We start from the raw sequence: 57671 nt of genomic DNA on the forward strand, positions 1-57671 counted from the left end.
CAGATGTTTCATATCGATGCGATCGCTGTGTACCGTTGCGATTAATAAGTACCTAGATGGAATTAATTACACAAATTGTATTTCTGTTCTCTTGTCAATTGACTTTATATTGTCCAATTGAGACGAGGACAAATTAGCTCACAGTCTCAAGCGACTTTAAGGTATTAAACAATACATCAAATATGTCTTATTTAAATTAGACATATGTAAGACAATAAAACTTGACTGTCTTAATTAGTGTGCTGTAGTATATGTACATCAGATAAAAGACTTTGGTTGTGAGAGTGATTGTGGAGTTATGTGTAAGTGATATGACAGGTTTACATGCTTGTCAGCTATCACATCATGTCTCTGCTACGAGTAGCAGCAATATCTAAGCCTGTTGGAGACCCATATGATATGTCCCTCAAACTCTCATGAATTTTTCAATAGTTCAAATACCTTCAAGACAAATTTGTGTATTGAAAATATAGCTATTGAAGATTCGCCTTTTTTCGCAAAACCACAGCCAGTCAAGAAAGACAGTTTTCTCACACAACATTGGTATGACTTACCTCCAGTTTTCTCCCATATCAACTTGCGTGTAATCGAGATGCTTTGTGAAACCCAACATGGGGAGTTCACAATTAGCTGCAAAAAAGGCAACTATGAAATCATTGTGGAGACGAGTGGGCATGTGCGGCAACGCTATTACTTAACAAAAACAGAAATAGAAGATCTTCAAAAAATTTACTACCAATACACACAAGTTTGGATTGCGTGGTGGTCTCGTCATAATTTGTAAATAGTTGCATTTAAAATATGAAAATAACTCTGCAATTTGAGAGGAAAGATAGTGAAGCAGGGTTACTCATACCAATTATTTATGAAGATGCACAGAATATAAAAAATGAACCGCCAAGAACGCCAAGAAAGCCAAGAGTGGAGGGTTACTCATTTAGTACGGCTTCACATTAAATTGGTATCAATAGAATATCTATAAATCTAAATATATAAGGCTTTTGGATAAACGAGAAGTTTAGCAAGCTGGAGAGGTGTAAAAATACTTCCCGGCTTTTTTGGTCTAAATATATTCCATCAGGATATTGTCATGAAAAATAACAATCCATTCGCCATGATTGTGTTGGCGATCGCCATCATATTTACTATTAGTAAACACATCGAATCCAACAGCAATTCTTATCAAACCACAGTGTTTGCTAATCAACAGCATTCACTCAGCTACCAACCCAAAATTTACATTGCCTTACAAACGAATTCCCCCGAAATGACAGACTTTGTTCAAAGTTTTGTAGATTTGGCGGCGCGACAAACAAATAATCAATTAACATCAATTGATATTTTCGCTGGAGATAAAGTCGAAAACCTTTATTCTCAAACAGCTAGTCGTCGTCAATTGCAAGAATTAATTGAGTATTTAGATACTCAACCATCATCTGATAAAGCTTTGATTCAAGCTATGCAACGCTTCAAAGATGAAGTGGAGCAAAATCCAACGCGACCAATTTATGGGTATATCGTGACGCAGGGAACAGCTGATCGTGCTTCTTTAGCAGCTATTCGTCAGATTTGCGAAAAGCTAACTAAAACAGACTCTAACAAAGCTCATCTTTTCATCATCGGACTAGCAAAAGAAAACCGTCTACCAATGTCCAAAGCTTTTGCACCCATCAGAAAAAATGTGCAATTTGCAGGTACAAAGCAGCAAGAGTGGCAAGAACTGATGCAGTTTTAGGAGTTAAAAAATGGGATTTTGGAATTGTTTGTTTGATTGGATGTATTTGGACACTCCCCAAATTCCTTGGCGTTGGGGAATATGGGAAGTGGAGAGTTTATTTGAAAATCGTCACACTCTCCCCTTAGCAAAATTTCTAGAAACCAAAGAACCGCAACTGTTGGCGCAGTGGTTTGCTACTGTTGCTCCCGCAGCCGCACAAGCACGTCAAGCAGAGGTTACTCTTGATAATTTACGTTTACAGAGAAACCAACTAGCAGCTAAACTAGCCGAACTCGAAGTTTTGGATACTGAAGAAGCAGATTTTCTCCAACGCGATCGCACACAACCAATAAATTATTGGGAATGGCTACTCACCATTGGTTTGTCTTTGATGCTGTTTGTAGGTATTGCAGAAATATTACTCCAACTTGACTTAGGTAAGTTGTCTCCGAAAAAAATGCCCTTATTTTACTTGGCTTTGCTAGGTGCAATTTGTCTCACCGCAGGCGCAAAGTTAATGGTAATTCGCTGGGTAAAAGCTACCCGTAGCTATGAACCAAAACGCAATTTTTTCGACGATCCAAACTACGCTAATCCCGTTCCCTTTTGGTCGCGTCTCACCTCGGGTGATAGTGCAGTCTGGTTAAGTATAGCGATCGTGGTGTTAGAAGTAGCATTTGCTGCACCAGGATTCATTGAGATGCTACCGCACAAATTGCAAAAACAATTACTCATCCAAATGACAGCGTTTTTAGGTACAGGAATTGCAGCCATGATCAATATTGGTTTGGCTTGGGGAACAGCCTTGAACGAAATTCGCCTTGAACAAGAACTCACCAACGTCAGAACTCAACAGTTAGAGTTAACCTGGCAACAAGCCAAACAAGGAAAAATTGACTATCAAAGGCAAACAGAAGTTGCCAAAGTATTGTTGAAAGTACTTACCCAAGACTTAAAAGAACAACAGCGCATAGCCAAAGACCTCAGAAAACGGGCGCGACTAGAACACAAACGCTGGGAGATGACTGTCAAGAGGCGTTTTCGCAAATGGCTCAATAGCCATCCCAAAAAATGGCAAAGTTTCAAGGAATTCTCCAGCCAGGAAAACACACCTAACGGCAATCAGACATTTTCTAGAAACATTAGGGAGGTAGATAGCGATGAACAATAATGATAAACAACTGCCAAATCCGAATAAACCACAAGTAAATGTGGAATTACCAACAGAATTTGGAGGCAGAAAAATTCAGCAACTAGATATTCAAGGTCATACAACTCATCCACACGCTGATTTTAACTGGCATCTCCTGAATCAAATTGGTCTTCCTGCCAGAGTACCTGATGTTTTAGCCGATTTAATTCTGTGGCTAGCTGCAAGCACCTTCATTGGTTCAGTAGGCAAGCTATTAATTCAGTTGCCAGGCGTCATCGTCATTATAGGTGTTGTCTTAATTATTTTGTTTTTTCTCAGTATCTACGTACTCAACACGGCATCACAAGCTAGTATTCGTTGGTCTTTAGTATACCGTTGGATTTTGATTTTTATTGGAATTGGTTTAGGAGTTCGCTAATGTCTCAAATTTATCTTGCTCAACAACAAAAATGGCTGGATGACTATCACCACTCTACCAGAGCAGCGATAGCTGGATTAATTGTAGGCTGCGGTATCTATATTATTGGTGTATATAACAATCAACCTTTGGTTAGGTCTGCTTGCTCACTTCTGGGTGTAATTTCTGCCTATTCAGTAACACAAGTTCGATGGGTGGCAAGAAACAATCATGCCATCCTTGAAGCAAGTAGAGATATTTCCGCCCAGGCTACTCTTGATCATTTATTCTTGGGTGTGCGTCCAGAGGTGATTTCCCAATCTGCCGAAACTGTGGAAGGCGTTACCATGTTACCGTTTTCTCCTGGTTTAACTAACGAACACAGATGAACACCGATGGATTATGGGTTTGCTGTTAAGTTAATCTGCGATCGCTATTTTCAAGAAAGATATCAGCTAGGGTAGTAACGCATTATCTTTGATATCATTGGCGGTGCGTTAGGACTAATATCCATAACGCACCCTACTGGACTACATCGGTGTGCATCTGTGTTCATCGGTGGTCGATTTCTCAAACATAATATTGTCATAGCATTAATTCACATCAGGCATTATCATTAATTCCTCGCCGATTGCCACACTACCACTACTAATTACCTGCGCTAAAACACCAGTCTGGGTATGCTGAAATTGCTCTTGCAAAAGAGACAATAACCTCATATCTCGTTCTCCAGTTTCAGGATGAACATCTATATTTAAGCAACGATTAATTCTGGCTGTCACAACTATTCGGGCTGTTCCCAGTTGTATTTCTTGCCCCACCCAGTCAAATTCCTCCCAAGCAGGGACACCTTCTACAACAATATTTGGGCGGAAGCGCCGTACGTCTATTGGCTGCCCAGCTAATTGACTTAAATTGTCAATAGTTGCTTGACTGACGAGGGAAATATGTACTGCTTCCCGGTCGGGATAGCGAGTTTTGTCAAATTCCCCAACTAGCTGTAGAGGTGCGCGGTTAGGGTGTCTCGCAGCTTGACTAGGGTAAATTCCTGCTAGGTAGCCAGTGAAAAAAGCTGATATTAGATCCCTTCCTTTACTAGTTGTAGTATCAGCAACTAATAACTCTATACCTTTGCGCTTGACTGTGAAAATGCCAGTTTCTGGATTATAGAAACAATTCAAAGCTGCAAGTCCTGGCCAGTCGTTTTGCATGGCGAAGTTTTGCTTCTTCATCCAAGACACAGTAGTCAAGCTAGTATCTGTGGCGTTTTGCTTATACATCAAAGCAAAAGCGCGATCGCCTGGAATACCGTGTCCGACTTTGAGGTAGACGCGATCGCACTTGTGACTACTTAATCCTTTAACTGGATAAATCAATAATTGCTGAACAGATATTTTAGTCATTGGGGATCGGGGATCGGGGACAAGGGAAGGGGGAAAAGGGGGACAAGGAGGACAAGGAAGTATTTATCTCTTATCTTCCCCAATTCCCAATCCCCAGTCCCCGATCCCTATTCCTTAGCTGAACTAATCGGTTTTTGTCTTGCTGAAATATTCTTGCTATCTTGAGCAGAACCACCCATGATACTACGGAAATATAAACCTCCAACAGTCAATAAAAATACAATGTATCCTACTGCCTGCACAATATAGAGATGTTCTCTGTAGCCAAACAAGGCTTTGAGTACAATACCGGGGAATTTTTCTTCAGGTAGGATATTGGCTGTATTCCAAACCATTGGCCCTAGTATACAAGAATGAATTTTGGTAAACCTTTCGTAGTAAAAACAAAGGCTTTCGGAAGCACGATTACTGAGGGCATAATTAGCGGCAGCTTCGTCAAAATTATGTAATGCAGAAATTACTAATCCACCAACAATTAATACCAACAAAACACCCATGACCTGGAAAAATTGGCGGATATTAATTTTAACTCCCCATTTAAATAAAAGCACACCAATTGCTGCTGCAAGTGCAATCCCGCCAATAGCCCCAAGGGCAGGAATTAACCCCTGTTGAAAATTAGCAGCGATGAATAAAACTGTTTCAAAGCCTTCGCGGACAACGGCAATCAAAATTAAGCTAAAAACACCCCAGCCAGCATTAGTATTATCTTTTAAAGCTTCTGTTACCGCTCCCTCTACTTGAGCTTTTATAAATCTAGCTTGTTTGGTCATCCAGATCAGCATCCAGCTGAGCATGATAATGGCCAGTACACTAAATACAGCTTCCATCAATGGTTCAACAACAGATGTGTACTGGGGATTAATTGCTCCCAGTACTTGTATTACCCAACTAAACAACACGCCAATCAGCGCACTTAAGGCAATACCAACACCGACACCAGCATACACCCAAGGATTGAGTCGGGATTGTTTAGCTTTTTTCAACAAAGCCAAGACAATACCAACTACTAAGGCTGCTTCTACTCCTTCTCGGAGTGTAATTACAAAAGTAGGTAAAGCAGTACTAAAGTCCATCAGTTGTCCTTTGTCATTTGTTATTTGTCATTTGTCATTTGTCATTTTTCACTAGTTAATAACTAATGACTAATGACCAATGACTTGTGACTCTTAACTAAAATCGCGTAACATTTTCTTCAGTTCAAGATTATGCATCTCTTCCTGACCGATCATAGTTCGAGCGAATTCTTCTAGATAAATACTTGCATCACTAACTGTATCAAGCAATTTTTTATACAAATCTAATGCTTTCTTTTCGTGTGCCAAGCTTTCTTCCAAAATATGCTTCACTGAATGCTTGTAACTTTCTTCTATTGGGGCAATTTTCAGGCTAGGATGTCCATCTAACCCTGTGAGAATTTCTCCTACTTGTTGAGCGTGCAGCAAAGATTCGCTTGCCTGGGCCTTAAAGAAAGTTACAATCGGAATGCGATTGGGGCCAGTTACCATCAAAGAGTAGTGAGTGTAACGCACAACTCCTGCCAATTCAAACTCCATAATGGCGTTGAGTAGATCGATTGTCTTTTTTTGGTCAAGTTCTTGCATTAGTTCTTAATTTTCGCTAAAAGCCAGAAGTTTTCAGTGATGAGCTATGAGTTAGAGAGTCTCTAACTTTTGATCCATTTCTCAGTAAATTTTAAATTCTTAGTTTGGAACAAAAAGTCAATAGTAATCTAACCCTATGTATTATTGTGTTTGTAGTCAGGACTTTAGTCCATGTTGAGCAAAGATAGCACTGACTACAAACTTAATTATCGCTGCGCTTGGGTTTTGGCAGTGTCAATCACTTTTTGAGATTCTAATTCTATTGCTTTGACTTGTTTGGTAACTTCCTCAGGAGTATTGACTGGCTTGGCTGGTGGAATCACACTTGGCCAGGTTTTTTTCAGTTGCGCCATACTCGCCCGAATTGCTTTGTCTGCTTCCGGCTTATCTTTAGCCATCTGGCTAGAGATGCTTTTATACAATTCGTCAGCGTAGAGTACAAAGCCACGGGAATCTTGATATTCAATAGCTGCGGTGATTTTACCGTCGGCGACAGCTGCACCATATTCTGAGTTAGCAGAATCCAACAGGCCGTTAATTACCTGGAGGACAAATGATGGCTGGGTACGCTGAGTTTCTGGTAAGGCTGCGATCGCTCCATCCACCGACTGCATAGAAGTAGTAAAATTAGTCTTGACTTTGCCGTCTTTGGGGTTAGATTTGACCAAATCTTGCAAACTCACTAAAGTTGTCTTAAATTCTTTGACTTTGCGCTCATTTAATTGATCTTCCACATCAACATAAATCTCTTCCACTGGATGACCTATATGAGGTTCAGCTTGTTTCGGTTGATTTTGATCCAATAGCTCTTGCGCTACAATCAGATGTCCTTTCATCAACCCTAGCTTGGTCATGTAATCTATATCTTTGGCTTCCCCAGTCAAAACCACTTCCTGAACAGTTACTTGATCCTTTATTTTGTCAAACTGTTCTTGAGTAATTACCTTCTTGCTGACTAATTCCTCTGGACTAGCATAGGGACGATTTGCCTGAATTTTATTTGATAATGCTGGTACACCTAGCTGCGCTTCAAATTTATCTAACTCAGACAAAATAGCTGTATTGATATTAATTTGCTTTTTGCTACCATGACTGCTATGGCTTACTGCTTCTGTTGTTTGTGCAACAGAATTGGGAGTACTAGCTGCGGGTGAATTTTCTGTGGTTGAAGTGCCACCATTGTTACAAGAACTCAGAGTTACAATCGCACAAGCAGCGACTGCCATACACAGATAACGGAATTTTTTCATCTTTGCTCCTGAGGATATTTATACAGTTATCAGTTATCAGCTTTATAAGTGGGTATAAGTTCCCGACCGGTAAAGTTCATTGATTGAAAAGCAAGTAAATAAAGGACTTTTTAAGCTAGCGAATTGCCACGGTTACATTTGACATTTTGTTGTAGATTTTGCTAAGTTATTCTTGCACCTAGTGAAAGTTTTTATCAACTAGTTCACCATTGCAAGAGCTAAAATTTAATAATTAATTTCAATTTGATTGCTAGATAATTAAGATTTATTATCAATAATTCTTAACTGAAAGATAGCAAAATGATCTTAGTACTCGTAGCGAATTCTCATCGGAAAGACTCTGCGTCCCTCAGCGCTTACTTTGCGTCCCTCTGCGTTGAAAAATGCTACGATTTTACGCTTTTTGCTGTATTTTGAGAGTATTTCTCAGCCACAACTTCAAATAAGCCCATACACCCGTTTTCTGTGATCGCATCTTGGTGCGGGTGAAACATATACTTCCCTGGATAACGAAAAGCAAATTCTAAGATGTGCCTTTCTGCTACACCCATTGTGATGACATCGCTTTTTTGGCTGGGAGTAAGAGTCATTCCAGTCGGATAAACATCAAAAAAATTAGCGTGCAAGTGAAATGTCACTGCGGGGTCGAATTCAATAATATTGAGGACATACAATCGAATCAACTGATTTTGATAAATGCGGATAGGGTTATCCATGTAGTAATGGGGTAAACCATTAAAGGCGTAATATTCGTTGTGGTTATCATCATTGACGTCATACCCAGCCATCACCAATACAATCTCATCCGCTGCTGGACGAGGCTTAGGCGGATCGATAATGAACATGCCGTATAAACCTTTGGCAATATGTCGAGTCACAGGTTCAATATGACAGTGATAGAGATGAACACCAAAGGGTTCAGCGTCAAACTCGTAAATTGTGGCGCTACCGTTACTAACTGGACGCACGCCGTCCATTTCTGCTGGGTGGATACCATGAAAATGTAAAGAGTGGGAATGTCCAGCTTTATTCCAGAACAATATCCGCACGCGATCGCCTTGTTTTGCTCTCAGTGTCGGCCCGGGGATGCGACCATTTAAGTCCCAGATGTTGTAAGATACAGCACTATTGAGCTTAATCGCGGAAGTTCCAGCAGTGAGACGAAATTCCCGAATTGTCCGCCCATTTTCTTGCTTCAGTGTCCCATAATCAAAATTCCGCAATACTTGTATCGGGTTGACAGCACTGTTAAAATTTTCCTCTGCCTCCAAGGGTGGTACTCTTACTAACTGCTTTTGTGCTGCTAATTTATCCCATACCACAGCTGTTCCTGCGATGCCTGCACTGGCTAATCCTAATTTCAACAGTCGACGGCGATTTAAAAATTTCTCTTGATTGAGAGCTAAGTAGTTAGGCATGATTCTATCACGAATTATTTGCAGCAAAAAACAAACTGCAAATTTTTTGCAACTACTTTATATTCATATAGGAATTAAAAATAATTGTCAATTATTTTTGAGTGACTTTCAAGCCGCAAATATAGCGATTTTCCATTGCATACAATACACTTTTACCTCACACCCTCTCCTTGCTAAGGAGAGGGGCTGTGGGTGAGATTTGTAGTAAATGTTTAATTTTTTATTTATTTATAAATACATCTACCATAGGTAATACCATTTCACGTTAATCACGATCCATATAAATTTGTAGAGACGCGCCATGGCGCGTCTCTACACGCCTGTATTTGTATCAAGGTTTTAGTGAAATAGTATAAGATTATACAAAACTCAATTTATATTTTCTTTTTTACTTTAAGATAATGATAATCATTATATAATAAACTTGAAGATTAAAAACTGCCAATATAAACTAAGTCCTTATACATATTTATGGAATGGCTGATTTTGAGAATAATTCTTAAAGTAAAACGTATATTACCCGTCTTGCTGGGGATTTTTAGCTTTTATATAGTTGTAAGTGCAGCTGCACCAGCCTATGCAATGCACATTATGGAAGGCTTTCTACCCGTAGAATGGGCAGTTTTTTGGTGGATAGTAGCTTTGCCCTTTTTTGTGTTGGGGTTACGACGAATATCACAGATCACCCAAGCAAACCCGCAATTAAAATTACTCTTAGCATTGGCGGGAGCATTTACATTTGTGCTATCTGCCTTAAAAATGCCATCGGTGACTGGTAGTTGTTCCCATCCCACAGGCACAGGATTAGGAGCAATACTATTTGGGCCTTTGGCTATGTCTGTATTGGGTAGTTTGGTACTGCTGTTTCAAGCATTGCTCTTGGCTCATGGTGGTATAACTACATTGGGGGCGAATGCATTTTCAATGGCGATCGCAGGGCCATTTATTGCCTATTGGATTTATCGCTTGCTTGTACCAACAGGTAAACAAAGGCTAGCAATCTTTCTCGCCGCCGCGATCGCAGATTTGGTGACTTATGTTGTCACTTCTATCCAATTAGCTTTAGCATTTCCTGTGGCTACGGGCGGAGTCCTCGCTTCCTTTATAAAATTTGCAGGCATTTTTGCTATTACACAAGTTCCTTTAGCAATTAGTGAAGGATTATTAACAGTACTAGTGTGGAACTGGCTGGCTAACTATGGTCGTCAAGAACTGGAAATGTTGCAGCTAATCAAGCAGGATGAGTAATACCAATTTTGGATTTTAGATTTTGGATAAAAACCATTAATTGGCTATTCCAGAATTTTGAAACAAGACTCCCGCGTGCCAATTTGGTATAACTCAACTACTTGTAATCCAGCACAACGATGGGTTAGGATGCCAAAAAAATACATGAACATGTATTCATGTATTTTTAGCTGATATAGAAGTTTTTTATCGCCATAGCTAGCTATGTCCATGCATCACCACCACGGCCATCACCATCAGCCTACTTACAACCGTGCCTTTGTCATCGGTATTATTCTGAATATGGGATTTGTGATTGTTGAGGCAGTATTTGGTTTTCTGACGAACTCCTTAGCTTTAACTGCCGATGCTGGTCACAATCTCAGCGATGTACTGGGGTTAATACTTGCTTGGGGTGCAAGTTGGCTGGTCCGTCGTCGCCCAACGAAGCGCTATACTTACGGATTACGTCGTTCTTCGATATTGGCTGCTCTTGTTAATGCTTGTTTGCTATTGGTAGCTATGGGCGCGATCGCCATAGAAGCGATCGAACGCTTAGGCAGTCCAAAGCCAATTGCTGGAGGCACGATCATTACTGTAGCCCTTGTTGGGATTGTGATTAATGGCATTACAGCTGGGATGTTTATCTCTGGTAAAGACAAAGATTTAAACATTAAAGCAGCATTCCTGCATATGGTGGCTGATGCTTTAGTATCTTTTGGTGTAGTTTTAGCTGGTGTCGCCATTATGGTAACTAACTGGCTATGGTTCGATCCAGTAATCAGCTTAATTATTGTTGTGGTAATTTTAGTTGGCACTTGGAGGTTGTTGTCTCAGTCACTGGATTTAGTACTTGATGCTGTTCCTCAAGGAATAGATTTGGCAGCAGTCCGTACTTACTTAGCAGAACTTTCTGGTGTGGTTGCTGTGCATGATTTGCATATTTGGGCAATGAGTACTACTGAGTCAGCACTGACAGCACACTTAGTTATGCTTACTGGTAATCCTGGTGATGCTTTTTTATGTCGAGTCGCGATGGATTTACATGACAAGTTCGGCATTGAACACACCACAATTCAGATAGAAACTGGTAATTTTCTATTACCTTGCGCTCAGAAGAATTGTTGTGACTAGGGATATAGACTTACAAATAACTGTGGACTATTAACTTATGACTAATCAAAAATCAAAAATTCAAAAACATAAATGGAATAATTGGTTATTACTATTAGCAGTAGTTGCATTATCAGTAACACCCCTAATGCTCATTAAAGATGCAGAATTTAGTGGAGCAGATGGTCAAGCTGAAGAAGCAATTAAAGAGATACAACCTCAATATCAACCTTGGTTTAATTCATTAATTGAATTACCAAGTGGAGAAGTTGAGAGTCTATTATTTGCAGTGCAAGCGGCTGCGGGTGCTGGTGTAATTGGTTATGTAATTGGACTGTATAAAGGACGCTCAGAACAGCAAAATCATCGTAATGAAAATTCAGATTGACACCTTAGCTTATACTAATCGTTTGTGTTGGTTGCCACCAGAACAAAAACTTCTATTTGCCAGTGTCCTACTAATCATTGCTGCCTTTGGTCATCCTTTTATACAACTTATGATTGCTCTTTGGATGAGTATTTGGACAGTAATTTATGCAGGCATTCCTAGCAAAACATATTTAAAACTGATTTACGTTGCAACTTTTTTTTGGTTAACAAGTTTGCCAGCTTTAGTCATCAATGGTATTGAGGTATCTCATTTAAATTTAGTAGAACAGGACTCAATTGTAGGATTAACTTTTGGCAATTATTACTTATACCTCAGTCACCACGGGGCTTTACAGAGTTGGGCAATTCTAACGCGAGCTTTAGCTTCTCTTTGTTGTTTGTATTTTATCATTCTGACTATTCCTTTTACTGCACTCTTGCAAACTTTAAGACGCATTGGCTGTCCAGTAATTATTACTGAAATTTTATTACTGATGTATCGCTTTATTTTTGTACTATTAAGCACAGCTTCTGAATTGTGGATTGCTCAGCAAGCTAGGGGAGGATACCGTACTTTTGCTACTGGGATGAAAAGTCTAGCACTACTAATTGGACAACTACTCAAACGTACAATAGACAACTATCGTCAAGTTTCCTTGAGTTTAGAATCAAGGGGCTTTAATGGAGAATTGCGGGTTTGGCATCCCCATCGCTATCATCAATCAAAGCGATATATAATAGAGGCTATTTTTGGCTGTGCTTTATTAATAGCATTAGAATGGGGGCAGAATGCAGGAATGGTTACTAGAATTTGAACAATTACATTACACTTATTCAGGAGCTAAACAAGCGGCTATTAATAATCTCAGTTTAAAAATTCCTGCTCAAAAAAAGTGTGCATTAATTGGTCAAAATGGTTGTGGAAAAACCACTCTATTTTTATTAGCAAATGGTTTATACAAACCAGATAAAGGAAGAATTATCTGGCAAAGTAAACCACTACAATATGACCGTAAATCCTTAGTGCAATTGCGTCAAAAAGTTGGCGTAGTTTTCCAAGATCCAGAACAACAACTAGTGGCTTCTACGGTGGAAGAAGATATTTCTTATGGATTGTGTAATTTAGGTTTACCGGAGATTGAAATTCAACAGCGAGTCGAGCAAGCATTAATTGAATTTGATTTAATAGAACTTGCTCAAAGACCTGTACATCATTTAAGTTTAGGTCAAAAAAAGCGAGTATCTATCGCAGATGTAATGGTGTTAAAACCAGAATTATTATTGTTAGATGAACCAACAGCCTATCTAGATAGACTGCATACTCGTAAGTTGATGACGACTTTACAAAATATCCATACGTCTGGCACAACAATAGTCATGGCAACCCATGACCTTGATTTAGTTTATCGTTGGGCAGATTGGATATTTGTGATGGATAGGGGACGGTTAGTGCTGGAAGGAAAGCCCAAGGATGTGTTTACTCAATGTGACATTCTTGAGGAATTACAGCTAGGAGTACCCTTAATTTGTGAAATGTTACGTGCTGTTGATGAAGTTACTAAAGATAAAACTATTTTAGAGCAATTACAACAGCGAGTATTAAATAAATTTCTTTATTTTTAGAGATTTGTAAAAAACAAGATCCCCGACTTCTCTAATAAGTCGGGGATCTGACTCTCTCAATTTTCACAACTCGTTGAGGATTGCTACGCATTTTAATTATTGATTTTTGATGTGAAAAGTTATTTATTTTAATTTTTTGTTTTTTAAATTTATTAACTTTATTATACTTATTAAAATATAAAAATCGATATGGGTTAAACAACAAATCGTAACGCAACAAAATTTATTTATTTTGTATATTGTTCACTTACAAGATTTAACAATCAAAAGTATAAGTAAATCATTTTATACAAACTTAGTTGTCAATAATCCTGAGGTAAGAGTATAAAATCCCCCAAGAGGGCATTGCACAAGAGGAATAAATTTTGTTTTTTTATGAATTAGTTTCATGTCGTAGTTATAAAAAAATACTCTGTGCAAATAAAAATACAAACGGGAGATACCTAATGCATATTCCTGATGGTTTTATTTCTCCACCAGTAGCTGCTGCTACTGGTGTAGCAAGTGTGGCTGCACTAGGTATCGCATTGACGCGATCGCGAGATGCTTTTGGGATAAAACATGCACCTATTTTGGGTTTAACTACTGCCTTTATTTTTGCTGCCCAAATGATTAATTTCCCAGTTGCAGGCGGTACAAGTGGTCACTTATTAGGGGGAACTTTAGCAGCAATTATTCTGGGTAATCCTTGGGCAGGTACAATATGCATCGCCACGGTTTTAATTATTCAAGCTGTGTTGTTTGCTGATGGGGGAATCACAGCCTTAGGAGCAAATATTTTTAACATGGCAGTAGTAGGAGTCTGGGTAGGCTGGAGTTTAACCCAAACCCTACAGCGATTGTTCGGGGGTTACAGAAGTCGCTTACCATTAGCAGCTGGGATTGCTGCTGCTGTGAGTGTGGTTATGGCTGCGATCGCCTGTGCGATTGAGTTAGCTATTTCGGGAACAGCACCTCTGGCAATAGTTTTACCAGCCATGACTGGTATACACATTTTGATTGGAATTGGTGAAGGTTTGATTACTGGGGGTGTGTTAGCTTACCTAGCTACAGTTCGACCAGATTTGTTACCAGGAGAACAACGTCAGTTACAAGGATGGGTAGTGCCAGTAGTGAGTATTCTTTTAATTTCTGGTTTACTTTCCTTAGTAGCTTCTGCATGGCCAGATGGTTTGGAAAGAGTTGCGGAAAACTTAGGCTTTATTAACCTCGCCGAACAGGTAAGAGTAGCAGTACCAACACCTTTCGCCGACTATAGCATAGAGGGATTGGGCCCCATCGGTACAAGTATCGCCGGAATAATTGGATCGATTGTTTGCTTTGCTGTTGCCTTTGGCATTGCACAAGTAGTGAAACCAAAGAATGCTTAAACTATCATTACCCTTACGCTTACAGCTATCTCTGGTGATTGTCATCGGGGCAGCTTTTTTAAAGTATGAAGCTTGGTACTGGCTAGCTGCATATGCTTCCATTGCCCTGATTTGGACTGTTTTATTACGCGCACCTCTGCCTCAACTAACAGGCTTGTTAGGTACAGAATTAATATTTCTGTCATTGATGGCTTTACCTTTGGGATGGGAACGAGCCAGTTTTCTGTTGGTTCGTTCTCTTGTTTGCTTACTCACCATGAATAGTTTTTTGTTAACCTTACCACCACATAGTTTTGGTATTGCTCTGAAGGCTTTGCCTGTTCCGGGTGGTTTGAAGCAAAGTTTACTATTGGCTGGACAATATCTAGAAATCTTATTGGCAGAAGTACAGAGAATGCAACGTGCCGCTCAATTACGGGGTATTAATGGCCCAGGTGGGTGGTTACGTTACGCTAGTGCAGCGATGATTGGAAGTTTGTATCTCCGCAGTTTAGAAAGAGCAGAAAGAGTTTATGCAGCAATGGTAGTTCGTGGTTATACAGGAGAACTACCTGTAGATTCAACATTAACAACAAAAGAGCGAATGATTTTATTCGCAGCTTGTGCGATCGCTGCTAGTTTAACCGTAGCTTCTCATTTGTAATTAGTCGCACAAGTCAACTCAAGTAGGGTGTGTTACGGCTATCTAAGAATTTGAGCGTTTGAGAGAATGATCAATAGCCGTAACGCACCCATTTATCTCGGTGCGTTCGCTTCGCCATAACGCACCCTACTGGACTAGTAAGTTTTGCCACACTAGCTCAAACCTAATCATAATGTGTCCACATCCGGATAACTTTAACTGTTTTCTCAAATTCAACTCAATTAGGATCAGAATTCAAAAGTGCGATTGCACTAATTCACCTAACAGCATATACCGTGAGCGATCATATACAATTAAAAGACTTTTGGTAGTCCTGCCTGCTTTAAAACAGCATTGGCTGTGTGGCGCGACTTAATAGAACTATCGACTACAAATCGATGATCTGTTATTGGACTATACCAAATTTCATGATCACCTTTACCTTGCCGCTCAAAGTAACAACCAGCCTCTTGAAGAATCTTTTTTAACTCAGGAGTAAATGATGAACTCATCTACTAAGCCACCTCAATTAATTCTTGTCGATGGCTAGTCAACTCAAAGGTAATAGAACCCTTGTATTCAGAAGTCATGATTCCATTCAATTGAATGAGTTCTGGAATCATTACCTTCAGTTTCTGCATCAGAGTCTCAATCGTAGAAGCTTCTGTTACCAATCCTGGTACATCTTCACTAGTTGCAACCCAGACTTCGGCTTCTGCATCCCAAAAAGCTTCAACCTTGTATGTAAGTTGTGTCATTATCAAGCCTTTTGTCAAATTAACACGGTAATTCTAGTTTAGATAAATTGCCTCAACTCAATTAGGATGAGAATTCAAAAGAGCGATCGCACTACTTCACCCAACAGCATATTCTGTAAGCGATCGCATCCAAGCTGAATGAAGGTTTGCTACTCCTGGTGATCCTCTTCGTCGATATAAAACATATCGCCTAGCGACACATTAAATAACTTGCAAATCTTTATTACCGTTTGATTATCCAAGCGACTGAAGCGATTATGGTACAACCTGCCGATAATTGTTGGACTTAACCCAGTTCGTGCTGCAACTTCTTGCTGGGTTAAATCTTGGTTATCCATATAATCTCGTAACTTGCATTTTACATCCATAAATTTTCACTCTACTCTACACCATATTAATTTTATAACTATCTACTAACAATTATCTAGATTGTAGTTGACATTTAGCTAGCTAGCTATTATGCTATAAACATAGAGAAAGCGGTTCCACAGTCGAAAGTCAAACCGCTTCTCTACCCACAATATTTGTGACAATATTCTGGAGACTTAGATCATGCCACAAAACCTACTCCTTTGCCAAACATCAACAAGAGGCTGGTTAAACTTAGCTTACGCTCGCCAAATTCACATTCGCCCAGTGTATCAAAATATCTCCAACGAGCAACCTGCTTGCTTCATTACTTGGAGTAACGGCGACAAAGAAACTTTTGTTGGCAAAGATGCGAAAGCAATAGCCCAAACCTGGCACAACTACCTAAATTCTACAAAATCCTGATACCTATTGAATTTATTAAAAAGGCGTACAACTGTACGCCCCTACCAATCAATCAGCCACAGGGGGATATAAGCGATCGCCAGTAGCAGTATCAAACACAAACAACTTACTCAAATCAATATCCAACACCAAGCGATCGCCTGGACGGGGACGCACATCCGCACCCACCTGCACATTCACCACTACCCCCGAACCAGCTAAACCAGCACGAATCAAAGTCTCCCTTCCCAGAGGTTCCACCACCTTCACCTCCACCACCAACTCTGCGAATTCTCCTTCGCGTCCTTGGCGTCTTGGCGGTTCATTAATACTAATACTCTCCGGCCTCACACCCAAATCAAACCCCTGTCCCTCCCGCAGATGCAACTTCCCCTCCATATTCCCACTCACAGGTAACACCTGCCCATCCACATCAAAACCCCCAGCCACATACTTAGCTGGTAAAATATTCATCGGCGGACTACCCACAAAAGTTGCCACCATCCGATTAGCAGGTTTAGCATAAATTTCTTGCGGTTCACCAATTTGCTGAATTCTGCCGCGATTCAGCACCACAATCTGATCAGCTAAAGTCATCGCCTCAACTTGATCATGAGTCACATATACCGTAGTAATGCCCAGATTATGATGTAACTCTTTTAACTCTGCCCGCGTATCATCTCGTAATTGGGCATCTAAATTTGATAAAGGTTCATCTAATAAAAATACCTGTGGTTGACGGGCGATCGCTCTTCCTAATGCTACCCGTTGCTGCTGTCCGCCGGAAAGTTGCTTGGGTTTACGTTCCAACAAGTGTTCCAACGCCAGCGATCGCGCCACCGTCATCACCCTTTCTTGCACAACCTTAGGCTCAACTTTTCGCATCCGTAACCCAAAGGCAATATTTTCTGCCACCGTCATGTGCGGGTACAGGGCATAATTCTGGAACACCATCGCCACATCTCGTTGTCTGGCGGGGACATTATTCATCAGCTTATCCCCAATGTAAAGTTTGCCAGAGGTGGCAGTTTCCAAACCAGCGATCGTTCGTAAAATTGTAGACTTACCACAACCCGAAGGCCCTACCAAAACCCAAAATTCCCCATCGGGGATATTAAAGGTAATATCTTCTATGGCAGTGACATTGTTGAATTTACGCTTAATGCTTTCGAGACTAACGCTAGCCATTGTTCGGTTGTGGAATTAAATTCTTAAGATGAATCTGGCGAGGTGCGATCGCATTTTAACGTGAAAACTCTACATTACAGCAATGAGATAAACTCCTCCTTGGTAATTTCAGCATCCCGCAATATCTTAAGTAGCAATCCCTTACCAATAGTTTTACCACTATGTACAGGTATCGTGACCACCCGCCCATCTTCATGTTGCATTCGCACATGACTTCCTTTTTGACGTACAACCTGAAAATTTACTTTTTCAAGGGCATTGATCACCACATCACCTGTTATAGCTGGTAGTTTTGGTATCAAATGACTACCTTTTGAATACCTACAAACTCTGGCAGGTTTACATCAGTCTCTTCTTCCAAACACAGTTCAATTACTTCTTTAATATTGCTCATTAACTCATCAATTGTTTCTCCTTGACTATAACAAGCTTTTAATTGTGGAACTTCGCCTACATAATATCCATCTTCATCTCGTTCAATAACTACGTAGAATTCTCGCTTATTACTATCTAACATTGTCTTATTTCTCCTTTTGTCTTGTGTTAACCCCAAGCCGGATGAGCAAATATAGACGCAATCACTCGCACTCCTCGCAGTTGATTAGAAAGGGGTAAATGACCTTTAGGGGCGCTTAAATCCCAAGTAAATTCTTGAGGATAACGTGTCCAGTTATTACCTTTTTTCCAACCAATTTTTACCCAAAGATTATCCCAATTTTTCCCCAAACCCAACCAAATTTCTCGCTGTACTGAAAAACCAAATTTCCCCTCGGAGTGGACTAACCACAACTTGTTAATGGTTTGTAAATCTGTGACTGGAAAATTTTCTACTTCGGTAAAATAAAGCCACTTACGCTTAACAGCTTCTGCACCTGCAATTTCACACATTTTTTGCAGAGTCGTGCGGTCAGCAGCCTGGAAATCTTGAGTTGCCAACAGATGTTGCAAGGGACTGTAATCAATGCCGCAGTCTGATTTTAAAGGTACAATACCCTGGGGAAAATGGGTTTGGAGAAATTCTTTAATTTGAGGCGAATCAGAGTTATACAGCACTTGGTAAGCTTTACCATCAACCCAAGTGGCGGGAGTGTCACGACGTTCCATTAAAAATTCCATCAGGACATCAAATCCGTTGTTACCAAGGTTAGCTAGCTGCGGGATCGTTTGTTGTTGGACTTGCAATGACCCAGCAATTAACTGGCTGCGTAAGGATTCAATGTCAGAAGATGTGCCTGATACAATCATTGGGTCTGTCATGCCATTACTCAGAAAATGCGATCGGTGAACAAGTGTTAGCTAGAAAATTTTGTGGATGGGAAAGCATAGTAGCGTAGAGTAGTTTACAGGAAATTGCTCCCAAAGCCTACTCATTATATACCTGTATTATCATTCGATATGTTAGTTGCTGTAGTACCTAACGACCTGATCAACTCTCGCAAAATATTCGTTTTAGTTCTGCCTACAGCTTGACAGTGGAATTCTAACATTATGAACTCTTAGTCAGTCACACTGATAGTAATCTCTGTTTCATTCTTCAGTTGCTGGCTGTTTGCTGTATATTTTCAGGGTATACCAATTACGCTTCGAGGCGATAAGATAGCATCGAAAGAGAGGATAAGGGATCCGGGATTGGGGCATTGGGAAGAGACTTGTTAAATAATTCCCCCTTGTCTGGCTTGTCCTGCTTACAGCCTCTAGTCCCCAGTCTCCCCAATCCGTTAAACTCTTCTGGAGAGGGGAAAACTCTGCCTACTAGCTTGATCAATAACAAAGCACAGCAAAATCTGTTCTTGCTGTTTGTTGTTCGTTATTTGGAATAATTATCTAGCAACAAACAACGACCAACAACTAACCACCAACAACTACAGCAGCTGTTGTCGCTGCGTCACAATCAGGAGTGTGTGAATGTACGAAAAAATTACTCCCCCCTCAACCGGAGAAAAAATCACTTTCAAAAACGGTGAACCAAGTGTTCCTGACAATCCGATTATCCCCTTCATTCGCGGCGACGGTACTGGTATTGATATCTGGCCTGCTGCCCAAAAGGTCTTTGATGCTGCTGTAGATGTAGCATACAAAGGCAAACGGAAAATTAGCTGGTTTAAGATATATGCTGGGGATGAAGCTTGTGAATTATACGGAACATATCAGTATTTACCCCAGGATACCCTGACAGCAATCCAAGAATATGGCGTGGCAATAAAAGGGCCCTTGACCACACCTGTAGGCGGTGGAATTCGTTCCCTAAATGTTGCTTTACGGCAAATTTTTGACTTGTATGCTTGCGTGCGTCCTTGTCGGTACTACGCAGGTACGCCTTCTCCCCACAAAAATCCAGAAAAACTCGATGTCATTGTTTATCGGGAAAATACCGAAGATATTTATTTGGGGATTGAGTGGCGACAAGGTAGCGAAATCGGCGATCGCTTAATTAAGTATCTCAACACAGAACTCATCCCTGCCACACCAGAACACGGTAAAAAACAAATTCCCCTCGACTCTGGGATCGGCATTAAACCAATCAGTAAAACAGGTTCCCAGCGCTTAGTACGACGTGCCATCAAACACGCCCTGCAACTACCCAAACAGAAACAAATGGTGACTTTGGTGCATAAGGGCAATATCATGAAATACACCGAAGGCGCTTTCCGTGATTGGGGTTACGAACTGGCTACTAGTGAGTTTCGACAGCAGTGCATCACAGAAAGGGAATCTTGGATTTTAAGTAACAAAGAAAAAAACCCCAACATCACGACCCAAGAAAACGCCCGAATGGTTGATCCTGGATTTGATGCTTTAACCACAGAGAAACAAGCCCAAATTGTCAAGGAAGTAGAAACAGTTCTTAACTCAATTTGGGATACTCACGGCAATGGTAAATGGCAAGACAAGGTGATGGTTAATGACCGCATCGCTGACAGTATTTTCCAACAAATTCAAACTCGACCAGACGAATATTCGATTCTGGCGACAATGAATTTGAATGGTGATTATTTGTCTGATGCAGCAGCAGCCATTGTCGGTGGACTAGGAATGGGCCCAGGGGCAAATATTGGCGATGAATGCGCGATTTTTGAAGCTACCCACGGCACTGCACCCAAACACGCTGGCTTGGATCGCATCAATCCTGGTTCGGTGATTTTGTCTGGTGTGATGATGCTGGAGTATTTAGGATGGCAAGAAGCAGCAGACTTGATCAAAAAAGGTATTGGAGATGCGATCGCTAACCGTGAAGTTACTTACGACTTAGCGCGGTTAATGGAACCACCTGTAGAACCTTTAAAGTGTTCAGAATTTGCGGAAGCGATAATCAAGCACTTTAGTTAAATCTCATCTTCAGTAGACAATTTGACATCTCCCCCGTTCTCAACACCTTGTCATTACCCACATTTTTGTCATAGTCGAAGTTCGCACTCTGGTTTTATCCCGCCCAGAACTTCAGTTCTGGGCTAATAGCCTGAGTCCACTTAAGTGGACTGAAATTTTTGTTGAGTCTACTGAACGTAGACTTTGGCTATTAGCCTTGGAATAAATTCCAAGGCGGGATAGCAACCAAGCAAGAGATTTCAAAAATGTGGGTAATGACAAGTTATAAACACGGGGGATTTAATCACTAGGTCTTGAGAGTGAAGTTACTTTTTTACTAGGAACGAGCGAAGGCAATTTTGTCGACTGAAAATTCTGTCAGCCTTTTCATCTGTGCATTTTTGAGATCCACATTAAATAGATATTTAGTTTGCTCAGATTTGACTTTTCCAACTGCATACAGATCGCCTGACGGAGAGAAAGCGAGGCTGAATAAATCGTTTGCTAGGGCCTGTCTGTCAAAAGTCAATGGTGACAATTCGATAATTTTTCCTTTACCAGTAATTATCGATTTATTATCCAAGTCTAACTGTGCTAATTGTGTTATGCCTTCTGAATTCATAGTCGTAAGATAATATTTTCCATCAAGCGGCGATTGAGCTAAATTACTATATCGCCGATTTGGGAAAAGTTCTGGTAAAGCTAAATCAGATTCATAAGATACTTTGCCATTTTGTGGATCAACAAGCGCAAATTTAAAAGGAGGCGTACCCCCACTTTCACTGACTATGCAAATAAGTTTGTCATCTTTGGTTCCCACAACACCTTCTATTGTGTTGTTAGTCTTTTTGAATCCCGATATTTTTTTTGATTTAGGCTTCTTATCAAGCTTTTTAATATCTGTAATTAGCAATTTGGTATAGTTACCCTTCCGCGAACTGCCAACAACTACAAAAACAAAACTGCCGTCGGATAGGCTAGTAAATCCAGTTATCCGCTCAGTTGGTTCAGTATATAATGCCTTCTGGGCGCTCTCAGTAACTGTATTTGCATTGTCCACAGCTGTAGACGGAACCTCTGTAGTCGATACTTGTTGAAGAGTTGCCACATCTAAAGCCGTCACATTTATTGCTGGAGTAGTATTAGCTACATCTGTGGAATCTTGATCTTTTGCTTGCTTTCGGCCTTTGGCGGCAACTATTGCTCCGTATACTAATGTACTTGAATTCTGAGCAAAACCTTTATCTGCAAGGTTGATAATCGCTGTAGTCGCAGCACTAGCAAGTACCAACTGACCAAATTGTCGGCGTCTGATTTTTAACTTCATAATTTATTAGTACCTTGGTGTTTGAAAAATTTTTGGATATATGAAATCTGAACAAATTGTTTTTACAGTGTTTGCTAAAAGTTAGCGCAATCAATCAAAAACAATTTTTTCCATCAAAAATTTATGGGCGCATTTTCATGATCTTTTATTTACTGACCAAGTACCGTCAAATTATCCTTTAACTGAATCTAATTACTGATTCTCAAAAATTACTAGAGATGAAATTCCTTTAATTTAGTACTTGTGTACTAAATTCCTATCTGCATCAATGCATGATGAAATCGAAATGGTTTAACCAAGCAACCATCACTAATTGCTGTCAACTCCATTTATCCACAATCCAAAAGTAATTTTTGGTTTTCATTGTGGAGTATAAACAGATTAAAAAAGATCGTAGATGCTAAAGGCTATTGCTTAGTGTTATTCTAACGAACATCCCCACAAAGGATATGATTATGATCACATTGCGGAAGTAAAAATTTATGAAAAATTATACAACATTCTGTTCTTTTTCCGCATAGATTCACTTCAGCGCAAACAACGTATTGCTTCTAACAATCCTCTAGCTTTATTTAAAGTCTCTTCGTACTCTTTTTCTGGCTCTGAATCAGCTACTAAACCCGCGCCTGCTTGAACGTTAACTGTATTATGACGTACAACCATTGTCCGAATAGCGATCGCAGAATTTAATTGCCCTTCAAAATCGTAGTATCCATAAACACCAGAATATACACCGCGCCGACTAGGTTCTAACTCATTTATGATCTCCATTGCCCGAATTTTGGGTGCGCCGCTAACTGTTCCGGCGGGGAAACAGGCTTTGAGTAAATCCCATGCTGTCTTACCAGGTGCTAATTTACCAACCACATTGCTGACAATGTGCATAACATGGGAGTAGCGTTCAATTACCATTAACTCGTCAACTTTCACCGTACCGCTTTGGCACACCCGTCCCAAATCATTACGACCCAAGTCAACCAGCATGACGTGTTCAGCTATTTCTTTGGGGTCTTTGAGTAAATCATCTGCTAAAGCTATATCTTCTTGGGTTGTTTTACCCCGCGGGCGAGTACCAGCAATGGGACGCACTGTAGCCAGTAAATCCCCTTCTGGGTCACGTTCGGCTTTTACCATCACTTCGGGACTCGAGCCAATAATCTGCCAATCCTGGAAGTTGAAAAAAGCCATGTAAGGAGAAGGATTAATTTGACGCAGGGAACGATACAGGGCAAAAGGATCACCAGTGTATTCTGTCGATAAGCGCTGGGAAATTACAACTTGGAAGATATCGCCGGCTTTGATGTACTCTTTTGCCTTTTTAACGCTGTGACAAAATTCCTCACGAGTAAAATTACTCTTATACTCCTCTACTCCTACTTCTCCCACTCTCTTACTTGCTGGAGGTTTCCATTCCAGTAAGGTATTTTGCGGTGATAAGGGCAGAGATAACTTGTTGACCATTTGAGTAACACGACAACAAGCCTTTTCATAGGCTGTCTGTAAATCCACATTTAGATCACGCAAATCCGCGTAAGCCACAGCCCAAATTTTCCGCTTAACTTGGTCAAAAATTAACAGATGATCTACCTGCATCCAAACACCATCAGGAAGATTACGGTCATCTTGTGGATGAATTGGTACACGCGGTTCTATCCAATTAATTAATTCATAGCCCCAAAACCCAAATAGACCACCAATTCCCGGTGGTAGCTGGGGTAATTTAACAGGATAAAAAGGTTCTAAACATGTGGCTAAAGCTGTAAATGGATCACCTGTAAATACAACCTGAGAAGCATCACGGTGTATTTGAGTGGTCTTATCACCTCTTGCTTCTAAAATCCATAACGGGTCACAACCTAAAAAACTATAACGCCCGATTTTTTCTCCACCTTCTACCGATTCCAGCAAAAAGCTATAAGGTTGTCCAGCACAAACTTTATACCAAGCAGAAACTGGTGTATCCAGGTCTGCAACCCATTCCTGATAAACCGGAACAAAATTACCATTTTTAGCTAGTTCGGAGAACTGAGAAAAATCAGGGAAAATCATATAAATAATCAAATAAAGGGAACAGGGAACGGGGAACTCTTAACAGGGTGTGATTATGCCCTGTTTTCATAGCGATTATATGTAATTAATTTTGTAATGCTACTTACTTTGGGAATTTAACATTAAAGCTAAACTATAAAATAACACTAGCCCCACGAGCGACTGACCGTAGGGGACGATTAGGTTTTATATTTTATACTTCAGAACTTATACTACTTTATTTATTAATTCTTAATTATTCTCAGAAATAAATAAGATTGTGTCGGCTTGAATGCTTAATATTGTCGCTTAGGCTGGTAATTGGTAATTGGTGAGCCAGCGCGCAGAAGGGGGGTGCCCTCCCCCAACCCCAAAGGGGGCCCCTAGCCCCCAATCCCCACGAGCGACAGGGAGTGGGGACCGGTGAGTCCCCCATGAGCGTAAGCGCGAACCCGTAAGGGTAATTAAAATACTGATGATTTTTCCATACCCAATGCCCCATTTTCAACACAGAGCAGACGCAGAGAATAAGAGACACGGAGAACGGGAGACGTACTTGATGCGGTGACACAGAGTTAAACATGAGTTTCCCTGCCCCGTATCTTCTGTTTCCGTATCCTGTATCTCTGGTTCACTGTGTCTGCTTATATTTAGTGACCTTTCCTTAATTCATAGTGAATTAGGGAGCGTCGTAGGTAGCTGTGCCGCTGAATTTAACTTTAGAAGGACTGGGATTTTGACCGATTCTGCGATCGTTGTACCGTACTTTCTCGCGGCCTTGGTTAACCTTCTCAGGGAAGACACCATCAGCTGGATGAATGTAAGCTGTTTCCCCGTTAGGATAAATCCGGTAAATTTTGTAATCTGTGATTTTAAATTTCCGGAGTTGGCCACCTAGAGCGATACCTTGCTCTTTACGAGCTAAATATAGCAAGTTTTGTCCTTGCCGCATAATAGCAGCACCACCAGTAGGCATTTCAAAAACTTGCTCTTTAGGGCTAGTCCAAGTGATAGCGTACTTCTCTTCGACTTCTGCTTTTTTGAGCAAGCCACCAGTGCTGCCACCAAAGATGGGAGTTTGTCCAGAAAGTGTTTCTGCCATAAAGCGTCTCTCAACGTTTTTACGGCATCGTAACACCGCTGATGGGGACATATTGCGATTGTGTAAGGAACTGTAACAGTTTAGTTGGTTGGTGGTTGTTGGTTAATGGTTGTTGGGAACTAACAACTAACAACTAACAACTAACAACTAACAACTAACAACTAATAATTGACTCTTGATGGTCTTTTTTCCTGGCTTCCCTCAATGATGGGTATGGTGAAATGAAACTGACTACCCTGGTTTTTACCCTGTGATTCTGCCCAAATTTCACCGCCCCAGCCATTGACGATTTGACGACATATTGCTAAGCCCAAACCTGTACCGCCTGTACTGCGTCTGAGCGCTCCCTCTTCTTGATAAAAACGGTCAAAAACTACTTCTAAACGATTGGGTTCTATACCTCGTCCTGTGTCTGCCACAGTCACTTCGACCATCTTACTATTGTTGCGAATAGCCTTGATGGTAATTTGCCCATCTGGTGGTGTGAATTTGCAAGCGTTGTCTACGAGTTTTGCTAGCACCTCCACCAACCAATCACCATCAGCTCTGACTAAAGGCAGGTTGCTTGCTAATTCTGTTGTGATCTGGGGCAAATTTTCATCGCCTGCTAGGCGAGTACGAAGACGACTGAGTGCTAGGTCTACACACTCTTGTAAGGTTAATGATTCCGGATGCCATTCTACTCGCCCACTTTCTAAGTTGGAAAGCGTGAGGAAATCTTGAATGAGCTTTCGCATCCGTTCGGAGTCAGAAAGAGCCGTGTTGAGCATGACTTGTCGCAGTTCTAGAGGCATATCCGGTTCCGTAGCAAGGCTTTCCAAACACACTTGAATTGTGGACAAAGGTGTACGTAATTCATGACCTGTGATCGCAATCAGGTTGCTACGTGTACGGTCTAAGGCTTCTAGTTGCTGGTTAAGTTCTTCTAAGTTGGCGTAAGCTTCGGCTTGAATGAGAGCTGCCCCTATTTGAGTGGCGATCGCTTCTACCAAGTCTAATTCACCCGGATGCCAATCATGGGGAGTTTCACCACAATAGTGCAATTCTACAATCCCCAACAGTCGTCCTTGAAACAGCACTGGTTCCATCAGCCAAGAGCGAATGGCATGTCTCTCTACAATCTGCCACAATGCTTTAGAGTTAATTACCCGCGAGTCGTTGAGAGTATCGACAACTCGGACGCCTTCACTCTGAATTACCACTTCTTGGAACAGGGGATTGTTTTCTAGCGGCCAAGTTTGTCCCAAAAAAGATGAAACACCAGGGCTTAAAAACTCGTGTTCAATGATTGCTTGATCATCTGTAGCTTGAGCGCGGTAAATTAAACAGCGACAAGCACCTAAGTTTTGTCCTAGTTCTTGGGCTGCGACTGTGAGAATTTCTTTGGGATCGAGCGATCGCCTAATCGCGGTACTAATTGAATTAACTAGTCTTTCTTTACGTGCCTGGGCGGAGATAGAACGGTAGGCTTTATGCAATTTGTACTGACTCGCTTGTAAATAAGTCACCAAACGTTGCACAAATGGATCGGTGTCAATATCGCAGGCGTATTCACTCAGTAATTGCTTTGTATTTGAAGTAATCTTACGTCCTCCAATACCAAAACGCTGGCGGGCTTGCTCGATTTTATCTGTTAACTCTGGTCTGTAAACTAAAATCCTCTGCAATAATAGTTCAGCAGCTTGCAGACTTACTCCCCGTTCCGCCGTCCAAATTCCTTCAAATCTTCGCGCCGCGTCCATATCCAGACTAGGACTTAATTCTCGCAGTCGAATATTTTTGGCTAAAGAACCAAGACTTTCCCGACAAACTAAACAAGTGGCATAGTTTTGAGCGATGACTACTAAATGCCACTCTTGGCTGAGAGCATCATCTGCCTCAAAAGCTATCTTTTCGTAAAATTCCGAGCTGTTAGTAAAATCAGTTTCTGGGGCAGCTAATACGTATACCTGGTTACTTCGCTGGGCAAGCCGCTGATAGCGATGAGCTTCCTGGCGATAAAATCGCTCTCTTTGAAAGCTAGCAATAACCAAGGGCTGCTCGAGAGTAGCAGCTAAAACCTGATCCTCCATCGCATGGGACAACGCCGTTAGCGAAGCTTTGAAGTATAGTTGGGGCCGCAGGTGGGGTATAGCCTGTAGCAAATCAATCAGCACGGAAGTTGAAATGCTCATGAACGTCCTAAAGGAGCCACAATCTGGACATGATTCACGTCACAGCTGCATTGTACAAATTACAACGGACTTTCCAATCAAGCATATCGTTGCAATATGTAAAGAATGGTAAACTACTGCCAGGAGACGACGGCACACAGTGGAAGCAGAACTCTAAACAAGAAATTAGCTGTTTTTTGAGTACACAAGCTCCAGGTGCAGCTTCAGCGAAACCTGGAGTAGTTTAAGTTCACTACTATCAATTATTTCCAATTCAGCCAAAGTAAATAAAATTTACACATTTTTCCTGCTTGCCTTGATTTTGTTAGCAAAATTCTCACTATTGATAGAAGCAATTTCCCTGATCAAATTATTCTTAACATGATCAACAAGTTAGACGGTCATCTGAATAAATCACACAACGAGGGAATAAAAATTTAACTCCTCCTACACTCCTACACTCAAACCACCCCCACACCCATTTTCAAGACAGAGATCGCCAAATAATTATGTAAATCCAAGAAATAAACTCATCTAAAAAATAGTCTCAATGTCATAATTTTTCAACATTTGGCAGATATTTTTTTTACACAAAAAGCGTAATTTTACTGGCTTTTATTCCCTCTCATACTTGTATTTTTATAAAACTACTAGTATTAATTTGTAATATGTAGTCTAAGAGAAAGTTCTTATTAATTCTACTTTATACCTTTTTGAATTAGTAGAGATTGTGTGTATTTTTTTACTCTTTCTAGCTTATAAATTCAATAATTAGAATTTGTATAATCGTATTTATCATATATAAGTATATTGCTAATTGTAATTCTTCAATGTAATATAAATTTGTGTTCAAAAATAATACTGTCAAAAATCTTAAAATTATGTAATCAATTCAAATTTGTCTCACAGTAAAGCATTTTTAAGTCTGCAATTACTACTGGTAATAGTAAAAGTCTTGGTGGAGAGAAATAGCAAAATACAAATCTTTTGAAAATACAAGCAGCGGTTTAACTTGTTTCTGTCCTCAGGATTAGCAGCATTGAACATAAAGTGTGCTTGTCCTCAAGTTTGTGAAATTATGTTGGTTTGCTGCGATCGCACTAGCATAATTCACAGCAATGTGGGCAAACATGCTGACATTGACATGTTTAGGTGAAACATGAGAATTGCTCAAATTTCCCCTTTGTGGGAGCGTGTTCCCCCCTTTCGTTACGGCGGTATTGAACTAATTGTGAAGTTGCTAACGGATGAATTAGTTCGACGAGGTCATGATGTCACTTTGTTTGCTTCTGGTGACTCAATTACTAAAGCAAAGCTCTACTCAGTCCATGACAAAGCTTTACGCCTCGATCCTAGCGTTAAAGAGCCAATGATTTATGAGCAGATGTCGCTGGCTGAGGTTTATGAAAACGCACATCATTTCGATATAATTCACTCCCACGTTGGTTGTTCTGTCCTGCCTTACACCAGTTTTGTCAAAACACCCACGGTTCATACGATGCATGGGGTTTTCACGCCCGATAACGAAAAGATGTATCGGCGCTATGCTCAGCAACCCTTCATCAGTATTAGTCAAGCACAGCGAGAACCACGTTTAGGTTTAAACTATATCCACACCGTCTACAACGGTATAGATACAGCTGTCTATCCTTTTAATTCTGAACCTGTACAACCTGCTTACCTTGCTTTTGTCGGACGACTTTCTCCAGAAAAAGGACCAATAGAAGCAATTAAAATTGCCCGTGCGACAGGTCTACCTCTAAAGATGGCTGGTAAAGTTGATGTTGTTGACCAGAAGTATTATCAGGAGCAAGTCAAACCACTGATTGACGGCGAACAAATTCAGTATTTGGGTGAAATTTCCCACCAAGACAAAGTAAAACTTTTAAGTGGCGCGACTGTAACTTTGTTCCCCATTACTTGGCGTGAGCCTTTTGGTCTGGTAATGATTGAGTCAATGGCAACTGGTACACCCGTAATTGGCATGGGTTTAGGTTCAGTACCAGAAGTCATAGCGCACGGTAAAACTGGTTTTGTCTGCGATTGTCTGGAACAAATGATAGAAGTCATTCCAGATGCCATGAAACTAGACCGTCAAACTTGTCGGGAATACGTTGTTAGTCGCTTTAGCGTCGAAACAATGACCGATCAGTATGAAAGAGCTTATGAAATGGTACTCGCTCAAATCTAAGATGAACCAGCAACAATTTTAGTGGTCTGATTTAATTGTGGGGTAGCTCAGAGCTTGCATCAATTTCAGTAAGCTTCAAATCCCGCCCAGAACTTGGGTTCTGGGCTAATAGCTCAACTCCATTTTAATGGAGTGAATTTCTTTTTTCAGTCTTATGCACGAAGACTTTTGCTATCAGTCTGCGATTTATATCGCAGGCTGTTTAATTGCGACAGGTGCAAGATATTGGGTAGGTTGTTCAGTAAATATAAAGTAGGGTGTGTTACGGCTGTGTAAGGATTTGAGCGTTCAGAGATTAAGAATTAGCCGTAACGCACCACCACACCAGTGGTGTGTTACGCGTTGCTTCAACGCACCCTACACCTTAAGGTTTACTTAGATCCTGTCACCTTTTCTTTATTTTTCAGCAAGCCCTAACTAGACAAAATTACCGTGTTAACTAAACCAGCACATAATGTTGGGATAAAGTTATTATTTTTTAATAATTAAAAAAATAGATATATAAAAAATCTTTATATTTATCGCATTCTATTCATATTGGTGTCATATTAAGTCCGGATGAAGACCTCGTCCTTAAGGACGGGGTTTAACTTTATATTTCCATTGCCATGCTCCGAAGGAGAGGTCTTTGACCATCGCAATTGCTAGGTAATACCCCAATTACCTTTAAGGTTGATTGCTCAGAAATTCAAAAAGTGAATCAAAACAAACGAAAAAAAAGTTCCTGTTTTTTTGTGTTTATCTACGCAAATTTTTAATTCACTTTAGAATTATAAAGATTTAATAATCTAACTTTGATGTGTTTCTGCCCACTAGCTAAATGTGATTATCATTTATCTTTGGTAACAAAGCTCACAAAGTTTTGCTAGGGCGTCTTTTTTCCTGTTGACGCTGAACTGACCTGAAAAAATATAGATTTGTACACGGAATACTGGCTGATGACACCGGATATATTGATGACACCGGAGAGGATTTTCCTGGATGGAAAAACTTTTGTCTCCGCAGAGTTACTACCTATACCTGAATGGCCTTGTGTAATTAGTGAAAGACCGCAGTTAACGCTCACGATTAAAGATGACGACTTATTTTTAGTTACAGATACTCTGGGTAATCTTTCTGCGTGTTCTCTCGGTGATGGCAACCCTAGTATGGGGCTATTTTGTGCTGATACCCGATTTTTGAGCCGCTTAGAGTTGCAGATTGATGGGCGATCGCCTGTGTTATTAAGTAGTACTGCTGATAAAGGTTTTTCACTGTCAGTTTTATGTACTAATCCGAGAGTTGATGATCGCCTCCAAGCTGATACAGTCGGTATTCGCCGAGAAATTGTGCTAAATGGTGCCCTTTTTGAAGAATTAGAAATATCTAATTATAGCACAAGTACAATCAATTTTGAACTCAGTATCAGCTTTGATGCTGATTTTGTAGATTTATTTGAAGTTAGAGGCTTTGGCAGAGAAAAGCAAGGCAAGCTTTTACGTCTGATCGAGCCGACATTTGTAGAAGACACGGTAGTTTCTCTCGATGGTGCTTCGCCTCCCAAACTTCATCCTGCTATACCCACAGACAAATCTTTAACACTGGCTTACCAGGGTGTAGATGGTTTGGTGATGGAATCTCGCATCAATTTTCAACATCGACTACCAGACTACTTCAAAGGTTACACAGCAATTTGGCAGTTAGAGTTAGCATCTCATGAAAAACAAAAATTGGGCTATCGGGTGAATATGCTCACCAATAACAAGCCCAGTTCTACTGTCAGCGCTCCTGTAACCTTGAGTCAAGCAAAAGCTGCTGAGACAATGGAAGAACAAAACTGGGTGCAAGAAATTACACGTATTCGCACAGATGAAAAAGGTGCTGTGAATCGTGTGATTGAACGCGCCGAGGAAGATATGTATTTGTTGCGTCAGTCTTTTGGTAAATATAAGACTGTTTCGGCGGGAGTACCTTGGTTTTCAGCACTATTCGGGCGGGATTCTATCATTACAGCTTCCCAAACTTTGATGTTAAATCCCCAAATTGCTAAAGAAACTCTGATTCTTCTGTCTCAATACCAAGGTAAAGTCGAGGATGAGTGGCGCGAAGAGGAACCAGGTAAGATTCTGCACGAACTACGCTTAGGAGAATTAGCTAGGTGTCAGGAAATTCCCCATACTCCTTACTACGGTACTGTTGATGCTACGCCTCTGTGGTTGATGCTATACACCGAGTACTATGCATGGACACATGATACAGAAACTTTAGAAAATCTCTGGCCGAATGCATTGGCGGCGATGGAGTGGATCGATCGCAACATGAAAGCCACTGGCTACCTCAGCTATCAACGTAAATCCAAACGTGGTTTAGCTAACCAAGGTTGGAAAGATTCTGGTGATTGTATTGTCAATCGTAAAGGCGAATTAGCTAACGGAGCGATCGCTCTTTGTGAAGTGCAAGGTTATGTCTATGCAGCTAAAATGCGCTTGGCAGAAATTGCTAGAATGAAAAAGCGGCTGGATTTATCAGATCGTTGGCAAGAAGAAGCTAGAAATCTCAAGCTGCGATTTAACAGAGATTTTTGGATGGAAGACCAAGATTTCTGTGCTTTAGCTTTAGATGGAGATGGTAAACAAGTAGACAGTATTACCTCCAATCCTGGTCATTGTCTGCACTTGGGTATTTTTACACCAGAAAAAGCTTATAGTGTGGCAGAGCGACTGCGCGCACCTGATATGTTTAATGGTTGGGGTATTCGCACCCTCAGCAGTTTGTCACCTGCTTACAATCCGATGGGATATCACATCGGTTCTGTATGGCCCCATGATAATTCTTTGATCGCTATGGGATTGCGATCGCTCGGTTTAGTCGATCAAGCCTTGGAACTTTTTGAGGGTTTATTCGACATGACTAAAAAGCAGCCCTATCATCGCCCTCCAGAGTTGTTTTGCGGTTTCGAGCGCATCAGTGATGACAGTTCTCCTGTACAGTATCCTGTTGCTTGTACACCCCAGGCGTGGGCTACTGGCAGTATCTTTCAGCTGCTGCATATGATGGTGAATCTAGTTCCAGACGCACCCAATAACTGCTTACGAATTATCGACCCCGCTTTGCCAGAGTCAATCAATCGCCTCTCGCTGCATAACCTGCGAGTCGGCCCCACCATCCTTGATTTAGAATTCGAGCGTTCTGGCAATACCACAGCTTGCCGTGTTGCCAACAAACGCGGAAACCTCCGAGTTGTAATTGAAGCCTAGAGAAGGACTAGGGACTAGGGACTAGGGACTAGGGATGATAACTAGGTTCCTACCCAATTCCCGATCCCAGATCCCCAATCCCTAACCTTCTTCCTGAGTTTCGCTTTTTTGCCCTGGTGAAGATTCGTAAAGAGCATCAAGTTGTTGACGGGCATCATCGACGTTGATCGAACGCATTACCAACAAGGGTTCTTTGATGATGTTGCCAGAATCATCTAATAATTCTGGATGAGGTGTGAATGCTCTTCTAGATGCTACGTAGGGATAATTACCTTGATTTGCCATTGACGAGTACCTAGCTGGATAACTCCGGTCTCTATCAAAACTGAACATAATTAAATTGCGAATTAAATTCGCAACAGCTATACAAGCAAGAATTGTAAAAGCCAGAATGTAAAGCAGATGTAACATCGGGTTTTCCTCCAGAGGCAAAATTTTTAAAACCATTTATGACAACGATTTGTTTTGCCTAGTTTGAATTGAAAACTATGGCAAATAGCAAAAACTCTGTTCCTACGCCTATATTTGCGGTTTGAATCTGGGAATCAAAAACTGGTGTATAATAAATTACATAACCCCCACAAGTAAGAAATGCTGTCAAGGGTTTTATTCGCTTCAAGAACTTAAATGCCGTCTTGCTGTTGTGAGCTTGAGTTTTCAGTGCGGAAATGCATTGCTACCTTCCAGCATTGCGATAACAATTGATGCCAAGGCATTAAGGTTGCCATATCAATCCCAACTTGTCCTTCTATTGCTGTAAACAGCATCTTGGCTGTATTAACCTCTTGTTGGGCTTGCTTGACTCGCTCTAGCAAAGCAGATTGCTCCTGGCTGCTCATAAAATTAAGTTGCTCTGTTTCCAGAAAGTTACGCGATCGCGCAAACCAATACTGAAAATCATCCAGCAGTGGTTGCAAAATTGTCTTGAGCAACTCAGGCTCTGATAAATTTGAGTCTTGCATAATTGACAAGCATATTTCTAACTTTCTTACTAATATTAACGCTATTTAAGATTCTTAACATTTAAAAAAATATGTCTTATGCCATAAACTCTCAAAAAAATGTATTTTGTGCTACATATAAATATTATATATAGATCCAATATTCTTTGTACCTATCCTCAAGGCAGATTCAAGTAAAGTATTTAAATATTTCTTAAGTCTTTAGGGAAAATAGAAATAGTATTAAGTAATAACAATCAAAAACATAGCATCTTCAATTTATATAAAAAATTATTTATGAATTGGGGATCAGGGATCGGGGATCAGGAACAAGGTATTGGTGAGCGGGAATTGTTTAATTATTATTTTTCTTAATTCCCTCATCTCTAATTAATTCCCCGAGTCCGATCCCCGCTCCCTGATCCCCGCTCCCTAATTCCTCAAGGTCGCTAATATATATGTCAGTCGAAAATAACTAAATAAACCATCACTTCGCTAATGGATCAGCAGCCAATGTCGCCTTCTGAACAATCTAGTCCATCAGAACAGCCAGAGAAAAAAATTTATTTGCCGCGTACAAGTGAATCAGAAAACTTAAAAAAAATTCGTCACACCACATCCCATGTGATGGCAATGGCGGTGCAAAAGCTGTTTCCCAAGGCGCAAGTTACCATTGGCCCGTGGATAGAAAACGGCTTTTACTACGATTTTGATAATCCGGAGCCTTTTACCGATAAGGATCTCAAAGCCATCAAAAAAGAGATGGATAAGATTATTAATCGTAAACTACCAGTTATTCGAGAAGAAGTTAGTCGAGAAGAAGCTGAACGCCGGATTAAGGAAATTAACGAACCTTATAAGCTAGAAATTCTGGCGGATATTAAAGAAGAACCGATTACAATCTATCATTTGGGCAATGAATGGTGGGATTTGTGCGCCGGACCACATCTAGAAAACACCAAGGAATTAAATCCAAAAGCCATTGAATTAGAAAGTGTTGCTGGTGCTTACTGGCGTGGAGACGAAACCAAAGCACAGCTACAACGCATTTACGGTACTGCATGGGAAAGCCCAGAACAACTAGCAGAGTATAAGCGGCGTAAAGAAGAAGCACTACGACGCGACCACCGCAAACTGGGTAAGGAACTGGGGTTATTTATCTTTTCCGACTTAGTGGGACCAGGATTGCCATTATGGACACCTAAAGGAACCTTACTGCGGAGTCTTTTAGAAGACTTCCTCAAACAAGAACAAATAAAACGTGGCTATCAACCAGTTGTCACTCCTCACATCGGTAGAGTCGATTTATTTAAAACCTCTGGCCATTGGCAGAAGTATAAAGAAGACTTATTCCCGATGATGGCAGAAAACGAAGATGCAGCCGTCCATGAGCAAGGCTTTGTTCTCAAAGCCATGAATTGTCCTTTTCACATCCAAATATATAAGAGCGAATTGCGTTCTTATCGTGAGTTACCGATACGGTTGGCGGAATTTGGCACTGTCTACCGCTTCGAGCAATCTGGGGAATTGGGTGGTTTAACGCGAGTGCGGGGCTTTACTCAGGACGATGCTCACATATTTGTTACCCCAGAGCAGCTAGACAGCGAATTCCTCAACGTGGTGGATTTGATCTTGTCAGTGATTAAAACTCTCAAACTTGATCAGAATTTCAAAGCACGGCTAAGTTTTCGCGATCCGGCTAGCGATAAATACATTGGTTCTGATGAAGCTTGGGACAAAGCTGAAAGCGCCATACGTCGCGCTGTCGAAACTTTGGGAATGGATCACTTTGAGGGAATTGGTGAGGCTGCTTTCTACGGCCCCAAACTAGATTTTATCGTCCGTGATGCTTTGGAGAGAGAATGGCAGTTGGGAACGGTGCAAGTCGATTACAACTTGCCAGAAAGATTTGATTTAGAGTACGTCGCTGAAGATGGTTCTCGTAAACGTCCAGTGATGATTCACCGTGCGCCTTTCGGTTCTCTAGAAAGACTAATTGGCATCTTAATCGAAGAATATGCTGGAGATTTCCCTTTGTGGTTAGCACCAGTACAAGCAAGATTATTGCCAGTTAGTGAAGTGCAACTCGATTTTGCCAAAGAAGTTGCAGCAAAAATGAGAGCGTTAGGTATGCGGGCGGAAGTGGATACCAGTGGCGATCGCCTGGGTAAACTCATTCGCAATGCCGAAAAAGAAAAGATCCCCATCATGGCTGTGATCGGTGCTAAAGAAGTAGAAACCAACTCTTTAAGTATCCGCACTCGTGCAAATGGGGAACTAGGGACTATGCCTGTGGACGAAGTTTTAGATAAGATTAAGGAAGCTATCGCAAACTTCGAGAATTTTTAACAATGTATTAGGTGGGTATTGCCCACCTAACTATATTGCAATATAAATTAACTAGAAATTAAATTATGAGTTCTACAAAACAAAAGATACAATCTCTTTTGAACCAATTACCCGATAATTGTTCTATAGAAGATGTCCAATATCATTTGTACGTCATTGAAAAAGTCCGGCGCGGTTTAGAAGTGGCCGAACATCAAGCAACCAGAACCCAAAATGAGGCCGAAGAACGATTGAACAAATGGCTTATCAAGTAGAATGGTCTCCCAAAGCATTAGATGATGTAGAGGCAATTGCCATATATATAGCTCGTGACTCGGCTTCCTATGCTGCAACAGTTGTCAAGAAGATACTTGACACAAGTGTCAACTTAAGTAAAGAACCTTTTTCCGGTCGTATTGTACCAGAATTTGGCAACGATAACATCAGAGAATATCAGGCCTACAGCTACAGAATCATCTATCGCATTCAGGGAGATATTGTTACTGTTGCCGCAGTGATTTACGGAAAGAAGCTACTGGATAAATTTGAAATTGATTGAATAGGATTGCCTATGAGTTAAATCAAACAAAACCAAGACTTTTTTCACACTCAAGCAAAAATTAACCGGATAAATACAGACAAAAAACCCATCTGTGTTTATCCGGTATTTGCTTTGTTGATATATCAATACGGTTCAGTTCAGAAAATGGTGGTTGGTTAAGGTAGTGTTTTTAAACGCAGAGGATCGCAAAGGAGAACGCAAAGGGGAGGCAGCGCGCCCTTGGGGGTCTCCCCCGTTGTAGCGGCTGCCGTCGCGCAGAGTTAATTATAGTTGTGGGGGCGATCGCAGAATCACCCCCACTTTGTCTTTCTAAGCTTATTTAGTAGCACCAGCCCTTGTGAAATATTTAATCAGCAATATTAACCAAACTTGGAAGTTGTGAATTAGCCAATGTTGGCGCGGTAATAATAGTTGAATATAAACTTGATGGTTGTTGTTTAGCGACTACTGGTAGAAACTGACGAGCATGAACTGCTACTTCTACAGTTTTGACATCATAGGTTTGGGTTGCCAATTTGGGATAAAAACCGATACCGATGATTGGAAGCAACAAACAAGCAGTGATGAACAGTTCGCGGGGTTTGACATCAGGTACTACTGCATCCAGATGTAACTCTGTATTCTGCTTACCGTAGAAGACTTGACGTAGCATTGACAGTAGATAAATTGGAGTGAGAATCACGCCTACAGCAGAAAGTAGCACAACTACAACTTTGAAACTAGAACTGTAAACATCGCTGGTAGCAATACCCAGGAATACCATCAACTCTCCGACAAAGCCGCTCATTCCTGGTAATGCTAGAGAAGCCATTGCACCAGCGGTAAATAGAGCGAAGGTTTTAGGCATGACTTTGGCGATACCACCCATTTGATCCATCATCAAGGTGTGGGTGCGTTCGTAGGTGACACCAGAGAGGAAGAACAAACTAGCAGCAATCAAACCGTGGGAGATCATTTGCAGTACAGCACCGCTCATCCCAATTTCTGTATAGGAAGCGATACCAACTAGCACAAATCCCATGTGAGCGATCGAAGAATAAGCTAAGCGACGCTTGAGATTGGTTTGAGCAAAGGCGCAGCAAGCACCGTAGATAATATTGACTACACCTAAAACTGCTAAAACTGGAGCAAAGTAAACATGAGCATTGGTTAGCATCTCCATGTTGATACGGATGAGCGCATAACCACCCATCTTTAACAACACACCGGCCAAAATCATTGAACCGGGTGCAGAAGCTTCACCGTGAGCATCAGGTAGCCAAGTGTGGAGTGGGAATATTGGTAGTTTGACACCAAAAGCAATCAAGAAACCTGCATAAACCAGTAACTCAAAGGCTCTAGGATATTGCTTCATTCCCAGAGTTACCATATCGAAGCTGACGGTATCTCCAGAGAATGCCATTGCAAAAGCTGCTACCAAGATAAATATAGAAGCTGCGGCTGTATAAAGAATAAATTTAGTAGCTGCATAACGGCGCTTTTGTCCTCCCCAGATGGAAATCAATAGGTAGACAGGGACTAATTCGATTTCCCACATTAAGAAGAACAGCAGCAAATCTTGGGCGACAAATACGCCAAGCTGAGCGCTGTATAACGCCAGCATCAAACCATAAAATAAACGCGGCTTGTTGGTTACTTTCCAAGCCGCGAAGATTGCGAGGGTGTTAATTAAGCCTGTTAGCAGGACTAAAGGCATTGACAAACCATCTACTGCTACAGACCAGTTCAAGCCCAACTGGGGAACCCAAGGATATTTTTCTACCAGTTGAAATGCTGAACTTTGAAAATCGTAGTTTTGCCAAAAGGCATAAATCATTAAAGCGAAGTCTGTTAGTGCTACTCCTAGACCATACCAACGAGCAGTTTTGCCTTCTTTATCTGGGATGAGGGGAATGGCTAAGGCAGCCACCAGCGGCAAGATAATTATGGTTGTTAACCAAGGAAATTGAGCAATCATCACTGACAATCGTTTTTCGTTTTTACTTTTAATTACATTATATTAAGCAATTCATAGTTTTGTAAACGATATTTATCCCTATAAATCTTAAATCTTCAAGAAATTTAGTAATAAATACTCAAAATTTTTGCCAGATTCATTCTAAATGTAAAGTTTTGCTAAGTCAATAAAAAACGATAGCTCCAGCTACCGTTATAAATCTTAATATCAACTGTCTTAAGAATGATATTTGAAAAACAAGATCCCCGACTTCTTTGAGAAGTCGGGGATCTGTGTATTTCAAACAATACGGTTGACAATTGTCCAGACATCTCCGTCAGAACGGACATGGGGAACCGAGATTGTCTTGAACCCAGTAATAAATGGCTTGTAATAAACTTGCCAATACAGCGGACTCAGATCGTCAGCGCAAGCCTTCAGACTGCGTATTTCTGTAGCAAGTTCCGCAGCCAGTTCATTGATCCGCTTAGCGTGAACCTGAGCAATTTTTCTTGCCTCATCTAGTTGTTCCTGTAAAGAAAGTTGTTTGGCTTGGATTTGCCATTGCTGTAATTGGGCTTGTTTTTGTGTCAATTGAGCTTCCAAAGCAGCGATCGCATCATCTATGCCCTTGAGTTCCGCAACCAACTGGGCATTTTCACGAGCATAACGACGATAAGCTTCAGCGATTGCTTGAGGTGAATTATTTTCGGGAAGTGTGACAGTAACAGTCAAACAAGCACGTTCTTCACGCAGACCCTCAATTTGAGAGCGAAGTGCTGCAATTTCTGCCAGAATTTGCTCTATGGTCATTTTTTTGTTGTTTGTTGTTTGTTGTTTGTTGTTGGTCGTTGGTTGTTCCAAACAACTATCAACCACCAACTAACAACTAATAAAAACTTCTTGCCCCTTGCGTATCAATCCCAAGCGATCGCACCACAGGTGAAATTCCTTGCGATCGCCAAGCCGCTGACATCGCTGCCATCACTGCTTCTGATTGTTTTGTATCAGTTAATGCTAACAGAGTTGGTCCAGCACCACTAATCACCATACCGTAAGCACCCGCACCAACAGCAGCTGCATGGACAACATCGTACCCTTTTATCAGTGTTTTTCTGTAAGGCTCATGTAACCTATCTTGCAAAGCCGCCCTTAACCAATTTCCGTTTCCAGTCTCCAAACCACGCAACAATAACCCCAAATGCGCCGTATTAAAAATCGCATCTGCCCGACTCACCTGAGAAGGTAACACCTGCCTAGCCTCCTTTGTAGAAAGCTCAAAATCAGGAATCGCCACCACAGGCACAATATTCTCACACCAAGGAACCTCACAAATCTCCCACTCTTGGCGTTCTCTGCGCCTCTGTGGTTCAACTTCTACCCCCGTAGCCGCCAAACGACAACCCCCCAACAACGCCGGCACTACATTATCTGGGTGTCCTTCCATAGCGATCGCCAACTCCATCACCTGCGATTGACTCAGAGGTTCACCTGCTAACACATTCGCACCTACTAAACCTCCAACAATAGCCGTTGCCGAACTACCCAAACCCCTTGCTAGCGGTACACCCAGCTTGATCTCAATTTCTACAGGTGGCGGAGTTTGCCCCAAGTGTTGATATAACTTTACAAACGCCTGATAGAGCAAATTACTCTCGTCAGTTTGCACTCGTTCAGCTTCTGCGCCAGTGACATTTATGATCACCCCAGAAGATGAAAGCGGAGATTCATCAACATGGGTAAACTTAAACTCGTTGTACAGTGTTAAAGCAGCACCGATACAATCAAAACCCGGCCCTAAATTTGCAGTAGTTGCGGGAACGATAACAGATACAGAATCAACAGCAGCCATTGAAAAAAATTAACTAATCAATCAACCAGCATCTCACGATTTTGGATTAAGGCTTGATTTATTGAACCGCCCTTCGGCCTGACCTTAAGTAGACCTAACCGCGAGGTTTACATTACAGAGTTGTAATTCTCTGTAACCAAGGCTTGAAGGGAATTGGTAAACCTGGTAACTTTTTGGCAACTAGGTTTTGATTACAAGCAACAAAATTTTGTTATTAAAAAATCTTAAATTAAAAATGTAGCATCAAAAATAGTAAACTAAATCTATTCAACCAAACAAAAGAAGTTGCTGCAAAAAAGAAAGACTGGAAGTGAATCCAGCCGATAAAAAAGCGGGCTAACCGCTATTAACATGGTTAACCCGTGCAGCTTTGGGAACGCGCAGAAAAATTACTATTGCAATACCAACTTAACGTTGGCATTTTGCAAACCGCGCTGTTTCACTTCTGTCAAGGTCTTGTTAACAGCATACTTCTGGTTGATAGAGTTAATCAGTTCGGTCTGATTATGCTTCTTAGCAACACCCCACAGGTCTGCGATTAGGTCAAAAGAACCATCGCTGTTGCGAGACCAACCGAGGTCATATTCGCCTTCCAATACTGCTACAATGTCAGCACGAACACGCTGACCGTTGTAACCGCGAACATCAGCTTCGGTCTTTACGCTAATACCAAGGTCGCGCAGGGACTGCTTGAGGATTTCAGCGTCGGTAATTTTGGTGCGCAGAGTGCTAAAATGAGACATTTGGGTTTCCTCCAAAGAGAGTAGAGAAAAAGGACAACAGTTTGGTTTGTTTTGAGAGTAAGCCGCGTTTAGCAGAACGCGGTTTCTTTATTCAGCTAGCCTTTAGGACTAGCTCTTCCCCCCTGCTTTGACAGGGGAAAGCTTTTAGAATTCCATTCGCTGATATTCAGCAATGGAAGCTGCTGCGGGTCGCGCACGCTGTCTAGCCCAATCTCTGAGGGCTGTAACCTGTTCTTGCATCGTCCGAGACAGCGGCAGTGTCGCTTTCAGTGCAGCAATAATATCTAATTGGGTGAACTCACGATCTTGGGCGAAAGCTTCGTACATCGCTGCCACGATCGCCTGTTCAATTTCCGCCCCAGAGAAGCCATCAGACATTTTAGACAACTGTTCTAGGTCAAACCTAGAGATGTCTTCCCGGCGCTTATGTAGGTGGATCTTAAATATATCTTGCCTTTCTTCTGGTGTGGGCAGATCCACAAAGAAAATTTCATCAAAACGACCTTTCCTTAAAAATTCTCCTGGTAATCTTTCCACTCGGTTGGCAGTTGCCATGACAAATACCGGGGATTTTTTCTCTTGCATCCAGGTAAGGAAAGAGCCAAATATCCTGCTAGAAGTACCACCATCAGAATCAGAAGAACCTGTACTACCAGCAAAGGATTTATCTAATTCATCGATAAATAATATTGCAGGGGAAATAGATTCGGCGGTTTTGAGGGCGTTGCGTAAGTTCGCTTCTGAACGTCCTACCATTGAGCCATCATAGACTCGTCCCATATCTAACCGTAACAGTGGCAAACCCCAAAGTCGAGATGTGGTTTTAGCAATTAACGACTTACCACAACCTGGAACACCAAGGATTAACATTCCTTTTGGTTGAGGCAAACCATATTCCCGCGCTCTTTCTGTAAATGCGTTGGAACGCTGTTTTAGCCACTTTTTCAATTCTTCCAAGCCACCAACAGCATCAATGGTTTCATCTTCTTCTATGTATTCTAATATACCATTGCGCCGAATTAATTGCTTTTTCTCTGATAAAACTATATCAACTTCTTCTTCTGTTAAGCGTCCAGTTGTGACTTGGGCTTTGCGATATACTTTTTCCGCTTCGTCCTTAGTTAATCCTAACGCAGCTCTGAGAAGTTTTTCCCGCGCCTCTGTTGCTAGCCGTCGCCCACGATGATTGTCTATATGGTGAGTCAAAACTTTGTTCAACTCACCCATATCTGGAAGGGGAAAGTCTAATACGACTACTTCCTTTTCCAATTCGATGGGTACTTGCTGCATCGGTGACATCAAGATGATGTTCTTTTGCGTGCCTTTGAAGCTAGCGATCGCATCCCGTAAGGATCTTGTTGTCGCAGGCGCATCTATAAAAGGATGTAAATCTTTAAGAATAAATATACCTGGTTCTCTTTGCCGGATAATCCAATCAATCGCCGCTTCTGGTGAAACAGTATTATGCTGACCTACATTCCGGGGTTGACCATACTCCACGATGCCGTGAGTTACTGTCCAAACGTACACTCGCCGTTGTGGTTTTGACGATTGAGCGATTGTAAAGATTGCCTGCTCAGCCCGCTCTTCCTCGGAGGTCACAAGGTAGATTAAAGGGTATTGAGCTTGAATGAGGATGTTGAGCTCTTCTTTCATACATCGACCTACTTGAGACCTTTTACAGAAACTCTAGACATCGCAGTTGGCAAAGATGGCAGAATTTTAGGAATTCATAACGAGTTATGTATTCACAATTCTGAGACTTAGCAAGGAACTAACTCTTCCTCACCTTTGGGATGGGCTTGTTCCATCTCTTCCACTGTCAGATGTTCTTGATTGCTACTAATTACTCCCGGTTGTTTGCCCAAACCAACCAATTCACCATCACGTATAACCAATGAGCTTTCACAGTTAGGACAGGTGTAAACTCTATGAGTTTTTCCGTAGACAGCTACTTCATCAACTAGCTCCGAATTTGCCAGGTAGAAAACGAGGGCGCGTTCGGCAAGATCCGACATAGGTTCTGAATCTATAGCTGAACGTATTTTCAGTTTTCTGTGTAGTTCTGGCGACAAATACAAAGTAACCTTTTGCTTATTAGCTTTATTAGCTTGCATAACTCTGTTAACGGTCTTACCCGGGTATGTATCTTACGATATCTACTCCTCTTTGGCTTGTCAAGACAGCAAGACGCCTTGACGTCAATATCTTAATATTTATTTACATAATCGGTGGCGTAAGGTTTTGCGCCCTAAGAATAGGTAGTGGTAAAAAAGCAACAACATCTCAAGAGTATTTAGTGAGATACCCATAAATTCCCTCTTCCAGCTAATTAATGAAAGCCTTTACTCCTCGCACATTTTGTCTTCTACCTCCTATCTCCTGCTTTCAGAGGAGTGTAAGATACTTTATTTACGCGATCGCCTTATCTATAGTTCTGGGAGGTTGTACAACAACACCTGGTTTCCACAATTCCAATCACACTTGGAAAACCTATAGAAATGCCCGATATGGCTTTGAATTTCCCTATCCCGGCACCTGGAAATCTTTGCCATCAGACAACGCCGACGGCATTGTTTTTATTTCCCCAAGAAATAACGCTGTAGAGATTCGCAGTTGGGCAGGAATGCAACTGCCAGAAGATATAACTCAAGACAAAACAGGCAAAACATCAATAAATCCTAACTTTACAACTGCCCAAGGAGTATCTGGAGTGCTGACGGTAGAAGTCAGGCAACAAGAAAGTGTAATGACACTGCAATTAGTGCAAGGACAACTGAAATACTACTGGCAGGGAAAAGCACCCAGCCCAGAATTTAGTAGCTATTACCGCTTTTTTTATTACATCGCTAGTAGCTATAGAATTAGTCAAGGGTCAACGATAAAGAGTTAGTGGTTTGTGGTTAGTGGTTGATTGTTGCTTGTTGTACCAGACGTGCCATGGCACGTCTGTACAGTGGTTAGTGGTTACAACTTCCGACTTCCGACTTCTGACTTCCCCCTTGTCCCCGATCCCCGATACCCTATCCCCAATCTTCATGGTCTAGAGGTGACACAAACCTGGTAGATTTAGCTATCAGCGAGTAAAAACAGGTGAAAATGAAAGTCCTGGTTATTGGTGGCGATGGCTATTGCGGTTGGGCAACCGCGCTTTATCTTTCCAATCGAGGTTACGAAGTTGGTATTTTAGACAGCTTGGTGCGGCGGCACTGGGATAATGAATTAGGTGTAGAAACTCTAACCCCAATCGCACCAATTCACCAACGCATCCAACGTTGGAAAGACTTAACTGGTAAAACCATCGATTTGTTTGTTGGTGATATCACTAATTACGAGTTTCTCCAAAAAGCCCTGCATAAATTTGAACCAAATGCGATCGTGCATTTTGGCGAACAGCGTTCAGCACCATTTTCGATGATTGATCGCGAACATGCTGTCATGACGCAAGTCAATAACGTTGTGGGTACGCTGAATTTGTTGTACGCGATGAAAGAAGATTTCCCAGAGTGCCATTTGGTGAAATTGGGAACAATGGGTGAATACGGTACACCCAACATAGATATAGAAGAAGGCTATATCACCATTGAACACAACGGACGCAAAGATACTTTGCCTTATCCCAAGCAACCTGGTTCAATGTACCACTTAAGCAAAGTTCACGATAGTCACAATATCCACTTTGCCTGCCGGATTTGGGGACTAAGGGCAACAGACTTAAATCAAGGTGTGGTTTATGGCGTCCTCACCGAAGAAACCGGGATGGACGAACTGTTAATTAACCGCCTAGATTACGATGGTGTGTTTGGAACAGCGTTGAACCGTTTCTGTATTCAAGCTGCAATTGGACACCCCCTAACTGTTTATGGTAAAGGTGGACAAACGCGGGGATTTTTGGATATTCGGGATACGGTGCGATGTATTGAACTGGCGATCGCTAACCCCGCCCAACCTGGCGAGTTCCGTGTGTTTAACCAATTTACTGAACAATTCAGTGTCGGTGACTTGGCGATGATGGTGAAAAAAGCCGGGAATGCAATGGGGCTAAATGTAGAAGTTAATAACCTAGATAACCCCAGAATCGAAAAAGAAGAACACTACTTTAATGCCAAAAACACCAAACTGTTGGATCTAGGTTTACAACCTCACTATCTCTCTGATTCCCTGCTTGATTCTCTATTGAACTTTGCTGTCAAATATCAAAATCGAGTCGATAAAAACCAAATTCTGCCAAAAGTTACTTGGCATCGTAAATAGCAAAGCATGAATATGCGATCGCTTGTTCTGTTTGTGTTTGTTGTGTTGCCTGGTGTGGCATTTAGTAGCATTAGTGTTTACTATCTGTTTCCTGAATGGACAACACTGGATGCAGCCCATAAAAATTATCAACAAGTGGCAAAGTCCCCATCTGCCAAGGTGGGTGACTTATTCATTTCCCAAGCCGCAGAAAACAGACACAGAATCAATTGCTTTGCTGAAGGAGTCGGAGTTTTGTTAGGTGTGGCGATCGCAGCCATTGGCATTCATGGCATCTGCACCCTGCCTAACAAAGCATCTTAACCATGCCAATTTTAGATTTTGGATGAGTCAATCTAAAATCCAAAATTGATTAACTTCAATCATACTTAAAACACAGGGTAAAACCTGAATGAGGCTGGTTAGACAACCCTATTTAACTCAAGTTAGTTGCTGACCGAAAACTGGTCGTCATATTCTTGCACAGTATGACGACCAATCTGTTGTTTATACAACAGTTTACGCTGTAAGTAATGCTGGAATTGCCCAGAAGCTGGAATTATCTGAACACCCTGCCTGTAGTGAATGATATTTTATGAGGATTGCTCTATTTACCGAAACCTTTCTGCCCAAGGTTGACGGCATTGTCACACGCCTACGTCATACTATTGAACATTTACAACGCAGTGGCGACGAAGTACTAGTAATTTGTCCAGATGGCGGTATTACAGAATACAAAGGAGCCAAAATATATGGTGTCTCTGGCTTTCCGCTACCTCTGTATCCTGAGTTAAAAATGGCACTACCACGCCCAGCCATTGGTCAGATTTTGGAACAGTTTCAGCCAGATATTATTCATGTGGTTAATCCAGCTGTTTTGGGATTAGCTGGTATATTCTATAGCAAGGTGCTTGATATTCCCTTGGTGGCTTCTTATCATACCCATTTGCCTCAATATCTCCAGCATTACGGTTTAGGAATGCTAGAAGGGTTACTGTGGGAATTACTTAAAGCAGGCCACAATCAAGCAGCTTTAAATTTATGTACCTCTACAGCAATGATGGAGGAACTCACAACCCACGGAATTGAAAGAGTAAACTTGTGGCAACGGGGAGTAGACACAGAAACATTTCATCCTAGCTTAGTCTCTGAGGAAATGCGATCGCGTCTATCCCAAAATCACCCAGATAGCCCCTTGTTATTATACGTTGGACGTCTTTCTGCTGAAAAAGAAATTGAGCGCATCAAACCCATACTAGAAGCTATCCCCGCAGCCAGGCTCGCATTGGTGGGAGATGGGCCCCACCGCCAAGCTTTAGAAAAGCACTTTGCCAACACAAACACTCATTTTGTTGGCTACCTAGTTGGCAAAGAATTAGCTTCAGCTTTTGCTAGTGCCGATGCCTTTATCTTCCCTTCTCGCACAGAAACATTGGGTCTAGTACTCCTAGAAGCAATGGCGGCAGGATGTCCAGTAGTAGCAGCCCGTTCTGGCGGCATTCCTGATATTGTAACAGATGGTGTCAATGGATACCTATTTGCCCCTGATGCTGGTGATGAAGGTGCGATCGCTGCTACCCTGCGCTTACTAGAAATGAAACAAGAACGAGAATCTATTCGTCAAAATGCCCGCCGAGAAGCTGAACGCTGGGGATGGGCAGCTGCCACCCGTCAGTTGCAAGATTACTATCAAAAGGTAATTTATTCTGAATTACCGAAAGCAGCGTAATCCGATTTTAGATTTTGGATTTTGGATTTTGGATTGGGATTCATGTAGTAGTTAATTGTTGATTTCTGATTACTATAAAACATTAACTATAATCTGGTTACTAGTCCAAAATCTAAATCTAAAGTCTAAAATCTAAAATCTAAAATTTTATGTCACTTTTAAATACTGGTAGTGTCCTAGCTACATTAACCGAACTGACTCAAGTTAATCGCACTCACGCTTTATTACGTCGGGTTAAAGACCTTTCTGTTAATGAATTTGTTTGCTTACTAGATTTTATTACTGCGGAATTTCAGCAATTTCTGCGGGCAATTGAACTGATAAATAACGAAGCCTTAGAAACAATGTTGGAGAAAGTTTTAGAGGCCATTACATTAAAAATAGGTCAAATTCTCCAAGCTGAACATACTACTATTTTTTTAGTAGACAAGGATAAAGGTCAACTTTGGACAAAAATTATTCAAGATAGTATTCATAAGCCTTTAGAAATTCGTATTCCGATTACTGTTGGTATTCCTGGTTATGTTGCTAGTACAGGTGAATGTTTAAATATATCTGATACTGCTACTCATTCTCTCTTTAGCTCAGATTTAGAAAAACAAATGGGCTATAAGATTGACAACCTTTTATGTATGCCAGTTTTAAGTAGTAAAAATCAAGTTGTCGCTGTAGTACAACTGGCAAATAAAGCTGGAAATATCCCTTTTGACAGTGAAGATGAAGAACGGTTTCGGGATTTTGCTTCTGCTATTGGTATTATCTTAGAAAGTTGTCAATCTTTCTATGTCGCAGCGCGCAATCAAAGGGGTGCAACAGCACTTTTACGGGCAACTCAAACACTAGGACAAAGTCTAGACTTAGAAGCGACTTTGCAAATAGTGATGGAACAAGCAAGAATTTTAATGCAAGCAGACCGCAGCACGCTATTTTTATATCGTAAGGAAATGGGAGAACTTTGGACAAAAATAGCAGCGGCTGATGGCAAAAAAATGATGGAAATTCGCATTCCCGCTAACCGTGGGATTGTTGGCTATGTAGCTTCTACTGGGGAAGCGCTGAATATTCCTGATGCTTATAAAGACCCCCGTTTTGACCCTAGTACAGATAAAAAAACTGGGTATGTAACTCGCAATATTTTATGTTTACCAGTATTTAATTCTGCTAATGAATTAATTGGTGTGACACAATTAATTAATAAACAGCAAGGCAGTTTTAGTGCTTCGGATGAAGAATTTATGCGGGCTTTTAATATTCAAGCCGGAATTGCTTTAGAAAATGCCCGTTTATTTGAAAATGTACTATTAGAAAAACAATATCAGAAAGATATTCTCCAAAGTCTTTCTGATGCAGTAATTTCTACAGATATGGAAGGTTGCATCGTGACTATTAATGATGCAGCTTTAGAATTGCTGGGTTGTCCATTAATAGATGGAAATGCTAAACATAATAAACTTGCCTGGGAACAAAATTTAATTGGTCGCTTTGTGTGGGAAATTGTACCAATTGATAATTTGCAAATGCGGCTGGAAGATAGTTTAAAAACAGGTGCAAGACATTATGTGCCGGAGCAAAGTTTGACGGTGGGATTATATTTAGATTCTACAGATCAAGATACAAAGACTTACATTTTAGCAATTCGCGATCGCACTCAAACTGATCTTTTTATCCCCTGGAACCAACCTTTAACTCCCCAATCGAAGTTAGTTACTGTTGATAGTGTCAATCAAATTGAACGTAGCATCAATTTAACTGTTAACCCTCTGACAAACCCAGAAGGAGGGGTGCGCGGTGGTTTGGTAGTTTTAGAAGATATCAGCCGGGAAAAGCGGATGAAAAATACTATGTACCGCTACCTAACTCCTCGTGTCGCTGAACAAGTTATGGCATTAGGAGAAGATGCTTTAATGGTGGGTGAACGCAAAGAAGTCACCATTTTGTTTTCTGATATCAGAGGTTACACCACTCTGACAGAAAATCTCGGTGCGGCTGAGGTGGTATCGCTGCTAAACCAGTATTTTGAAACGATGGTAGAAGCGGTATTTAACCACGAAGGTACTCTCGATAAGTTTATTGGCGATGCTTTAATGGCGGTGTTTGGTGCGCCACTCCCGCTTACGGAAAATCATGCTTGGAAAGCTGTGCAAGCTGCTTTGGAAATGCGACAGCGATTAGAAGAATTTAACCAACGACGTGTGATTCAAGAACAGCCAAAAATTCATATTGGTATTGGGATTAGTTCCGGGGAAGTAGTTTCAGGTAATATTGGTTCTCACAAACGCATGGATTATACAGTCATCGGCGATGGCGTCAATTTAAGCTCGCGTTTAGAAGCGATCACAAAAGAATATAGTTGTGATATTATTATCAGTGAAGTTACTTACCAATTATGCCGCGATCGCATTTGGGTGCGCGAGTTAGATAAAATTCGCGTTAAAGGTAAACATCAAGCTGTAAATATTTATGAATTAATAGGCGATCGCACTACCCCTTTAGACGCCACAACCCACGAATTTCTCTCTTTCTACCATGCTGGACGGGATGCCTATCTCAACCGTAATTTTGAGAGTGCGATCGTTTACTTTGAAGCAGCAAAAAGAATCCGACCAATAGATCAGGTCGTTGATATTCATTTAGAACGCGCTCGTAATTACCTCAAGCAAAGTCTACCAAACTCTTGGGATGGAGTTTGGACGATGATTAATAAATAAGAAGAATGAGAGACAGGGACGTAAAGAATAACTAATGAATATTGACTAATGACTAATGACTATTCTGGTTGATTACCATCATCATCCATTCGGAAAGGGTTTTCACCAATTCTTAGCTGTTTTTTCGCTTGTTTCAAACTTTTCCAAAGATCCTTGATATTCTCATAGGCTTCTTCAGGAGATATCTTACCGGCTGTCTCTAGATTGCAGATATAGCTGACTTTTTGGGCAAATTCTTGTAGATTAGCATTAAATACCAAATTTTCTGGCTTTACCTGACCGTAGTAGCGACCCCGAGGATAAAGAAAATCATCTTTGTTAGGCATTTTTTTATCCAATTTTTACCTTCTTCGTTGTTTTGAATCACAAACTAACAATTTACAATCCTTGTATAGATCTCAAAATCTGGGAACGGATAAAGGAGAAAGGTTAATGAGGATTCTTTTGTTCTTTACTTTTTAACCTTTATCTAAATACTTGCCAATGTCAATTTTGGCAAAGATTCATTATTTAGTTTTGAGTAAGTTTGCCGAACTTTCATAATTTCTGCAAAATAACAATCGTATTGAACTTTGAATTAATAATCTAGATTCCTGTATTAATTTATACATTTAATTTATTTATTTTTTATTGTGACAAATAGCTACGACTTCTGGGAATATAAACAATACATAATTTATGTTAAATTCCCACCCTTAATTTATGCATCTATCTTTCGTCAACAGTTTTACTTAGGTATTTCACTGATGACTAATGGCTAAAAACAAAAGATAAAATGGTTAAGCTTAAACGCATACAAGCCAGCCATTGAACCTAAATTTACTACCTGCCATGACTGCCCAAAACAAGCTCTACGAAGGTAAAGCCAAAATTATTTATCCTACGGATAACCCGGAAATTTTACTGGCTGTTTTTAAAGATGATGCGACAGCATTTAACGCTCAAAAACGCGGCAGTATTCAAAATAAAGGGAATATAAATAATATCATCTCTAGTAAAATATTTCAACAGCTAGAAGCCCGGGGTGTCAAGACTCACTTTATTGAAAGTCCTGCTCCCAACCAAATGCGGATCAAGGCAGTAAAAATATTGCCATTGGAAGTGGTTGTCAGGAACATTGCTGCGGGTAGCCTTTGTCAACAAACAGGATTACCACTGGGAACTGTACTCAAGATGCCATTGGTGGAATTTTATTATAAAAATGACCAATTGGGAGATCCTTTGTTGACTCGCGATCGCATACTGCTGATGGAATTAGCAACTCCGGAACAAGTTGACAGTATAATCCATCTTGCATTGCAAATTAACGAATTTCTCAAAGAGTTTTTCCAGGGGTGTGGCATTACCTTAGTGGACTTCAAACTAGAATTTGGTTTGGACTCACAACAGCAGTTGCTATTAGCAGATGAGATTAGTCCCGATACTTGTCGTTTATGGGACATATCCACAGGAGATGACCCCAACCGTCGTGTACTAGATAAAGACCGCTTTCGTCGGGACTTAGGCAATGTTGAGGATGCTTACCAGGAGGTTTTAAGAAGAGTGCTAGAAGCAGTGGAAAAAGGGTAATGGGTATTGGGGAGGTGGGAGATGGGGGGAGTGTGAGGAGTGTGAGGAGTAAACCACTAACTACTAATGCACAGAGGCGATGTTCCTCGCGTCTCTACTAACTACTAACTACTAACCAACAACCAACAACTAACTTTGACATAAAGCAAAATCTTTCTTTGATGGTGCGTGGAAGTGAAGAAAAATCAAAATAAAATGCGTTTATCTCCAGTTTTAATGACAATGGTGGCGATCGCCACACCTCTAAGCGGTTCGCTTCATGCTAACGCGCAAATTGCAAATAATTCAAAAAAAACAGCAGATGTTGTTGTACCGACAACGAATCAAGACCAAGAAGTTGTCGCGGGATTGCCAACTACTGATACAACACAAGAGGTAACAATCCCAACTTCTACTATTCCAAATACTACACAAACTTTTCAAGATACAACATCAACAGCAAGTCCAGAACAAGAAGTTTTTGAAGTATTTTCAGCAAAAGAGACGACACTAGAGTTAACAAGATTAACTAATAATAAGTCAGAAAATATACAATTATCTCCAAAAACAAAGCCAACAACACTTAGAACACAGACAACCAATCAACAAGTATCTGTTAGCACTCCCGGGGCGTCAGCACTAAAAACAACACCCCAGACCATAACATCAACAACCCCAAAAACTACACAGAATTCTCCCACGATTATTCCTCAAAACACTCAACCGCCAAACAATCAACCACCAACAACAAACCAACAACCAACCAACAATCAACCACCAACCATCAACCAACCACCAACCAACAACCAACAACCAACCAACCAACCACCAACCACCAACCAACCACCAACCAACAACCAACAACCAACCAACCAACAACCAACCATCAACCAACAACCAACCAACAACCAACAACCAACCAACAACCAACCACCAACCAACAACCAACAACCAACAACAAACCAACAACCAACAACAGAAGCAGAACCTCGGGTATTAGTATCAGAGGTTGTGATTAGGACGGAGACTGGACAACCACTACCAGCAGAACAAGAAAACCAAGTTTACGGGGTAATTCGGACTCAACCAGGGCGGACGACAACGCGATCGCAACTGCAAGAAGATATTAATTCCGTCTTTGCTACTGGCTTTTTCTCAAATGTGCAAGCAGTGCCAGAAGATACACCATTAGGGGTACGAGTCACATTTTTAGTTCAGTTAAACCCCACCCTCAGTCAAGTCAGAATTGATGCTAATCCTGGTACAAATGTACCTTCTGTACTGCCTCCAAATACTGTTAATCAAATCTTTAGCAACCAGTATGGAAGAATCTTGAACTTACGTGAATTACAAGAAGGCATTAAACAGTTACTTAAGGTATATCAAGACCAAGGCTACGTATTAGCACAAGTAGTTGGATCACCACAGGTATCACCTGATGGAGTTGTCACCCTCACTGTGGCAGAAGGGGTTGTAGAAGATATTAGTGTCCAATATCGCAATAAAGAAGGTCAGGAAACAGACAAAGACGGAAAACCGATTAGGGGACGGACGCAGCCGTATATTGTTACACGGGAAATCCAATTAAAGCCCGGACAAGTATTCAACCGCAACATCATACAAAGAGATTTACAACGGGTCTACGGTCTAGGACTTTTTGAAGATGTGAATGTTTCCCTCAACCCTGGTACTAACCCCAGTCAAGTGGATGTCCAAGTCAATGTAGTTGAACGCAACAGCGGTTCCATCGCCGCCGGTGCAGGTATTAGTTCTGCTAGTGGATTGTTTGGTACTATCAGCTACCAAGAGCAAAACCTGAATGGCAGAAACCAAAAACTGGGGGCCGAGTTAGAAGTTGGTCAACGGGAATTGTTGTTTGATGTCCGCTTTACAGATCCTTGGATCGCTGGAGATCCATACCGAACTTCTTATACAGCAAACCTTTTCCGTAGTCGCTCAATTTCATTGATTTTTGAAGGAGAAGACGATAACATCGAAACCTTTGAACCAGGTGAGGATGATGGTGATACCCCTCGGATTTTACGTTTAGGTGGCGGTATCAACTTTAGCCGTCCTTTGTCTAAAAATCCCTATGAGCGTGCAGAATGGACAGCTTCAGCTGGTATAAGATATCAACGAGTTTCCACTCGTGATTCTGACGGTGATATCAGAGAGGAAGGAACAATCTATGAAAATGACCAGCCTACAGAAATCATTGAACTGACCGAATCTGGAACTGGTCAAGATGACTTGCTGACATTGCAATTAGCAGCAGTGCGTGATAAACGTGACAATGCTTTGCAACCAACTAGAGGTTCCTTCTTCCGCTTAGGCTTGGAACAGTCCGTACCAGTAGGGCTAGGTAATATCTTCATGAGTAAGGTACGGGGTAGCTATAGCTACTATCTTCCCGTAAGATTCACTAACTTTACCAAAGGCGCACAAACTATTGCTTTCAACGTACAAGGAGGAACCATACTTGGTGATGTACCTCCCTACGAAGCTTTTACTTTGGGTGGAAGTAACTCCGTTCGGGGCTATGAAGAGGGTGCATTAGCTAGTAGTAGTAGTTTCTTGCAAGCCACAGTTGAGTATCGCTTCCCTGTTTTCTCCGTAGTTAGCGGCGCTCTATTTTTTGATGCTGCTACTGACTTGGGAACGGAAACAGAGGCTGGAGATTTACTCGATAAAAGCGGTAGTGGCTACGGCTATGGTCTTGGTGTGCGTGTGCAGTCCCCACTTGGCCCCATCCGCATAGACTACGGCTTCAACGATCAAGGAGATAGCCGCATCAATTTTGGTATTGGGGAAAGATTCTAAGTAGTCAAGAGTCAATAGTCCATAGTCCAGAGTCAATAGTCAATAGTCCAGACTTCTTAGACAATTGACCATTGACCCTTGACAATTGACCATTGACCCTTAACTTAATTTTATGCAACAAACCCTCGCATCTGAAATTACTCTCACCGGAGTGGGACTGCATAGTGGTGTAACTACCCAAGTACGGATACTACCAGCCGGGGTAGACACTGGACGTTACTTTGTACGGGTAGATTTGCCCAACAATCCAATTATTCCAGCCCAAGTGCCTGCGGTTAGTCAAACTGTTCTGTCAACTCAGTTAGGTAAAGATGAGGAAAGTGTTCGGACTGTGGAGCATTTATTGGCTGCATTGGCGGGTATGGGTGTAGATAACGCCCGTATTGAAATTGACGGCCCAGAAGTACCACTGTTGGATGGTTCGGCAAAGATATGGGCAGAAAGTATTACTCAAGTGGGGTTAGTATCGCAAACCTCAACTAAAAATTCTCAGGCTTTGTTCATTAATGAGCCGATATGGGTACGTCAGGATGATGCTTTCGTTTGCGCTTTCCCTGCACCAAGTACTCGCTTTACCTACGGCATTGATTTTGAACTACCTGCTATTGGTAATCAATGGCACAGTTGGTCTCCAAGTTTTGAACCAGGAAAGTCTGATGCTAGCTTCATCACAGAAATTGCCCTTGCCCGTACCTTCGGTTTACTACATCAAATTGAATACCTGCAAAAATCCGGGTTAATTAAGGGTGGAAGCTTAGAAAATGCTCTTGTATGTGGGCCTGATGGTTGGCTAAATCCACCATTAAGATTTGCAAATGAGCCAGTACGTCATAAAATTTTGGATCTAGTAGGAGATTTGAGTTTAATAGGGCCTTTCCCCCATGCTCATTTTTTGGCATACAAAGCCAGCCACAATTTACACGTGCAACTGGCACAGAAAATTTGGGAATTGCGTTAATTTTGTTCTTTGTTGAAAGTTGGTGGTTGTTTGGACAACCAACAACTAACAACTAACAACTAAATTAAATTCAATCACCTACAAGACCACAACTAAAAATCAACCCCACCCATCAATGGCAACCGTTACTGAAGTAAATTCTATCGATAACCCCACGTCAGCACCTATTCTGGAGCAGCCCGATTCTTCCACTACAAGTAACTCTGAAACAAAAGTTACATTTACAGCGGAAGAAATTCAGAAACTTCTACCGCATCGCTATCCCTTTGCACTTGTAGACAAAATTATCGACTACACACCTGGGAAACGAGCTGTTGGCATTAAAAACGTCACAATTAACGAACCCCATTTTCAAGGGCATTTTCCAGGACGTCCAATTATGCCAGGTGTGCTGATCGTAGAAGCAATGGCCCAGGTTGGTGGTGTCGTAATGACACAAGTGCCACAATTGGAAGGCGGACTCTTTCTATTCGCTGGTATAGATAAAGTCCGCTTCCGTCGCCAAGTTGTTCCCGGTGATCAACTGCTTATGACTGTGGAACTGTTATGGATAAAACAACGTCGTTTCGGTAAGATGCAAGCTCGCGCCGAGGTTGACGGTCAGTTAGTTGCTGAAGGCGAATTAATGTTTTCCCTCGTAAGCTAAAAATTTATTCTCGTGGTAGAGGCATTACCGTGAAGCGCCTCTACAAAATTTTGTATTAGGGATATCAGCAACAATAAACAACAACTGTTACAGTCTGATTTCCATATATTCACTGCCCTCACACCTGTACCAATTTGATGCTTTCGGCTACTGAACTCAGACGCTCCGTGGCGCGTCTGGCAAAAAACTTAGCACGCTTACTGTTCTGGAGATGCACCCTTGAAAACGCTTATTCATCCAACTGCTGTAATTCATCCTAACGCGGAGCTGCACCCGACAGTGGAAGTCGGTGCCTATGCTGTGATTGGTGGGCATGTGAAAGTAGGCCCTGACACTACAATTGGCGCTCATGTAGTGCTGGATGGGCCTGTGGAAATCGGAGCGCGAAATCAAATTTTTCCGGGGGCTGCCATTGGTATGGAACCCCAAGACCGAAAATACGCTGGTGAAACTAGCTGGGTCAAAATTGGTAACGACAATCGCATTCGCGAATACGTGACAATTAACCGTGCTACTGGTTTAGGTGAAGCCACGATGATTGGTAACGGCAATCTGCTAATGGCTTACGTCCATGTGGCACATAACTGTGTAATAGAAGACTCTGTGACTATTTCCAATGCGGTAGCGATCGCAGGTCATGTTCATATTGAGTCACGAGCAACAATCAGTGGAGTTCTAGGTATCCATCAATTTGTGCATATTGGTAAGCACGCGATGGTAGGAGGAATGAGCCGTATTGACCGGGATGTTCCACCATATATGTTGGTGGAGGGAAATCCTACACGAGTGCGATCGCTCAACCTCGTAGGACTCAAACGCGCTGGTTTGTCTGCTACTGACTTACAAATATTGAAAAAAGCCTTCCGTATTCTCTACCGTTCAGATTTACTCTTTAAAGATGCTTTAGAAGAACTAGAACTTTTGGGAGATACAGAACATTTACAGCACTTGCGTCGTTTTCTCCTACTTTCGCAAATGCCAGGAAGACGCGGTTTAATTCCTGGAAAAGTAAAAGCAAACAGTAGAGATGATGAGTCTTGAAAATAAGGGATCGGGGACTGGGGAGAGGGGACAAGGGAGACACGGAAGACAAGGGAGACAAGGGAGAATTATTTCACAAGTTTCTTTCCCATGCTCATTACCCGTTCCCCTTTCCCCGTTGCCCCTAATCCCCACTCCTTACAGTCGTGGGGGCCCCAAGTTCCTCAATTCCCAATCCCCGATACCCAATTTCAAAATGCGAATATTTATTAGTACTGGTGAAGTGTCTGGCGATTTGCAGGGGTCGCTATTGGTGGCTGCACTACGAAAGCAAGCGATTGCTGCTGGGTTGGAATTAGAAATTGTGGCGCTTGGTGG

General features: G+C 41.3%; 55 protein-coding genes (1 of these 55 running past the window's edge). 30 read left to right on the plus strand and 25 right to left on the minus strand.

Annotated features, from left to right (window positions below; all coding sequences use genetic code 11):
- Positions 1–1090: 1090 nt before the first annotated feature.
- Genes UYI_RS0112190 through UYI_RS0112205 form a run of 4 tightly spaced genes read left to right on the plus strand, consistent with a single transcriptional unit; the run spans position 1091 to position 3656 of the window.
- Entirely contained in the window at positions 1091–1735 is a 645-nt protein-coding gene (locus UYI_RS0112190) for a hypothetical protein (RefSeq protein WP_016866946.1), read from the plus strand.
- 10 nt (positions 1736–1745) lie between these two features.
- A complete protein-coding gene (locus tag UYI_RS0112195) occupies positions 1746–2888 on the plus strand; it encodes a hypothetical protein (protein ID WP_016866947.1) in 1143 nt (380 codons plus the stop codon).
- The gene (locus UYI_RS0112200; protein ID WP_016866948.1) at positions 2878–3288 is read left to right on the plus strand and encodes a hypothetical protein; all 411 of its coding nucleotides are present in this window, start codon (positions 2878–2880) and stop codon (positions 3286–3288) included. Before UYI_RS0112195 ends, UYI_RS0112200 begins: the two co-directional genes overlap by 11 nt.
- A complete protein-coding gene (locus tag UYI_RS0112205; protein ID WP_016866949.1) occupies positions 3288–3656 on the plus strand; it encodes a hypothetical protein in 369 nt (122 codons plus the stop codon). Before UYI_RS0112200 ends, UYI_RS0112205 begins: the two co-directional genes overlap by 1 nt.
- 204 nt (positions 3657–3860) lie before the next feature.
- On the opposite strand, the gene UYI_RS0112210 is transcribed toward UYI_RS0112205, so the two are convergent.
- The 5 genes from UYI_RS0112210 to UYI_RS0112230 all read right to left on the minus strand — a co-directional run bounded on the left by UYI_RS0112210 (position 3861) and on the right by UYI_RS0112230 (position 8942).
- Entirely contained in the window at positions 3861–4670 is an 810-nt protein-coding gene (locus tag UYI_RS0112210) for an MOSC domain-containing protein (protein ID WP_016866950.1), read from the minus strand.
- 107 nt (positions 4671–4777) lie between these two features.
- Complete coding sequence (locus UYI_RS0112215; protein ID WP_016866951.1) at positions 4778–5746, minus strand: FTR1 family iron permease; 969 nt, start codon at positions 5744–5746, stop codon at positions 4778–4780.
- 93 nt (positions 5747–5839) lie between these two features.
- Positions 5840–6274, minus strand: a complete 435-nt coding sequence (locus tag UYI_RS0112220; RefSeq protein ID WP_016866952.1) for a ferritin-like domain-containing protein — start codon at positions 6272–6274, stop codon at positions 5840–5842.
- A gap of 206 nt (positions 6275–6480) precedes the next feature.
- Positions 6481–7524 carry a ComEA family DNA-binding protein gene (locus UYI_RS0112225; protein WP_026085908.1) on the minus strand — a complete coding sequence of 348 codons (1044 nt, stop codon included), beginning with the start codon at positions 7522–7524 and terminating at the stop codon, positions 6481–6483.
- Positions 7525–7910: 386 nt separating this feature from the next.
- Entirely contained in the window at positions 7911–8942 is a 1032-nt protein-coding gene (locus UYI_RS0112230) for a multicopper oxidase domain-containing protein (RefSeq protein WP_016866954.1), read from the minus strand.
- Between the two features lie 471 nt (positions 8943–9413).
- On the opposite strand from UYI_RS0112230, the gene UYI_RS0112235 reads away from it, so the two are divergent.
- The 7 genes from UYI_RS0112235 (at position 9414) to UYI_RS0112270 (ending at position 15287) form a co-directional block, all read left to right on the plus strand.
- On the plus strand, positions 9414–10190 hold the full coding sequence (locus UYI_RS0112235; protein WP_016866955.1) for an energy-coupling factor ABC transporter permease: 777 nt from the start codon (positions 9414–9416) through the stop codon (positions 10188–10190).
- Between the two features lie 204 nt (positions 10191–10394).
- Positions 10395–11303 (plus strand): cation diffusion facilitator family transporter, encoded by a 909-nt coding sequence (locus UYI_RS0112245; RefSeq protein ID WP_026085909.1) that lies wholly within the window; start codon positions 10395–10397, stop codon positions 11301–11303.
- A gap of 37 nt (positions 11304–11340) precedes the next feature.
- Entirely contained in the window at positions 11341–11670 is a 330-nt protein-coding gene (locus tag UYI_RS0112250; protein WP_016866958.1) for an energy-coupling factor ABC transporter substrate-binding protein, read from the plus strand.
- A complete protein-coding gene (gene cbiQ / locus UYI_RS0112255; RefSeq protein ID WP_016866959.1) occupies positions 11654–12466 on the plus strand; it encodes a cobalt ECF transporter T component CbiQ in 813 nt (270 codons plus the stop codon). Before UYI_RS0112250 ends, cbiQ begins: the two co-directional genes overlap by 17 nt.
- A complete protein-coding gene (locus tag UYI_RS0112260; protein WP_026085910.1) occupies positions 12441–13274 on the plus strand; it encodes an energy-coupling factor ABC transporter ATP-binding protein in 834 nt (277 codons plus the stop codon). Before cbiQ ends, UYI_RS0112260 begins: the two co-directional genes overlap by 26 nt.
- A 446-nt stretch (positions 13275–13720) precedes the next feature.
- A complete protein-coding gene (locus tag UYI_RS0112265) occupies positions 13721–14644 on the plus strand; it encodes an energy-coupling factor ABC transporter permease (RefSeq protein ID WP_016866961.1) in 924 nt (307 codons plus the stop codon).
- Positions 14637–15287, plus strand: a complete 651-nt coding sequence (locus UYI_RS0112270) for an energy-coupling factor transporter transmembrane component T family protein (protein ID WP_016866962.1) — start codon at positions 14637–14639, stop codon at positions 15285–15287. Before UYI_RS0112265 ends, UYI_RS0112270 begins: the two co-directional genes overlap by 8 nt.
- A 293-nt stretch (positions 15288–15580) precedes the next feature.
- Here the strand turns inward: UYI_RS0112270 and UYI_RS0112275 are convergent, their stop codons facing one another.
- The 3 genes from UYI_RS0112275 to UYI_RS0112285 all read right to left on the minus strand — a co-directional run bounded on the left by UYI_RS0112275 (position 15581) and on the right by UYI_RS0112285 (position 16392).
- Complete coding sequence (locus UYI_RS0112275) at positions 15581–15778, minus strand: type II toxin-antitoxin system HicA family toxin (RefSeq protein ID WP_016866963.1); 198 nt, start codon at positions 15776–15778, stop codon at positions 15581–15583.
- Positions 15779–15781: 3 nt separating this feature from the next.
- Positions 15782–16024, minus strand: a complete 243-nt coding sequence (locus UYI_RS0112280; protein ID WP_016866964.1) for a DUF1902 domain-containing protein — start codon at positions 16022–16024, stop codon at positions 15782–15784.
- A gap of 149 nt (positions 16025–16173) precedes the next feature.
- Positions 16174–16392 carry a helix-turn-helix domain-containing protein gene (locus tag UYI_RS0112285; protein ID WP_016866965.1) on the minus strand — a complete coding sequence of 73 codons (219 nt, stop codon included), beginning with the start codon at positions 16390–16392 and terminating at the stop codon, positions 16174–16176.
- Between the two features lie 184 nt (positions 16393–16576).
- On the opposite strand from UYI_RS0112285, the gene UYI_RS0112290 reads away from it, so the two are divergent.
- On the plus strand, positions 16577–16798 hold the full coding sequence (locus UYI_RS0112290) for a hypothetical protein (protein ID WP_016866966.1): 222 nt from the start codon (positions 16577–16579) through the stop codon (positions 16796–16798).
- Between the two features lie 48 nt (positions 16799–16846).
- On the opposite strand, the gene UYI_RS0112295 is transcribed toward UYI_RS0112290, so the two are convergent.
- The 4 genes from UYI_RS0112295 to UYI_RS0112310 all read right to left on the minus strand — a co-directional run bounded on the left by UYI_RS0112295 (position 16847) and on the right by UYI_RS0112310 (position 19222).
- Positions 16847–17965 carry an ABC transporter ATP-binding protein gene (locus UYI_RS0112295; RefSeq protein ID WP_016866967.1) on the minus strand — a complete coding sequence of 373 codons (1119 nt, stop codon included), beginning with the start codon at positions 17963–17965 and terminating at the stop codon, positions 16847–16849.
- A gap of 74 nt (positions 17966–18039) precedes the next feature.
- Complete coding sequence (locus tag UYI_RS0112300) at positions 18040–18264, minus strand: type II toxin-antitoxin system HicA family toxin (RefSeq protein ID WP_026085911.1); 225 nt, start codon at positions 18262–18264, stop codon at positions 18040–18042.
- Positions 18264–18482, minus strand: coding sequence for a type II toxin-antitoxin system HicB family antitoxin (locus UYI_RS0112305; protein ID WP_009458174.1), 219 nt, complete (start codon positions 18480–18482; stop codon positions 18264–18266). Before UYI_RS0112305 ends, UYI_RS0112300 begins: the two co-directional genes overlap by 1 nt.
- Positions 18483–18508: 26 nt before the next feature.
- Entirely contained in the window at positions 18509–19222 is a 714-nt protein-coding gene (locus UYI_RS0112310) for a GUN4 domain-containing protein (protein ID WP_026085912.1), read from the minus strand.
- A gap of 648 nt (positions 19223–19870) precedes the next feature.
- Here UYI_RS0112310 and UYI_RS0112315 point away from each other — a divergent pair.
- A complete protein-coding gene (locus UYI_RS0112315) occupies positions 19871–21292 on the plus strand; it encodes an NADP-dependent isocitrate dehydrogenase (protein ID WP_016866970.1) in 1422 nt (473 codons plus the stop codon).
- A 316-nt stretch (positions 21293–21608) separates the two neighbouring features.
- On the opposite strand, the gene UYI_RS0112320 is transcribed toward UYI_RS0112315, so the two are convergent.
- The 4 genes from UYI_RS0112320 to UYI_RS0112335 form a co-directional block, all read right to left on the minus strand.
- Entirely contained in the window at positions 21609–22598 is a 990-nt protein-coding gene (locus UYI_RS0112320; RefSeq protein ID WP_016866971.1) for a hypothetical protein, read from the minus strand.
- Positions 22599–23126: 528 nt separating this feature from the next.
- On the minus strand, positions 23127–24647 hold the full coding sequence (gene trpE, locus UYI_RS0112325; protein WP_016866972.1) for an anthranilate synthase component I: 1521 nt from the start codon (positions 24645–24647) through the stop codon (positions 23127–23129).
- A 658-nt stretch (positions 24648–25305) separates the two neighbouring features.
- Complete coding sequence (locus UYI_RS0112330) at positions 25306–25728, minus strand: photosystem I reaction center subunit II PsaD (RefSeq protein ID WP_016866973.1); 423 nt, start codon at positions 25726–25728, stop codon at positions 25306–25308.
- 161 nt (positions 25729–25889) lie between these two features.
- On the minus strand, positions 25890–27902 hold the full coding sequence (locus UYI_RS0112335; protein WP_016866974.1) for a DICT sensory domain-containing protein: 2013 nt from the start codon (positions 27900–27902) through the stop codon (positions 25890–25892).
- Positions 27903–27931: 29 nt separating this feature from the next.
- Here UYI_RS0112335 and UYI_RS0112340 point away from each other — a divergent pair, with 29 nt between their 5' ends.
- The 3 genes from UYI_RS0112340 to UYI_RS0112350 all read left to right on the plus strand — a co-directional run bounded on the left by UYI_RS0112340 (position 27932) and on the right by UYI_RS0112350 (position 33308).
- Positions 27932–28129, plus strand: a complete 198-nt coding sequence (locus UYI_RS0112340) for a hypothetical protein (protein WP_016866975.1) — start codon at positions 27932–27934, stop codon at positions 28127–28129.
- Positions 28130–29040: 911 nt separating this feature from the next.
- Complete coding sequence (locus UYI_RS0112345) at positions 29041–30072, plus strand: glycosyltransferase family 4 protein (protein ID WP_016866976.1); 1032 nt, start codon at positions 29041–29043, stop codon at positions 30070–30072.
- A 938-nt stretch (positions 30073–31010) separates the two neighbouring features.
- Entirely contained in the window at positions 31011–33308 is a 2298-nt protein-coding gene (locus UYI_RS0112350; RefSeq protein WP_026085913.1) for an amylo-alpha-1,6-glucosidase, read from the plus strand.
- A gap of 81 nt (positions 33309–33389) precedes the next feature.
- Here the strand turns inward: UYI_RS0112350 and UYI_RS0112355 are convergent, their stop codons facing one another.
- Positions 33390–33719, minus strand: a complete 330-nt coding sequence (locus UYI_RS0112355) for a DUF2973 domain-containing protein (protein ID WP_009456096.1) — start codon at positions 33717–33719, stop codon at positions 33390–33392.
- 212 nt (positions 33720–33931) lie between these two features.
- Positions 33932–34270 carry a DUF2605 domain-containing protein gene (locus UYI_RS0112360; RefSeq protein ID WP_016866979.1) on the minus strand — a complete coding sequence of 113 codons (339 nt, stop codon included), beginning with the start codon at positions 34268–34270 and terminating at the stop codon, positions 33932–33934.
- Between the two features lie 477 nt (positions 34271–34747).
- Here UYI_RS0112360 and thrS point away from each other — a divergent pair, with 477 nt between their 5' ends.
- The 3 genes from thrS (at position 34748) to UYI_RS0112375 (ending at position 37136) form a co-directional block, all read left to right on the plus strand.
- A complete protein-coding gene (thrS, locus tag UYI_RS0112365; protein WP_016866980.1) occupies positions 34748–36598 on the plus strand; it encodes a threonine--tRNA ligase in 1851 nt (616 codons plus the stop codon).
- Positions 36599–36663: 65 nt separating this feature from the next.
- Positions 36664–36852 (plus strand): hypothetical protein, encoded by a 189-nt coding sequence (locus UYI_RS39995; protein WP_009456103.1) that lies wholly within the window; start codon positions 36664–36666, stop codon positions 36850–36852.
- On the plus strand, positions 36837–37136 hold the full coding sequence (locus UYI_RS0112375) for a type II toxin-antitoxin system RelE/ParE family toxin (protein ID WP_016866981.1): 300 nt from the start codon (positions 36837–36839) through the stop codon (positions 37134–37136). The genes UYI_RS39995 and UYI_RS0112375 overlap by 16 nt, the downstream gene beginning before the upstream one ends.
- 349 nt (positions 37137–37485) lie before the next feature.
- Here UYI_RS0112375 and UYI_RS0112380 read toward each other — a convergent pair whose 3' ends face one another.
- The 6 genes from UYI_RS0112380 to UYI_RS0112405 form a co-directional block, all read right to left on the minus strand.
- Complete coding sequence (locus tag UYI_RS0112380) at positions 37486–39096, minus strand: NAD(P)H-quinone oxidoreductase subunit 4 (protein ID WP_016866982.1); 1611 nt, start codon at positions 39094–39096, stop codon at positions 37486–37488.
- A 279-nt stretch (positions 39097–39375) separates the two neighbouring features.
- Positions 39376–39888, minus strand: a complete 513-nt coding sequence (locus UYI_RS0112385) for a hypothetical protein (protein WP_180977189.1) — start codon at positions 39886–39888, stop codon at positions 39376–39378.
- Positions 39889–39964: 76 nt separating this feature from the next.
- Positions 39965–40927, minus strand: coding sequence for a homoserine kinase (thrB, locus tag UYI_RS0112390; protein WP_016866984.1), 963 nt, complete (start codon positions 40925–40927; stop codon positions 39965–39967).
- Between the two features lie 392 nt (positions 40928–41319).
- Positions 41320–41670 carry a DUF1257 domain-containing protein gene (locus UYI_RS0112395; protein WP_009456112.1) on the minus strand — a complete coding sequence of 117 codons (351 nt, stop codon included), beginning with the start codon at positions 41668–41670 and terminating at the stop codon, positions 41320–41322.
- Between the two features lie 144 nt (positions 41671–41814).
- Entirely contained in the window at positions 41815–43326 is a 1512-nt protein-coding gene (gene ycf46 / locus UYI_RS0112400) for a stress-responsive protein Ycf46 (protein ID WP_016866985.1), read from the minus strand.
- Positions 43327–43433: 107 nt separating this feature from the next.
- On the minus strand, positions 43434–43787 hold the full coding sequence (locus tag UYI_RS0112405) for a hypothetical protein (protein ID WP_016866986.1): 354 nt from the start codon (positions 43785–43787) through the stop codon (positions 43434–43436).
- Between the two features lie 218 nt (positions 43788–44005).
- Here UYI_RS0112405 and UYI_RS0112410 point away from each other — a divergent pair, with 218 nt between their 5' ends.
- The 5 genes from UYI_RS0112410 (at position 44006) to UYI_RS0112430 (ending at position 50340) form a co-directional block, all read left to right on the plus strand.
- On the plus strand, positions 44006–44563 hold the full coding sequence (locus UYI_RS0112410) for a hypothetical protein (protein ID WP_016866987.1): 558 nt from the start codon (positions 44006–44008) through the stop codon (positions 44561–44563).
- A gap of 206 nt (positions 44564–44769) precedes the next feature.
- On the plus strand, positions 44770–45924 hold the full coding sequence (locus UYI_RS0112415; RefSeq protein WP_016866988.1) for an NAD-dependent epimerase/dehydratase family protein: 1155 nt from the start codon (positions 44770–44772) through the stop codon (positions 45922–45924).
- Positions 45925–45936: 12 nt separating this feature from the next.
- On the plus strand, positions 45937–46227 hold the full coding sequence (locus UYI_RS0112420; protein ID WP_016866989.1) for a hypothetical protein: 291 nt from the start codon (positions 45937–45939) through the stop codon (positions 46225–46227).
- 271 nt (positions 46228–46498) lie between these two features.
- A complete protein-coding gene (locus UYI_RS0112425; protein WP_016866990.1) occupies positions 46499–47632 on the plus strand; it encodes a glycosyltransferase family 4 protein in 1134 nt (377 codons plus the stop codon).
- Positions 47633–47781: 149 nt separating this feature from the next.
- Entirely contained in the window at positions 47782–50340 is a 2559-nt protein-coding gene (locus tag UYI_RS0112430; protein WP_016866991.1) for a GAF domain-containing protein, read from the plus strand.
- A gap of 59 nt (positions 50341–50399) precedes the next feature.
- Here UYI_RS0112430 and UYI_RS0112435 read toward each other — a convergent pair whose 3' ends face one another.
- Positions 50400–50666 carry a DUF7219 family protein gene (locus UYI_RS0112435; RefSeq protein ID WP_016866992.1) on the minus strand — a complete coding sequence of 89 codons (267 nt, stop codon included), beginning with the start codon at positions 50664–50666 and terminating at the stop codon, positions 50400–50402.
- 505 nt (positions 50667–51171) lie between these two features.
- Between UYI_RS0112435 and purC the strand changes: the two genes are divergently transcribed.
- From purC to lpxB, 6 genes are all read left to right on the plus strand, one after another.
- Complete coding sequence (gene purC / locus UYI_RS0112440; protein WP_016866993.1) at positions 51172–51909, plus strand: phosphoribosylaminoimidazolesuccinocarboxamide synthase; 738 nt, start codon at positions 51172–51174, stop codon at positions 51907–51909.
- Between the two features lie 195 nt (positions 51910–52104).
- Positions 52105–54708, plus strand: coding sequence for a BamA/TamA family outer membrane protein (locus tag UYI_RS0112445; RefSeq protein WP_026085916.1), 2604 nt, complete (start codon positions 52105–52107; stop codon positions 54706–54708).
- Positions 54709–54820: 112 nt separating this feature from the next.
- Positions 54821–55666 (plus strand): UDP-3-O-acyl-N-acetylglucosamine deacetylase, encoded by an 846-nt coding sequence (gene lpxC, locus UYI_RS0112450; RefSeq protein WP_016866995.1) that lies wholly within the window; start codon positions 54821–54823, stop codon positions 55664–55666.
- A 115-nt stretch (positions 55667–55781) separates the two neighbouring features.
- Positions 55782–56312: a 3-hydroxyacyl-ACP dehydratase FabZ gene (gene fabZ / locus UYI_RS0112455; protein ID WP_016866996.1), complete on the plus strand. Its 531-nt coding sequence runs from the start codon at positions 55782–55784 to the stop codon at positions 56310–56312.
- A 219-nt stretch (positions 56313–56531) separates the two neighbouring features.
- Positions 56532–57353, plus strand: a complete 822-nt coding sequence (lpxA, locus tag UYI_RS0112460; RefSeq protein ID WP_016866997.1) for an acyl-ACP--UDP-N-acetylglucosamine O-acyltransferase — start codon at positions 56532–56534, stop codon at positions 57351–57353.
- Positions 57354–57549: 196 nt separating this feature from the next.
- Positions 57550–57671, plus strand: partial view of a lipid-A-disaccharide synthase gene (gene lpxB / locus UYI_RS0112465; RefSeq protein WP_016866998.1) — the start only. The gene runs 1039 nt beyond the window's last position; only the first 122 of its 1161 coding nucleotides appear in the window; the start codon lies at positions 57550–57552; its stop codon lies off the right edge, out of view.

Source organism: Fischerella muscicola PCC 7414 (assembly GCF_000317205.1).
Lineage (GTDB): Bacteria > Cyanobacteriota > Cyanobacteriia > Cyanobacteriales > Nostocaceae > Fischerella > Fischerella muscicola.

What these genes read in the sequence shown, in the direction of transcription:
- UYI_RS0112205 (WP_016866949.1), top strand. Translation starts at nt 3,288, where the DNA reads ATGTCTCAAATTTATCTTGCTCAACAACAAAAATGGCTGGATGACTAT.
- UYI_RS0112270 (WP_016866962.1), top strand. Translation starts at nt 14,637, where the DNA reads ATGCTTAAACTATCATTACCCTTACGCTTACAGCTATCTCTGGTGATT.
- UYI_RS0112295 (WP_016866967.1), bottom strand. Translation starts at nt 17,965, where the DNA reads ATGGCTAGCGTTAGTCTCGAAAGCATTAAGCGTAAATTCAACAATGTC.
- fabZ (WP_016866996.1), top strand. Translation starts at nt 55,782, where the DNA reads ATGGCAACCGTTACTGAAGTAAATTCTATCGATAACCCCACGTCAGCA.
- UYI_RS0112305 (WP_009458174.1), bottom strand. Translation starts at nt 18,482, where the DNA reads ATGTTAGATAGTAATAAGCGAGAATTCTACGTAGTTATTGAACGAGAT.
- UYI_RS0112310 (WP_026085912.1), bottom strand. Translation starts at nt 19,222, where the DNA reads ATGACAGACCCAATGATTGTATCAGGCACATCTTCTGACATTGAATCC.
- UYI_RS0112385 (WP_180977189.1), bottom strand. Translation starts at nt 39,888, where the DNA reads ATGACCATAGAGCAAATTCTGGCAGAAATTGCAGCACTTCGCTCTCAA.
- UYI_RS0112420 (WP_016866989.1), top strand. Translation starts at nt 45,937, where the DNA reads ATGCGATCGCTTGTTCTGTTTGTGTTTGTTGTGTTGCCTGGTGTGGCA.
- UYI_RS0112195 (WP_016866947.1), top strand. Translation starts at nt 1,746, where the DNA reads ATGGGATTTTGGAATTGTTTGTTTGATTGGATGTATTTGGACACTCCC.
- UYI_RS0112250 (WP_016866958.1), top strand. Translation starts at nt 11,341, where the DNA reads ATGACTAATCAAAAATCAAAAATTCAAAAACATAAATGGAATAATTGG.
- UYI_RS39995 (WP_009456103.1), top strand. Translation starts at nt 36,664, where the DNA reads ATGAGTTCTACAAAACAAAAGATACAATCTCTTTTGAACCAATTACCC.
- UYI_RS0112225 (WP_026085908.1), bottom strand. Translation starts at nt 7,524, where the DNA reads ATGAAAAAATTCCGTTATCTGTGTATGGCAGTCGCTGCTTGTGCGATT.
- UYI_RS0112330 (WP_016866973.1), bottom strand. Translation starts at nt 25,728, where the DNA reads ATGGCAGAAACACTTTCTGGACAAACTCCCATCTTTGGTGGCAGCACT.
- UYI_RS0112425 (WP_016866990.1), top strand. Translation starts at nt 46,499, where the DNA reads ATGAGGATTGCTCTATTTACCGAAACCTTTCTGCCCAAGGTTGACGGC.
- UYI_RS0112215 (WP_016866951.1), bottom strand. Translation starts at nt 5,746, where the DNA reads ATGGACTTTAGTACTGCTTTACCTACTTTTGTAATTACACTCCGAGAA.
- UYI_RS0112410 (WP_016866987.1), top strand. Translation starts at nt 44,006, where the DNA reads ATGAAAGCCTTTACTCCTCGCACATTTTGTCTTCTACCTCCTATCTCC.
- UYI_RS0112285 (WP_016866965.1), bottom strand. Translation starts at nt 16,392, where the DNA reads ATGGATGTAAAATGCAAGTTACGAGATTATATGGATAACCAAGATTTA.
- thrS (WP_016866980.1), top strand. Translation starts at nt 34,748, where the DNA reads ATGGATCAGCAGCCAATGTCGCCTTCTGAACAATCTAGTCCATCAGAA.
- UYI_RS0112350 (WP_026085913.1), top strand. Translation starts at nt 31,011, where the DNA reads ATGACACCGGATATATTGATGACACCGGAGAGGATTTTCCTGGATGGA.
- cbiQ (WP_016866959.1), top strand. Translation starts at nt 11,654, where the DNA reads ATGAAAATTCAGATTGACACCTTAGCTTATACTAATCGTTTGTGTTGG.
- UYI_RS0112245 (WP_026085909.1), top strand. Translation starts at nt 10,395, where the DNA reads ATGTCCATGCATCACCACCACGGCCATCACCATCAGCCTACTTACAAC.
- UYI_RS0112235 (WP_016866955.1), top strand. Translation starts at nt 9,414, where the DNA reads ATGGAATGGCTGATTTTGAGAATAATTCTTAAAGTAAAACGTATATTA.
- UYI_RS0112345 (WP_016866976.1), top strand. Translation starts at nt 29,041, where the DNA reads ATGAGAATTGCTCAAATTTCCCCTTTGTGGGAGCGTGTTCCCCCCTTT.
- UYI_RS0112200 (WP_016866948.1), top strand. Translation starts at nt 2,878, where the DNA reads ATGAACAATAATGATAAACAACTGCCAAATCCGAATAAACCACAAGTA.
- UYI_RS0112415 (WP_016866988.1), top strand. Translation starts at nt 44,770, where the DNA reads ATGAAAGTCCTGGTTATTGGTGGCGATGGCTATTGCGGTTGGGCAACC.
- purC (WP_016866993.1), top strand. Translation starts at nt 51,172, where the DNA reads ATGACTGCCCAAAACAAGCTCTACGAAGGTAAAGCCAAAATTATTTAT.
- trpE (WP_016866972.1), bottom strand. Translation starts at nt 24,647, where the DNA reads ATGATTTTCCCTGATTTTTCTCAGTTCTCCGAACTAGCTAAAAATGGT.
- UYI_RS0112275 (WP_016866963.1), bottom strand. Translation starts at nt 15,778, where the DNA reads ATGAGTTCATCATTTACTCCTGAGTTAAAAAAGATTCTTCAAGAGGCT.
- UYI_RS0112265 (WP_016866961.1), top strand. Translation starts at nt 13,721, where the DNA reads ATGCATATTCCTGATGGTTTTATTTCTCCACCAGTAGCTGCTGCTACT.
- UYI_RS0112320 (WP_016866971.1), bottom strand. Translation starts at nt 22,598, where the DNA reads ATGAAGTTAAAAATCAGACGCCGACAATTTGGTCAGTTGGTACTTGCT.
- lpxC (WP_016866995.1), top strand. Translation starts at nt 54,821, where the DNA reads ATGCAACAAACCCTCGCATCTGAAATTACTCTCACCGGAGTGGGACTG.
- UYI_RS0112335 (WP_016866974.1), bottom strand. Translation starts at nt 27,902, where the DNA reads ATGAGCATTTCAACTTCCGTGCTGATTGATTTGCTACAGGCTATACCC.
- UYI_RS0112445 (WP_026085916.1), top strand. Translation starts at nt 52,105, where the DNA reads ATGCGTTTATCTCCAGTTTTAATGACAATGGTGGCGATCGCCACACCT.
- UYI_RS0112405 (WP_016866986.1), bottom strand. Translation starts at nt 43,787, where the DNA reads ATGCAAGCTAATAAAGCTAATAAGCAAAAGGTTACTTTGTATTTGTCG.
- UYI_RS0112190 (WP_016866946.1), top strand. Translation starts at nt 1,091, where the DNA reads ATGAAAAATAACAATCCATTCGCCATGATTGTGTTGGCGATCGCCATC.
- UYI_RS0112340 (WP_016866975.1), top strand. Translation starts at nt 27,932, where the DNA reads ATGATTCACGTCACAGCTGCATTGTACAAATTACAACGGACTTTCCAA.
- UYI_RS0112395 (WP_009456112.1), bottom strand. Translation starts at nt 41,670, where the DNA reads ATGTCTCATTTTAGCACTCTGCGCACCAAAATTACCGACGCTGAAATC.
- UYI_RS0112280 (WP_016866964.1), bottom strand. Translation starts at nt 16,024, where the DNA reads ATGACACAACTTACATACAAGGTTGAAGCTTTTTGGGATGCAGAAGCC.
- UYI_RS0112380 (WP_016866982.1), bottom strand. Translation starts at nt 39,096, where the DNA reads ATGATTGCTCAATTTCCTTGGTTAACAACCATAATTATCTTGCCGCTG.
- thrB (WP_016866984.1), bottom strand. Translation starts at nt 40,927, where the DNA reads ATGGCTGCTGTTGATTCTGTATCTGTTATCGTTCCCGCAACTACTGCA.
- UYI_RS0112375 (WP_016866981.1), top strand. Translation starts at nt 36,837, where the DNA reads ATGGCTTATCAAGTAGAATGGTCTCCCAAAGCATTAGATGATGTAGAG.
- UYI_RS0112360 (WP_016866979.1), bottom strand. Translation starts at nt 34,270, where the DNA reads ATGCAAGACTCAAATTTATCAGAGCCTGAGTTGCTCAAGACAATTTTG.
- UYI_RS0112210 (WP_016866950.1), bottom strand. Translation starts at nt 4,670, where the DNA reads ATGACTAAAATATCTGTTCAGCAATTATTGATTTATCCAGTTAAAGGA.
- UYI_RS0112290 (WP_016866966.1), top strand. Translation starts at nt 16,577, where the DNA reads ATGCCACAAAACCTACTCCTTTGCCAAACATCAACAAGAGGCTGGTTA.
- UYI_RS0112435 (WP_016866992.1), bottom strand. Translation starts at nt 50,666, where the DNA reads ATGCCTAACAAAGATGATTTTCTTTATCCTCGGGGTCGCTACTACGGT.
- UYI_RS0112315 (WP_016866970.1), top strand. Translation starts at nt 19,871, where the DNA reads ATGTACGAAAAAATTACTCCCCCCTCAACCGGAGAAAAAATCACTTTC.
- UYI_RS0112355 (WP_009456096.1), bottom strand. Translation starts at nt 33,719, where the DNA reads ATGTTACATCTGCTTTACATTCTGGCTTTTACAATTCTTGCTTGTATA.
- ycf46 (WP_016866985.1), bottom strand. Translation starts at nt 43,326, where the DNA reads ATGAAAGAAGAGCTCAACATCCTCATTCAAGCTCAATACCCTTTAATC.
- UYI_RS0112220 (WP_016866952.1), bottom strand. Translation starts at nt 6,274, where the DNA reads ATGCAAGAACTTGACCAAAAAAAGACAATCGATCTACTCAACGCCATT.
- UYI_RS0112260 (WP_026085910.1), top strand. Translation starts at nt 12,441, where the DNA reads ATGCAGGAATGGTTACTAGAATTTGAACAATTACATTACACTTATTCA.
- UYI_RS0112430 (WP_016866991.1), top strand. Translation starts at nt 47,782, where the DNA reads ATGTCACTTTTAAATACTGGTAGTGTCCTAGCTACATTAACCGAACTG.
- UYI_RS0112230 (WP_016866954.1), bottom strand. Translation starts at nt 8,942, where the DNA reads ATGCCTAACTACTTAGCTCTCAATCAAGAGAAATTTTTAAATCGCCGT.